This window comes from Pseudomonas sp. ACN5 (genome assembly GCF_002303975.1).
Lineage (GTDB): Bacteria > Pseudomonadota > Gammaproteobacteria > Pseudomonadales > Pseudomonadaceae > Aquipseudomonas > Aquipseudomonas laurylsulfatiphila.
The window spans coordinates 1-57,671 of the sequence record NZ_MRCP01000026.1 but is presented as its reverse complement, the minus strand read 5'-3'; the positions used below and the strand labels follow the sequence as shown (position 1 = coordinate 57,671).

Annotated in this window: 45 protein-coding genes and 3 pseudogenes (1 of these 48 running past the window's edge); 23 read left to right on the top strand and 25 right to left on the bottom strand. The window is 60.3% G+C overall.

The window, feature by feature from the left end:
• The 3 genes in view from BSF40_RS30240 to BSF40_RS30230 are tightly spaced (each overlapping or abutting the next) and all read left to right on the top strand, a layout consistent with a single transcriptional unit that may run on beyond the window.
• Positions 1 to 307: the 3' end of a metal ABC transporter ATP-binding protein gene (locus BSF40_RS30240; RefSeq protein ID WP_095968107.1), read on the top strand. Its footprint begins 542 nt before the window's first position; only the last 307 of its 849 coding nucleotides appear in the window; its start codon lies off the left edge, out of view; it ends in the stop codon at positions 305 to 307.
• Positions 307 to 1,206, top strand: a complete 900-nt coding sequence (locus BSF40_RS30235; RefSeq protein WP_095968106.1) for a metal ABC transporter permease — start codon at positions 307 to 309, stop codon at positions 1,204 to 1,206. Before BSF40_RS30240 ends, BSF40_RS30235 begins: the two co-directional genes overlap by 1 nt.
• A complete protein-coding gene (locus BSF40_RS30230) occupies positions 1,207 to 2,109 on the top strand; it encodes a metal ABC transporter solute-binding protein, Zn/Mn family (protein ID WP_095968105.1) in 903 nt (300 codons plus the stop codon). It begins immediately after the preceding gene.
• Between the two features lie 175 nt (positions 2,110 to 2,284).
• Here BSF40_RS30230 and BSF40_RS30225 read toward each other — a convergent pair whose 3' ends face one another.
• The 4 genes from BSF40_RS30225 to BSF40_RS30210 form a co-directional block, all read right to left on the bottom strand.
• Positions 2,285 to 2,512: an MbtH family protein gene (locus tag BSF40_RS30225; protein WP_015094098.1), complete on the bottom strand. Its 228-nt coding sequence runs from the start codon at positions 2,510 to 2,512 to the stop codon at positions 2,285 to 2,287.
• An 81-nt stretch (positions 2,513 to 2,593) separates the two neighbouring features.
• Positions 2,594 to 3,994 (bottom strand): aspartate aminotransferase family protein, encoded by a 1,401-nt coding sequence (locus BSF40_RS30220; RefSeq protein ID WP_095968104.1) that lies wholly within the window; start codon positions 3,992 to 3,994, stop codon positions 2,594 to 2,596.
• 199 nt (positions 3,995 to 4,193) lie between these two features.
• Positions 4,194 to 5,519 (bottom strand): ATP-binding protein, encoded by a 1,326-nt coding sequence (locus BSF40_RS30215; RefSeq protein WP_095968103.1) that lies wholly within the window; start codon positions 5,517 to 5,519, stop codon positions 4,194 to 4,196.
• Entirely contained in the window at positions 5,516 to 6,196 is a 681-nt protein-coding gene (locus BSF40_RS30210) for a response regulator (RefSeq protein WP_095968102.1), read from the bottom strand. The genes BSF40_RS30215 and BSF40_RS30210 overlap by 4 nt, the downstream gene beginning before the upstream one ends.
• Before the next feature lie 154 nt (positions 6,197 to 6,350).
• Between BSF40_RS30210 and dsbD the strand changes: the two genes are divergently transcribed.
• The 3 genes from dsbD to dsbG are packed head-to-tail and all read left to right on the top strand — an operon-like array spanning position 6,351 to position 9,684.
• Positions 6,351 to 8,087, top strand: a complete 1,737-nt coding sequence (dsbD, locus tag BSF40_RS30205; protein ID WP_095968101.1) for a protein-disulfide reductase DsbD — start codon at positions 6,351 to 6,353, stop codon at positions 8,085 to 8,087.
• Positions 8,087 to 8,941, top strand: a complete 855-nt coding sequence (locus BSF40_RS30200) for a TlpA disulfide reductase family protein (protein WP_095968100.1) — start codon at positions 8,087 to 8,089, stop codon at positions 8,939 to 8,941. The genes dsbD and BSF40_RS30200 overlap by 1 nt, the downstream gene beginning before the upstream one ends.
• Positions 8,917 to 9,684, top strand: a complete 768-nt coding sequence (gene dsbG, locus BSF40_RS30195) for a thiol:disulfide interchange protein DsbG (RefSeq protein WP_095968099.1) — start codon at positions 8,917 to 8,919, stop codon at positions 9,682 to 9,684. The genes BSF40_RS30200 and dsbG overlap by 25 nt, the downstream gene beginning before the upstream one ends.
• Before the next feature lie 72 nt (positions 9,685 to 9,756).
• Here the strand turns inward: dsbG and BSF40_RS30190 are convergent, their stop codons facing one another.
• From BSF40_RS30190 to BSF40_RS30160, 7 genes and pseudogenes are all read right to left on the bottom strand, one after another.
• A complete protein-coding gene (locus tag BSF40_RS30190; RefSeq protein ID WP_095968098.1) occupies positions 9,757 to 10,575 on the bottom strand; it encodes an alpha/beta fold hydrolase in 819 nt (272 codons plus the stop codon).
• A 270-nt stretch (positions 10,576 to 10,845) separates the two neighbouring features.
• Complete coding sequence (locus tag BSF40_RS30185) at positions 10,846 to 11,583, bottom strand: hypothetical protein (protein ID WP_015094088.1); 738 nt, start codon at positions 11,581 to 11,583, stop codon at positions 10,846 to 10,848.
• A gap of 58 nt (positions 11,584 to 11,641) precedes the next feature.
• Positions 11,642 to 12,862, bottom strand: coding sequence for a hypothetical protein (locus BSF40_RS30180; RefSeq protein WP_256589623.1), 1,221 nt, complete (start codon positions 12,860 to 12,862; stop codon positions 11,642 to 11,644).
• A 50-nt stretch (positions 12,863 to 12,912) separates the two neighbouring features.
• On the bottom strand, positions 12,913 to 15,435 hold the full coding sequence (locus tag BSF40_RS30175; RefSeq protein WP_095968096.1) for a TcfC E-set like domain-containing protein: 2,523 nt from the start codon (positions 15,433 to 15,435) through the stop codon (positions 12,913 to 12,915).
• 104 nt (positions 15,436 to 15,539) lie between these two features.
• Positions 15,540 to 16,034 carry a CS1 type fimbrial major subunit gene (locus BSF40_RS30170; protein ID WP_095968095.1) on the bottom strand — a complete coding sequence of 165 codons (495 nt, stop codon included), beginning with the start codon at positions 16,032 to 16,034 and terminating at the stop codon, positions 15,540 to 15,542.
• A 547-nt stretch (positions 16,035 to 16,581) separates the two neighbouring features.
• Positions 16,582 to 16,722 (bottom strand): annotated as a pseudogene (locus BSF40_RS33660) (group II intron reverse transcriptase/maturase); the annotation flags it as partial.
• A 107-nt stretch (positions 16,723 to 16,829) separates the two neighbouring features.
• On the bottom strand, positions 16,830 to 17,696 hold the full coding sequence (locus BSF40_RS30160) for a fibronectin type III domain-containing protein (protein ID WP_095968094.1): 867 nt from the start codon (positions 17,694 to 17,696) through the stop codon (positions 16,830 to 16,832).
• Between the two features lie 250 nt (positions 17,697 to 17,946).
• Here BSF40_RS30160 and BSF40_RS30155 point away from each other — a divergent pair, with 250 nt between their 5' ends.
• Complete coding sequence (locus BSF40_RS30155; RefSeq protein WP_371918145.1) at positions 17,947 to 18,294, top strand: helix-turn-helix transcriptional regulator; 348 nt, start codon at positions 17,947 to 17,949, stop codon at positions 18,292 to 18,294.
• Here the strand turns inward: BSF40_RS30155 and BSF40_RS30150 are convergent.
• Positions 18,251 to 19,093 carry a fibronectin type III domain-containing protein gene (locus BSF40_RS30150; RefSeq protein ID WP_095968093.1) on the bottom strand — a complete coding sequence of 281 codons (843 nt, stop codon included), beginning with the start codon at positions 19,091 to 19,093 and terminating at the stop codon, positions 18,251 to 18,253. The two genes, BSF40_RS30155 and BSF40_RS30150, sit on opposite strands and share 44 nt — an antisense overlap.
• A 398-nt stretch (positions 19,094 to 19,491) precedes the next feature.
• Here BSF40_RS30150 and BSF40_RS33405 point away from each other — a divergent pair, with 398 nt between their 5' ends.
• Positions 19,492 to 19,836 carry a LuxR family transcriptional regulator gene (locus tag BSF40_RS33405; RefSeq protein ID WP_095968092.1) on the top strand — a complete coding sequence of 115 codons (345 nt, stop codon included), beginning with the start codon at positions 19,492 to 19,494 and terminating at the stop codon, positions 19,834 to 19,836.
• A gap of 450 nt (positions 19,837 to 20,286) precedes the next feature.
• Here the strand turns inward: BSF40_RS33405 and BSF40_RS30140 are convergent, their stop codons facing one another.
• Complete coding sequence (locus BSF40_RS30140) at positions 20,287 to 33,285, bottom strand: non-ribosomal peptide synthetase (protein ID WP_095968091.1); 12,999 nt, start codon at positions 33,283 to 33,285, stop codon at positions 20,287 to 20,289.
• A 381-nt stretch (positions 33,286 to 33,666) separates the two neighbouring features.
• Here BSF40_RS30140 and BSF40_RS30135 point away from each other — a divergent pair, with 381 nt between their 5' ends.
• Positions 33,667 to 34,215 (top strand): RNA polymerase factor sigma-70, encoded by a 549-nt coding sequence (locus tag BSF40_RS30135; protein WP_095968090.1) that lies wholly within the window; start codon positions 33,667 to 33,669, stop codon positions 34,213 to 34,215.
• A 140-nt stretch (positions 34,216 to 34,355) separates the two neighbouring features.
• Here the strand turns inward: BSF40_RS30135 and BSF40_RS30130 are convergent, their stop codons facing one another.
• The 3 genes from BSF40_RS30130 to BSF40_RS30120 form a co-directional block, all read right to left on the bottom strand.
• Entirely contained in the window at positions 34,356 to 35,369 is a 1,014-nt protein-coding gene (locus BSF40_RS30130; protein ID WP_095968089.1) for a GNAT family N-acetyltransferase, read from the bottom strand.
• Between the two features lie 76 nt (positions 35,370 to 35,445).
• Positions 35,446 to 36,204: an ABC transporter substrate-binding protein gene (locus BSF40_RS30125; RefSeq protein WP_256589621.1), complete on the bottom strand. Its 759-nt coding sequence runs from the start codon at positions 36,202 to 36,204 to the stop codon at positions 35,446 to 35,448.
• 153 nt (positions 36,205 to 36,357) lie between these two features.
• Positions 36,358 to 36,984 carry a TetR/AcrR family transcriptional regulator gene (locus BSF40_RS30120; protein WP_095968087.1) on the bottom strand — a complete coding sequence of 209 codons (627 nt, stop codon included), beginning with the start codon at positions 36,982 to 36,984 and terminating at the stop codon, positions 36,358 to 36,360.
• Between the two features lie 177 nt (positions 36,985 to 37,161).
• Here BSF40_RS30120 and BSF40_RS30115 point away from each other — a divergent pair, with 177 nt between their 5' ends.
• The 8 genes from BSF40_RS30115 to BSF40_RS30080 all read left to right on the top strand — a co-directional run bounded on the left by BSF40_RS30115 (position 37,162) and on the right by BSF40_RS30080 (position 46,481).
• Positions 37,162 to 38,964 (top strand): acyclic terpene utilization AtuA family protein, encoded by a 1,803-nt coding sequence (locus tag BSF40_RS30115; RefSeq protein WP_095968086.1) that lies wholly within the window; start codon positions 37,162 to 37,164, stop codon positions 38,962 to 38,964.
• A gap of 12 nt (positions 38,965 to 38,976) precedes the next feature.
• Complete coding sequence (locus tag BSF40_RS30110) at positions 38,977 to 39,846, top strand: SDR family oxidoreductase (protein ID WP_007973449.1); 870 nt, start codon at positions 38,977 to 38,979, stop codon at positions 39,844 to 39,846.
• 3 nt (positions 39,847 to 39,849) lie between these two features.
• A complete protein-coding gene (gene atuC, locus BSF40_RS30105) occupies positions 39,850 to 41,466 on the top strand; it encodes a geranyl-CoA carboxylase subunit beta (protein ID WP_095968085.1) in 1,617 nt (538 codons plus the stop codon).
• 24 nt (positions 41,467 to 41,490) lie between these two features.
• The gene (gene atuD, locus BSF40_RS30100; RefSeq protein ID WP_095968084.1) at positions 41,491 to 42,648 is read left to right on the top strand and encodes a citronellyl-CoA dehydrogenase; all 1,158 of its coding nucleotides are present in this window, start codon (positions 41,491 to 41,493) and stop codon (positions 42,646 to 42,648) included.
• Positions 42,645 to 43,442 carry an enoyl-CoA hydratase/isomerase family protein gene (locus tag BSF40_RS30095; protein WP_095968083.1) on the top strand — a complete coding sequence of 266 codons (798 nt, stop codon included), beginning with the start codon at positions 42,645 to 42,647 and terminating at the stop codon, positions 43,440 to 43,442. The genes atuD and BSF40_RS30095 overlap by 4 nt, the downstream gene beginning before the upstream one ends.
• A gap of 110 nt (positions 43,443 to 43,552) precedes the next feature.
• Positions 43,553 to 45,514 (top strand): acetyl/propionyl/methylcrotonyl-CoA carboxylase subunit alpha, encoded by a 1,962-nt coding sequence (locus tag BSF40_RS30090; RefSeq protein ID WP_095968082.1) that lies wholly within the window; start codon positions 43,553 to 43,555, stop codon positions 45,512 to 45,514.
• 70 nt (positions 45,515 to 45,584) lie between these two features.
• A complete protein-coding gene (locus BSF40_RS30085; RefSeq protein ID WP_095968081.1) occupies positions 45,585 to 46,127 on the top strand; it encodes an exonuclease domain-containing protein in 543 nt (180 codons plus the stop codon).
• Positions 46,128 to 46,196: 69 nt separating this feature from the next.
• Positions 46,197 to 46,481: a pyrimidine/purine nucleoside phosphorylase gene (locus tag BSF40_RS30080; protein WP_007940055.1), complete on the top strand. Its 285-nt coding sequence runs from the start codon at positions 46,197 to 46,199 to the stop codon at positions 46,479 to 46,481.
• Between the two features lie 86 nt (positions 46,482 to 46,567).
• Here the strand turns inward: BSF40_RS30080 and BSF40_RS30075 are convergent, their stop codons facing one another.
• Positions 46,568 to 47,374 (bottom strand): MOSC domain-containing protein, encoded by an 807-nt coding sequence (locus BSF40_RS30075; protein ID WP_095968080.1) that lies wholly within the window; start codon positions 47,372 to 47,374, stop codon positions 46,568 to 46,570.
• Between the two features lie 188 nt (positions 47,375 to 47,562).
• The gene (locus BSF40_RS30070; RefSeq protein ID WP_095968079.1) at positions 47,563 to 48,498 is read right to left on the bottom strand and encodes a chemotaxis protein CheV; all 936 of its coding nucleotides are present in this window, start codon (positions 48,496 to 48,498) and stop codon (positions 47,563 to 47,565) included.
• 449 nt (positions 48,499 to 48,947) lie between these two features.
• On the opposite strand from BSF40_RS30070, the gene BSF40_RS30065 reads away from it, so the two are divergent.
• The 3 genes from BSF40_RS30065 to BSF40_RS30055 all read left to right on the top strand — a co-directional run bounded on the left by BSF40_RS30065 (position 48,948) and on the right by BSF40_RS30055 (position 51,439).
• Positions 48,948 to 49,418: a hypothetical protein gene (locus BSF40_RS30065; protein ID WP_095968078.1), complete on the top strand. Its 471-nt coding sequence runs from the start codon at positions 48,948 to 48,950 to the stop codon at positions 49,416 to 49,418.
• Positions 49,419 to 49,889: 471 nt separating this feature from the next.
• Complete coding sequence (locus tag BSF40_RS30060) at positions 49,890 to 50,783, top strand: sensor histidine kinase (protein ID WP_095968077.1); 894 nt, start codon at positions 49,890 to 49,892, stop codon at positions 50,781 to 50,783.
• The gene (locus tag BSF40_RS30055; RefSeq protein ID WP_095968076.1) at positions 50,780 to 51,439 is read left to right on the top strand and encodes a response regulator transcription factor; all 660 of its coding nucleotides are present in this window, start codon (positions 50,780 to 50,782) and stop codon (positions 51,437 to 51,439) included. The genes BSF40_RS30060 and BSF40_RS30055 overlap by 4 nt, the downstream gene beginning before the upstream one ends.
• On the opposite strand, the gene yegS is transcribed toward BSF40_RS30055, so the two are convergent.
• Complete coding sequence (yegS, locus tag BSF40_RS30050; RefSeq protein WP_095968075.1) at positions 51,423 to 52,340, bottom strand: lipid kinase YegS; 918 nt, start codon at positions 52,338 to 52,340, stop codon at positions 51,423 to 51,425. The two genes, BSF40_RS30055 and yegS, sit on opposite strands and share 17 nt — an antisense overlap.
• A 244-nt stretch (positions 52,341 to 52,584) precedes the next feature.
• Here yegS and BSF40_RS30045 point away from each other — a divergent pair.
• Positions 52,585 to 52,803 (top strand): annotated as a pseudogene (locus BSF40_RS30045) (hypothetical protein); the annotation flags it as partial.
• 65 nt (positions 52,804 to 52,868) lie between these two features.
• On the opposite strand, the gene glp reads toward BSF40_RS30045, so the two are convergent.
• Both glp and moaB read right to left on the bottom strand, forming a co-directional pair.
• On the bottom strand, positions 52,869 to 54,056 hold the full coding sequence (glp, locus tag BSF40_RS30040) for a gephyrin-like molybdotransferase Glp (RefSeq protein ID WP_172435777.1): 1,188 nt from the start codon (positions 54,054 to 54,056) through the stop codon (positions 52,869 to 52,871).
• 22 nt (positions 54,057 to 54,078) lie between these two features.
• Positions 54,079 to 54,618, bottom strand: a complete 540-nt coding sequence (moaB, locus tag BSF40_RS30035; RefSeq protein ID WP_095968073.1) for a molybdenum cofactor biosynthesis protein B — start codon at positions 54,616 to 54,618, stop codon at positions 54,079 to 54,081.
• 81 nt (positions 54,619 to 54,699) lie between these two features.
• Between moaB and mobA the strand changes: the two genes are divergently transcribed.
• Both mobA and BSF40_RS30025 read left to right on the top strand, forming a co-directional pair.
• Positions 54,700 to 55,314, top strand: a complete 615-nt coding sequence (gene mobA / locus BSF40_RS30030) for a molybdenum cofactor guanylyltransferase MobA (protein WP_095968072.1) — start codon at positions 54,700 to 54,702, stop codon at positions 55,312 to 55,314.
• 77 nt (positions 55,315 to 55,391) lie between these two features.
• Positions 55,392 to 55,613 (top strand): YgdI/YgdR family lipoprotein, encoded by a 222-nt coding sequence (locus BSF40_RS30025; protein ID WP_007973479.1) that lies wholly within the window; start codon positions 55,392 to 55,394, stop codon positions 55,611 to 55,613.
• Positions 55,614 to 55,698: 85 nt separating this feature from the next.
• Here the strand turns inward: BSF40_RS30025 and BSF40_RS30020 are convergent, their stop codons facing one another.
• The 4 genes and pseudogenes from BSF40_RS30020 to BSF40_RS30005 form a co-directional block, all read right to left on the bottom strand.
• On the bottom strand, positions 55,699 to 56,589 hold the full coding sequence (locus BSF40_RS30020; RefSeq protein ID WP_095968071.1) for a pseudouridine synthase: 891 nt from the start codon (positions 56,587 to 56,589) through the stop codon (positions 55,699 to 55,701).
• A gap of 63 nt (positions 56,590 to 56,652) precedes the next feature.
• Positions 56,653 to 56,970, bottom strand: a complete 318-nt coding sequence (locus BSF40_RS30015; RefSeq protein ID WP_015094058.1) for a hypothetical protein — start codon at positions 56,968 to 56,970, stop codon at positions 56,653 to 56,655.
• A gap of 172 nt (positions 56,971 to 57,142) precedes the next feature.
• Positions 57,143 to 57,379, bottom strand: a complete 237-nt coding sequence (locus tag BSF40_RS30010; protein WP_095968070.1) for a glutaredoxin family protein — start codon at positions 57,377 to 57,379, stop codon at positions 57,143 to 57,145.
• A gap of 104 nt (positions 57,380 to 57,483) precedes the next feature.
• Positions 57,484 to 57,671 (bottom strand): annotated as a pseudogene (locus BSF40_RS30005) (ammonium transporter); the annotation flags it as partial.

Here is a 57,671-nt window from a genome sequence, read left to right as displayed (position 1 = left end):
CGGTGAACGCCAGCGGGTATTGCTGGCCCAGGGGCTGATTCCGCCTCCGCAATTGCTGGTACTCGACGAGCCGATGTCGGCCCTCGATGAGGCAGGGATCCAGGTGTTCGAGCGCTTGCTCGGCGACTGGCGAGCGGCGGGCATCACCGTGCTGTGGATCGAGCACGACCTGGAAGCGGTCGGGCGCCTGGCCGATCACGTCACCGGCCTCAATCGCCGCGTGCTGTTCGACGCCACGCCGCAACAGGCACTGACGCCGGAGCGCCTGCTGACGCTGTTCTCGACTCACCCACGGAGCCTTGCCTGATGAGTTACGAAGCTTTTCGCCTGATGGTCCAGGGTTGGGCATCGTCGGGTTATCTGCCCGAAGCGCTGGCCTATGGATTCGTGGTCAATGCGTTGCTCGCCGGCCTGCTGATCGGCCCGGTGCTGGGCGGCCTGGGTACGCTGGTGGTGGTCAAGCGCTTCGCGTTTTTCTCCGAAGCCGTCGGCCATGCCGCGTTGACCGGCGTGGCCATCGGCATTTTGCTCGGTGAACCCTACACTGGTCCCTACGGCAGCCTGTTCGGCTACTGCCTGCTGTTCGGTATTTTGCTCAACTACCTGCGCAACCGTACCGGCCTGGCGCCAGATACCTTGATCGGCGTGTTCCTCTCGGTGTCGCTCGCCCTGGGCGCCAGCCTGTTGTTGATTCTGGCGGGCAAGATCAACGTGCACATCCTGGAAAACGTGCTGTTCGGTTCGGTGCTGACGGTCAACGGCAATGACCTGCTGGTGCTGGCCATCGTCGGTTCGCTGGTGATGGCCCTGGCTTTGCCTTTGTACAACCGCATCATGCTCGCCAGCTTCAATCCGCAACTGGCGGCGGTGCGCGGGGTGGCGGTGAAGGCCCTGGATTATCTGTTCGTGATTCTGGTGACGCTGATCACCGTCGCCGCGGTAAAGGTCATCGGGGCAATTCTGGTCGGCGCGCTGCTGGTGATTCCGGCAGCGGCGGCGCGTTTGCTCAGCCAATCGCTGAAGGGCTTTTTCTGGTGTTCGGTGCTGATCGCCACCGTCAGCACACTGTGCGGGATTCTCGCGCCGATCGTCTTCGACCTGCCGATTCCGTCCGGTGCCGCGATCATCCTCGTGGCCGGAATCGCCTTCGCCCTGGCCGCCATTGCGCGCGGCATCGTCCCCAGCCTGAAAGGGAACCTTGGATAAATGATTTTTACTCTGCGCCAACTGACCCTCGCGGTGGCCCTGTGCGGGCTGACCGCTACGACCTTCGCCGCAGACAACGGCAAACCGCTGCGCGTGCTGGCCTCTTTGCCGATTACCTATGGTCTCGGTGAAGTGTTGCTCAAAGGCACCGATGTCAGCCTCGAACGCGCCGCGCCGGCCAATCTGCCCGGCAGCCGCCAGACCGCCTACTTCACCGGCCGAGGTGCCCCGGCGCTGGCCCAGCTGGCGAAGGATGCCGATGCGGTGATCGGCCTGCGTTCACTCTGGCCGGATGACCCGCTGTACCCGATCTCCCGACGCAGCAATATCCGTATCGTCGAAGTCGATGCCGCCCGCCCTGTAGACGGCGCCCTGCCCGGCATCGCCGTGCAGCCGGGCAACAAGGTCGATGGCCTCAACAGCCAGCCGTGGTTTTCCAGCAACAACATGGGCCGCATGGCCGACGTGATGGCGGCGGACCTGGTACGCCTGGCCCCCGAGGCCAAGTCGAAGATCGACGCCAACCTGGCAGCCCTCAAGCAACGCTTGCTCAAGCTCAGTGCTGACAGCGAAGCGCGGCTGGCGACGGCCGATAACCTCAGTGTGATGAGCCTCAGCGATCATTTCGGCTACCTGATCGGTGGGCTCAATCTGGAGCTGGTGGGGCTGGATGCGCGACCGGATGCGCAATGGACACAGGAAGCGCTCAAGGCGTTGAGCGCGATGCTCAAGGACAATGATGTGGCGGTGGTGTTGCATCACCGGCAGCCTTCGGATGCTGTAAAAGCGGTGATTACCGAATCGGGTAGCCGGTTACTGGTGTTGAGCACCGATGCGGGGGATCCGGTGGCGGAGCTGGAGGGGAATGTGGATCTGGTCATCAAGGGGCTTAGTGGCGTGTAACCTCAGTTGGAGCGCGTTATCGTTCTTCGCGAGCAAGCCCGCTCCCACATTGGAAATGCGGTCCCCTGTGGGAGCGGGCTTGCTCGCGAAGGCGGCCTGACAGACAACACAAAATCCCGATATGAAAAAGCCCGCTGACCTTACCGGCTCAGCGGGCTCTTTTATGGGCGACGGATCAGTTCGCCACAGCCGCCTGCTCATCCATCTTCTGGCGCAGGCTCAACGGACGCATGTCAGTCCAGGTCTCTTCGATATAGGCCAGGCATTCCTTTTTCAGCCCGCTTTTACCCACGGTGCGCCAGCCCTGTGGTACGGCTTTGTAATCGGGCCAGATCGAGTATTGCTCTTCATGGTTGACCACGACCTGAAAGAGGATGTCCTCGCGATCGAATACTGAAGTCATGCTGTCTCTCCATCGATGTTGGGCGGGCTGCGCCGTATGCGCAGCCGTTATGTAGAAGGAACGTTACGCGGCGCAAAAAATTTACAGATCGCGGCTGGCAGCCGCCAGGGCCCGGCCGAAAATCCCGGCCACCTGATCGATTTCCGCAGCGCTGATCACCAGTGGCGGCAGGAAGCGCACCACCGCGCCATGGCGGCCACCGAGTTCCAGGATCAAGCCACGCTTGAGGCATTCGCGCTGTACCAGGGGGGCCAGGCGGGCGAACGCCGGCGGGTGACCCTGGGCATCCAGTGCGCCCGTCGGATCGACCAGTTCGACACCGAGCATCAAGCCACGCCCACGAATATCACCCAGTTGCGGGAAGTCCCGTTGCAGGATGCGCAGGTGCTCGGCCAGGCGCTCGCCCATGGCGGCGGCATGCTCGCAAACCTTGTGTTCGACCAGATAACGCATCACTGCGCAACCGGCGGCCATGGCCATCTGGTTGCCACGGAAGGTCCCGGCATGGGCGCCCGGCAGCCAGGTGTCGAGCCACTCGCGGTAGACCACCACCGCCAGCGGCAGGCTGCCGCCGATGGCCTTGGACATCACCACGACATCGGGAATGATCGCGGCGTGTTCGAAGGCAAACATCTTGCCGGTACGGGCGAATCCGCTCTGGATTTCATCGACGATCAGTGCGACACCCGCCTTTTCGGTGATCCGCCGCACACCGCGCAACCAGTCCAGGTCGGCCGGGATCACCCCACCCTCGCCCTGCACCACTTCCACGATCACCGCCGCCGGCAATTGCACACCGGCCTCGGGGTCGTTGAGCAGGTTTTCCAGATAGCTCAGGTTGGCTTTCACCCCTTGCGCACCGCCCAGCCCGAACGGGCAACGATAATCGTAAGGGTACGGCATGAACTGCACGCCGCTGCCGAGCAAGGCGCCCAGCGGGTTTTTCGGCCCGAGGCTGCCCATCAGGCTCAGCGCGCCCTGGCTCATGCCGTGATACCCGCCCTGGAACGAGATCACGGTGCTGCGGCCAGTGGCGGTACGCACCAGCTTCAGGGCGGCTTCCACGGCATCGGTGCCCGTGGGACCGCAGAACTGGATCTTCGCTTCAGCGGCCAGGGCAGGCGGCAGCAGGCCGAACAGGTCCTGGACGAACTGATCCTTGACCGGGGTGGTCAGGTCCAGGGTGTGCAGCGGCAGTTCATCGGTCAGCACTTGCTGGATGGCCTGGATCACCACCGGGTGGTTGTGCCCCAGGGCCAGGGTCCCGGCACCGGCCAGGCAGTCGATGAACGTGCGGCCTTCGACGTCTTCGACGTAAATACCCTTGGCGCGCTTGAGCGCCAGGGGAATGCGTCGCGGATAACTGCGGGCGTTTGATTCCTGCTGGCTCTGGCGGGCCAGCAATGGCGATTCATTGAATTGATAAAGCGTCTCGGCGGACGTCGCCGGCTGATCTACGATAAGGCTGGTAGCGACTGACATCTCTCGACCCCTCAATACGGTTTTCCTGTTCTGGAAACGCATCAGCGCTTGAGGGATTTAGGCGGTAACACGGAAACCTTTGTAGGAGCGAGCTCTGCTCGCGATGAACTCAAGAACACCGCGTGCATTCAGAAAGCACGCGTTATCGTTATCGACCATCGCGAGCAAGCTCGCTCCTACAGGGGTTTTGTGGTGTTTTTCAGACCGGTTGCAGCGGCATCGTCAGTTCGACCCGCAAACCGTCCGGTCGGCTATCGAAATGCAGCGTACAACCGCAACGCTGAACGATCGCCTGGACGATCGCCAGCCCCAGGCCGCAACCCGTACTATGGCCGTTGCGCCAGAAGCGTTGGGTCAAGTGTTGCAAATCCTCTTCGGCAATCCCCGGCCCATGGTCGCGCACCACGAACTGCACACGATTGCCGGTGGTTTCCAGGCTCAACTCCACCGCTTTGTCGGCGGGAGTGTGGCGCAGTGCGTTGTCGAGCAAGTTGCGCAGCGCGGCGATCGACAGCACGGCAGGCATTTGTACTGGCGCAGCGGAGACCTTGCCCGGCGCCTGAAACCTGATGCGCTGGCGATCACCGCTCGCCGCATCCTGGATCGCCAGTTTTGCCACTTGCTCGGCATTGCACTGCACACCGTCGTCAAACGACAGGCTGCCCTCGACCCGTGCCAGCAACAGCAATTGCTCGAGGGTGCGGTGCATGCGATCCGCCCCCTCTTCGGCGCGCGCCAGGGCTTGGTCCCGGGCGCTACCGTCGGTCATGCGCGCCACTTGCAGGTGGGTCTTGATGGCGGTCAGCGGGCTGCGCAACTCGTGGGCCGCGTCACCGGTCAGACGACGTTCGCGCTCGATGGCCTTGCCGATACGCTGGAGCAACTGGTTCTGGGTTTCCAGCAAGGGTTGCAGCTCGCTGGGCAATGGCTGGATCTGCAAGGGTTCCAGGGAGTCGGCGCTGCGGCGCATCAAGGCGTCGCGCATGCGGTTGAGCGGTGCCAGCCCCTGGCCGATGCCCAGCCAGAGCAGACACAGGCAACCGAGCAGCGCCACGCCCACCGGTACGGAAGCGGCCAGCAGGATCGACATGTTCAACGCCTCACGCTCAATCTGCCGGTCGGCGGTGGTGATGCGCAGATCGCCCCGGGCCAGTGTGAAACTGCGCCACGGCGCGCCGTCGATCATCTGATCGTGAAAACCCAGCTTCTCGGCCTCCAGAGTCTGCTGCGGATCGGTGTGGCTGCGGGCAAGGATTTCACCGCGCAGCGAGCTGACCTGGCACGCCATGCCACCCGGTATGTTCAGTTGTTCGGCGCTGAAGTGGGTGCCCTCGCCCTTGCTCGGCAGGGGTGGCAGTTGCTCCATCAGGCCGGCGACCATGCGTGCCGACGCCACCAGGCGCTGGTCGAGGGAAAACATCATTTGATTGCGCAAATCGCTGAGCATCCAGGCCGCAGCCAGGGCCCAGATCAGCGCAAACGCGGCGCCGAGCGTCAGGCTCAGGCGCAAACGCAGACTCATCACTTCGATTCTTCTCCGCCATCAGCCGGCCCCAGGCGATAGCCCAGGCCGCGCACGGTCTCGACAATGCCATTGCCGAGCTTGCGCCGCAGGTGATGGATATGAACGTTGAGGGCGTTGCTTTCCAGCTCGTCGTTGAAACCGTAGACGCTGTCCTTCAGTTGCTCGGTGGACAGCACCCGGCCACGGTTATGCAACAAGGCTTGCAGCAACGACTGCTCGCGACGCGAGAGATCCACCGGCTGGCCGGCGAGTGTGGTTTCGCGGCTGCTTGGGTCGTAGGTCAGGGCGCCGTGTTCGATCAGGTTGACGCTGCGCCCCGCCACCCGGCGCAACAGCGTATGCAGGCGCGCAGCGAGTTCGCGCAGGTCGAAGGGTTTGAGCAGGTAATCATCGGCACCGGCTTGCAGGCCATCGACGCGGTCGGTGACCGAATCACGCGCGGTGAGGATCAACACCGGCAACTCCAGGCCCTGATGACGCAACTGCTGCAGCAGCTTGAGGCCATCTTCGTCCGGCAGCCCAAGGTCGAGCACCATGACATCGAATTCCGCGACCCTGAGCATGGCCCGGGCAGCGGACGCCGTGGCCACGTGCTCCACGGTCAGGCCCTGGGCGGTCAGGCCGGCAACGATGCCGCTGGCGATCAGCTCATCGTCTTCGCATACCAATACGTGCATGGGGAGCCTCGTAGAAATAAAGCTGATTAAGCCTTTGACCGATTAAGTCGACATTATGCCGCAGACGCCATCGCCACAAGGCCGGGACGGTTAATCATCGGTTAATCGCCACCCGCCACTGTGCACCTCACTAGTACCGGGAAAAGGCTTATCCATGCGTCGTCTGTTTTTACTGTTTACCCTTTTGATCGCGGGCCTGGCCCAGGCGGCAACCAATCCGTTCGACACCAAACCTGAATTTCTCCCGGTTGATAAAGCCTTCACCTTTACCTCTGAACGCCTGGAATCCGGTGAAACACAGCTCTATTGGCAGATCACCGACGGCTACTACCTGTACCAGAAACGCTTGAAGTTCGATGGATTGCCTGTCGGGCAGCACCCTGCGTTGCCGGAAGGTGAAGCCCACAGCGACGAGTTTTTCGGTGAACAGCAAGTCTACCGCCAGGGTCTGGAACTGAAGATACCAGCGGGTGCCAGCGGCCAGGTCAAGGTCAGTTACCAGGGTTGTGCCGATGCCGGTTTGTGTTATCCACCGCAAACCAGGATCGTGGACCTGGGCAATACCCATGTGCAGAGCGCGGCCAACGAAGCACCGGACCAGGCGCTGGCCAGCGGCCTGCAGCAACGGGCACTGGGCTGGAGCCTTGTGCTGTTCCTCGGCCTGGGCCTGTTGCTGGCGTTCACCCCTTGTTCATTGCCGATGCTGCCGATTCTCGCCGGGCTGATCGTCGGCAGCGGCGCCTCGCCCAAGCGTGGTTTCGCCCTGGCCGGCAGTTACGTGGTCAGCATGGCGCTGGTGTATGCGGCGATGGGTGTCCTGGCCGCCTCCCTGGGGGCGAACCTGCAAGCCTGGTTGCAGAACCCCTGGCTGCTGGGCAGTTTCGCGGTGATTTTCGTGTTGCTGGCGCTGCCGATGTTCGGCTACTTCGAGCTGCAACTGCCGGTGGCCGTGCGGGATCGGCTGGAAAACGTTTCGCGTAATCAGCGCGGCGGCAGCCTGATCGGCGCCGGGGTGCTGGGTGCCCTGTCCGGTCTGTTGGTCGGGCCCTGCATGACCGCACCACTGGCCGGCGCGCTGCTGTACATCGCGCAAAGCGGTAACGCGTTGCATGGCGGATTGATTCTGTTCGCCCTGGGCATCGGTATCGGTGTGCCGCTGCTGTTGCTGGTGACCGTTGGCAATCGCTTCATGCCCAAGCCGGGCGCGTGGATGAACCTGGTCAAAGGCATTTTCGGCTTCCTGTTCCTCGCCACGGCGTTGCTGATGTTGCGCCCGGTGCTGGATGAGTCGTTATGGGTCGGCCTGTGCGGGGCGTTGTTGTTGATTGCGGCCTACAGCGCCTGGAAACAGTCGGGTGGCTTCGGTCGCATTGCTCAACTGTTCGGTGCCAGCTCGTTGCTGCTCGGCTTGTGGGGCAGTCTGTTGATGATCGGTGCGGCCGGCGGCAGTGATGATCTGCTCAAGCCGTTACAGGTCTTCCGCGCCTCCAATTCCGCCGTCGCTGCCATGCCCACTGGCCACGACGCCTTCACTACGATCAAGGACCCGGTTGCGCTGCAAAGGGAGCTCGATGTGGCGCAGGCTCAGGGCCAGTGGGTGCTGCTGGATTACTACGCCGACTGGTGCGTGTCGTGCAAGGTCATGGAGAAGCAGGTGTTTGGCAAACCCAAAGTGCTTGAAGCCTTGAGCGATGTGCGCTTGCTCCGCCTGGACGTCACCGCCGACAATGCCGCCAGCCGCGAGTTGCTCGGCCGTTACAAAGTGCCTGGGCCTCCGAGCCTGCTGTGGATTGGCGCTGACGGTGAAGAACGGCGCAACCAGCGCATCACCGGCGAGGTCGATGCCGACACTTTCCTGCAACGCTGGATTACCACCCGAGACGCCCGTTGATGCTGACCTTCACCCTCGGCACCTTTGCCATCGCGCTCAATCACCTGCTGCTGATCAGTGCGCTGGCGCTGGCCACTTTTGTCGGCTGGCGGGTGGCCAAGCGCGGCGGAGAAAACCCCGAGTCCGCGCTGTTCAGCCTGTTTCTGCTGGGCATGCTGGCGGCCCGGATCAGTTTCGTGGCGGTCTATTGGGCGCACTACCGCAATGATCCGTGGCAGATCATCGACCTGCGCGATGGCGGTTTTCTCGCCTGGCCGGGGGTGATTGTCGTGCTGCTCGCCACGCTGTATCGCGGCTGGCGTCGCCCGGGGTTGCGCCGCCCACTGGGCTTTGGCGCGGCCAGCGGCCTGGCGTTCTGGTTGTTGGCAACGTTCTCCCTGTCGATTTATGAACAAGGCACACGCCTGCCGGAAATCGCCCTGCGCAACGCCGCCGGCGAAACCGTGCAACTGGCCGACTACAAGGGCGGCCCGTTGGTGATCAATCTCTGGGCCACCTGGTGCCCGCCGTGCCGCCGGGAAATGCCGGTGCTGGAAAGCGCCCAGCAACAACGTCCGGACCTGACGTTCCTGTTCGTCAATCAGGCGGAAAGCATGCAAAGCGTCGCGACCTTTCTGGAAACCCAGGGCTTGAGCCTGTCCAACGTGCTGTTCGACGGCGGCGGGCGACTGAGCCAGGCCGTCGGTTCCATGGCATTACCGACTACGCTGTTCTACAGCCCCGAAGGTCGCCTGCTGGGCAGCCATCTGGGTGAGCTGTCAAACGCCAGCCTGGCTCGCGCACTGGAAAACTTCGACACCGTACCCGCCACCTCTTCAAGGAAACTGCCATGCCCCGCCTCCGCCACCTGCTGACCCTGAGCCTCGGTGCCGCCCTATTGCACCTGCCGTCGGTACAGGCCGAAGAGTTGCCCGATGCGATCAGGAAAATCGAGGCCAAGGGCGCGAAAATCGTCGGCCAGTTCGACGCCCCTGACGGTTTGCGCGGGTATGCCGCGCAATACCAGGGCCGCGGCATGGCGCTGTACCTGATACCGGACGGTAAACACGTGCTACTGGGCAATCTGTACGACGCCGAGGGTAATGACCTGAGCAGCGCGCCATTGCAGAAACTGGTGTACGCGCCGATGGCCAAGGAAGTCTGGGCCAAGTTCGAAACCAGCAACTGGATCGGTGACGGCAAGAAGGATGCGCCGCGCGTGGTGTACCTGTTCAGTGACCCGAACTGCCCGTACTGCAACATGTTCTGGGAACAGGCCCGGCCGTGGGTCAAGGCCGGCAAGGTGCAGTTGCGCCACATCATGGTGGGCATCATCCGCGAAGACAGCCCGGGAAAATCCGCCGCACTGCTTGCCGCCAAAGACCCGGAAAAAGCCCTGCAGGACCACGAAGCCGCCGGCAAGGGCAGCTCGCTCAAGGCCTTGAAGGAAGTGCCGTCAGCGATTCAGGCAAAGTTCGCGGCCAACATGCAATTGATGGAAGAGCTGGAGCTGCAGGCGACACCGGCGATTTTCTACATGGACGACAAGGGTAATCTGCAACAACAGCAGGGCGCGCCGTCACCGGACAAGCTGGTGAAGATTCTCGGGCCGAAGTAAGCAGGATCAAAAGATCGCAGCCTTCGGCAGCTCCTACAGAGCTGCCAAAGGCTGCGATCTTTTTCGCAAACCCTACTCCGGATTACGCTCCGCCAAAAATGCCAGCAACGCCTGGCTGACAAACTCCGGATTTTCCAGACTGGAAATATGCCCAGCCTCTGGCACCAGCACCCACGGGCAGCCAATCAACTCGGCCATTTCACGGGCTTCCTCCGGTGGACGCGGAATGTCCTGATCACCGCACATCACCAGTGTGCTGGCACCGTCGAGTTCACCCAGTCGGGCCATGAAATCCTCGCGGCCAAAGGTAATGCGCCCCATCGGCACGATGCTTTCACGCAGGCGATCAGTGGGCAAAGCCGCCAGCGCCGCACGGAAGTTCTGGTACAGAGGCGACTGCGGGTCGATGCCGGGGCGAAAGAAGATCGGCACTATGATATCCAGCAGCGCTGGAGTGATGACACCCGCCTCTTCGATCTGCTTCAACAGTGAAAAGTAGTACTGGCGAGTCGGTTCCGGTTCGACGCCGAGGTAGGTGTCCATCAACACCAGGCCATTGAGCCGGTGCGCTGCCGACAGCGCCAGGCGCACGCCCCACATGCCGCCGACCGACAGGCCGACCAGAGTGACCCGCTCGATGTCCAGATGATCGAGCAAGACCAGAGCCTGACGCGCAAGGTCATCCAGCGACGTCGTACCGACAGGCATTGGCCCGGATTGGCCGTGTCCCCACAGGTCCAGGGCTATCACACGATACTGTTGCGACAGCGCGGCGATCTGCGGTGCCCACATGGCCTGGTCCCACAGGTAACTACCGGCCAGCAGAACCGTCGGGCCGCTGCCTTGATCGATGTAGTGAAGGGGTTGTCCATCTATCGTTACGTAGGGCATCGACTGTCTCCGCGAATAAAAATGGAGCCGGAAGACTGAGTGGCTGACAGTCCCTCGTCAATCGCTGGAGTGTGTGCGTTTGTGCCCCCGCCTTCGCGAGCGAGCTTGCGAGCCAGAATCACCAAGCCACCGGCAAGGGCGAGTTGCAGTGTCACCGGACAAGTTGTCGAATATTTTCGGGTCAACATGACTAATGCCACATGAATGGGTAATCAGCCCCCGAAAGCAAGCGTGGCCATAGTCAAAATGACAGTGGCCACGCAAACCGAACTATCCCTTCACTTGCACAGGTGTCTTCTTTTCGTCCTCGATCAGGTTATAGCGATAGACTCGACCCGCTTGTTTGTCGAACGCGAAATCATGACCTGGAATCAAGTGAACTTTTCTGGTCGGTTTGCAATCATCTTCGTTCTTCGCCGAACAATCCTTGAAGGAATCGATGACAACTACACTATTGCCATTGTTTTTCACTTGATAACCATTGGCAGTGTTATCGATTTTGGTATCAAAACGGGTATTGCCCGGTCGAACAAAGAACACCATGCCATAACCGGCCATTACGTTAAAACCGGCTGACATTTCCTTTTCATACGTTTCACGCTCAGTGTCCGAGACGGCGAACTTGTCTTCTTTTTCGGGAACAACGGGTAGAAAACGAACGCGAAAATAGCGCTCTTTACTCCGATCGCCGGTATACAGCAGGCGGGTACCCTGAGTTCCTTTGGCCGGTACGATTAGCCTGGCCGGGCTGGCGACCAGGCCGTCACGGGTACTGCCATCAACACTCTTCAAGGGCTCTTCGCGGGAGTTTCCATTCTGCTGATAAAAAATCTCCTTGATCTCGATCTTGACGAACGCCGTTGAAGTACCACCGTTATGAATACGTTTCAGATAGGTACTTTGATCGCCCTTCATAAAGTCATAGAAGCTACCAATTTGCAGGCTGGGGCCGGCGTGCGCGCACAGACTGAAGAAAAATGTGCACAACAACATATAAATGGATTTCATGAGATAAGCCTCGTACTGGGACAACAGCCTGAGTAAGCCTCAGGCTTTGCTACTGCGATTAGATATCGGAATCAAAAGTTATATTAACGATTCCTCGATAACTGCTAGCGTCGTGCATTGTTGCAACTGAATCTTGCTGCACTTCAAAATGCAGCAGACTGGGTTGTCGAGTGGGCAAACCTGCAGGCTTCAGATGCTCCAGGCCGGCACCACCTATCTTCAGTGGACGCCGTGCAACCGGCTGGTCTGCATTGTCCACCCAAGGACTTGGCAGGCTGACACTGATATCGACAGGTACTTCATGGGTACCGTTGTTTATCAGACAGGTTCCAGCTCCCGGTTGACTGCAGCTGAGATCCATTTTAAACGGCGTAGACGTCAAGATGAAAAACCGCAAGTCACCCAGTATTTTCTCCGGTCGTCTTCCATGGGTGATCCACTCCATCCAGCCGCCCTTGGGTGCCAGGGCAATACTGTCGGCGGACATTTTGACGTTGACGTCCTGCTTTACCGCCAGGTTCAAATTGAATGTCATTGCACCGTCATTGGGGGTCAAGACACCCATATCGAAATCGCCGCTGGTGGAGTAAGTATACGACCCTTCATAGTCGCCACTTATCAACTGCTCCGGTCGAACAGCTCGCAACTCATAATGTACATCGAGCCGTTGCAAAGTCATGCCGGGAATGTTGTATTTCGGACTCCTTGGGCAAGTGGTGACGTTCTGGGGGGTCAACCAAAATGCCGTAAAATCTGTATTATTGTCATCAGCCCCCTGGGAAGTATCATTGACTTGCCGGCAGGAACCAGTTGCCTCAACCCACGAGGGTTGCCAGAGATAGGCGTGAGAATCAAACACAGGAAAATCCGCCGGAAGTCCGACTATTGCTTGCACTGTTCTGCTCAAGCGATAACGGGTCCCCACTCCGGCAATGCGAATTTCGATCTCCGCTGTTTCGCCAGGAATCACCGCATGCTGGACAGTAAATCTGCGCCATGTCGTCGGAAAACCAAAAGGGATCACATGATCTTTGGCAATGCCCCCTGACGACGTAAAAGCAATAGAGAAGCTGTTACTTCGAATCCCCTTGCTACTGCAATTACCCGGATATTCCGTGCAATACCCGGTTTGAGGTGTCTGATTGATAATCTCCGCGCTTCCCGGATTAAGCGGATCCGGCCTGATCTCGGCTTGCACCTCCAATACAGCGGCATTGGCTAAACTTGCAAACCCGCAAAGTGCCGATCCCAGCACCAGACGGTTGAGTAACTTGTTCATTTGACTGTCCTGTGTACGCCATGTTCTGACTGCTTTTGTATAAGTGCCCATCAACTGGCCTTCTCAGACTTATAAGCAGCTTCGGCCAAGGTGTCCGGATGACACCGTAGATCCCCTACCATCAGCACATCATTCTCTCGGTGCTGGGAGGCTGGATCGAGCCTGAACTGGCATAACAACTGACTGTCGTGCCGCACTTCGAGTGTAGGAGAATTCTCGCTAAGTTCCATGGAAAAGAACCCATCGACTTCGCTGATACCACGACTGGCATGGTTGATGACGTGATGGCCTTTCAACGGTTTTCCACCGGCATCCAACAGGCGCCCCATCACGGTCACGGTCTTCAGAATGCGCACCTGACGATAATCCACCCCTCCCTTGTTCAAGTGATAGGTGGTGCGCGCAGGCTGGATTGCCGCCGCAGGAACATCGGTGCCCTTGAAATCGAAATTCACCGTGCCGTTCTTGTACGCCGAAACGGGAATGAAATTGCGCCCCGGCCGCAACGTGGCGTGGGTACCGGCGAAGTCGTCGGCCCGCAGCTCGATATCATCGAGATCGCTCTCGACATCGACGATCATTCCCGCCTCTCCGGTCGAGGCCTGGCTACTCATTACGAGTTTTTTGCCACTGACCGCCAAAGTACTGTCCAGATTCAAACCGCCGCTGATCTGACCGTTGTAGGAGGAACGTTGCGCATGCATCGAACCGCTGACCTGGTCAGTCTTGAAATCAGCCGTGCCCGCCTGGCCTGTCCCGTACACATCCTTGCTGACAGTTGCAGAAACACTTTGCAGGACGTGATCCTCGAGGTCGCGACGATAGGTGACGGACGCGTTCGGATCGCGTCCACCGTCACGCGATGTACGTTGACCGACGCTACCGCTCACCTGGTGACCGTCGGAACCCAGTGCCATGCGCAGGCTGATATCGATCCCGCGGTTTCGCTGGTCGGCAGTGCCAACCGTGCCTGGTCGATCGAACACCGCCACGCGCCAGTCGGCGCGGTTGCCGAACAGCTGTGCGTTGCGGGTCCAGCTCAGGTCGATGCCCACGCCTTCGGAATAACCCTGGCTTTGGGAGACTTGCGCGCTGACCGAGCTCTTGCTGTTCAAGCGCTGACTCACCGACAGCGATGTATTGCTGGTTTGTCCGTTGTAGGTGTTGCGTTGACGGATGTGTGTCCCGTCCGGCAGCACTTCGTAAGTATTACGGGTGTCCAGCCAGCTGCGCTGATGGCGCAACACCAGACTGCCGCCGTTGTAGCGATGCACACCTTGCACCTCCATCCCCGTGCCTTCGCCCTTGGTCTGGGAAAGGCTGGTGTAAAGGGACGTTTTCTCGCCCACCGTCCAGTCGGCAGAGGTGCCCAACTGCATCTGCTCCTTGACCTGACGGGCTGAAAGCCCCAGGACAACTCGCGGATGCAGCAAGAAGTTAAAGGCAGCGCCTGCCGTCAGTTCGCCGTCATCGCGCTCCTGCCAATTGCTGAGCAGTTTGCTCTCGCGACCGGCGAACAGGTTGTAGCGCCAGCGATTTTCCGGGTTGCGCCAGTTAGTGGGCTTGTAAATAAGCTCTGAAGTGGTGGTAATCACTTGACCGTCTTCGACCACCCGTACTTCCACTTCGTAGATTCCGCCGGGCAGCGGACGTGTATCGAGCGCCTGCAGACCGCTCGCCACCTGCTGACTGTTGATCAGCACACCGTTGCGATAGATTTCCACCATCGCCTGGCGGTTGGCGGTCACCGTAATGGGATAGATACTGGGGTTGGCGTTGTCGATCGCCAAGCTGTCGGAACTGCCGTACATCAGACCCATTACCGTGTCGGGACCTCGCCCGATGGTGCGCACAGACCGAGTCAGACCTTGGGCACTGGGCGTGAAATACCCGGCACGGATGAAGTTGCCCTCCAGTTCCCGTTGGGCATGCAACTCATGGACAGCATGCTTGATGCCCGTATCGGTTCCTGACCTGCGCGACAGTTGAGCATTGAACGTGTTCGTCCAGTTGCCCAGGCTCGCGGTTGCCTCCAGGCCATAACGGCCGGCGATATTCTGCTGCTGACCGCCGCTGATGTTCAGTTGTTTGCGCACAATCATACCGTGGCTGCCGCCTTCAGGCTGATCATGAAACTGTCGGATTTGCGGATCGCGCTCGGCGTTCTCCGTCACCAACGACACCATCGAGTCTTCCAGACTGTAGTAAACCGACTGCAATTGCCGAGGGCAGCCACTTTTACAGGCGCCCAACGTCGCGCCCTGCGTCAGGAAAGCGGCCCACTCATCACGCTCGCTCGAAGCAAGGTCACTGTTGCGTGTATCCGTAAAGTTGATCAGCGTCACTCGCTCATCGCGGGTCAACAGGATCATGGCTTCGCCCAGGAACTGTCGATCGACTTCGACTCGAACAGCCAATGGAACATCAAAAAAGAATTCATGAAACTCTGCAGGCAAACCTTCAGCCTGCTGGAGCAAACTTACGGACTTGTTCGCAGGCTGGCTTTCACTGGCAAGCGCGCCTGCGCAAAAAATAAGCGCAAGCGCTCCTGCGATAGGAGTCATCGGAAACATTGATCAATATCTCAAGTTAGCGCTTGCATGTGCAAGAAAGAATGCGGCCGGCTGCGCCGGCCACATAAAGGACACACTGTTAGCTGGAACTTATCCAACAATTATCAAGGCGCGTCGAATTGCATACGAACGAATCCGGTGTATTTACCTACCTGATAACCCTCGTCAGGTGCGATTGGCTCAATGCTCAGGGGAACGATGACTTCATTGTGCGCTTCACCAGCAGCGATAACTTCTACATCGCCGCCAACAGACAAAGCAACATCATTGAACTTGACGGTCAACTCAATATCGTCTTCGCCAGAGGTGATGAACGCCGGGGCCGTCAGAGATGCCTTGATGGCATTGCCTGTGCCAGACTCAACGCTGCTTTTCGCCCTGAAGTTGCGGCTGATGCCTTTCAGTTCGGAATTGTCCATATCCCAGGCCAATTGCTGAGGTTGTTGTACAGTATCGAGCTTGGATGGCTGCACATAGAAGTCGCTGCTCGGAATATCAGCGTAGACTTCAACGGTGTGATCAATTGGAACAGCCATGGCAGCCGAAGAAACAAAAGCCAAAGCAAGCACCGGGGCAGAAATTGCAATTTTCTTGAACATTGGAATTACCTTTAAGTATCTGATTAATAGTGCGTGCTTCGGCCAAGCGACAAAAGTCAGGCACCGGGTTATTGATCAACACCAGTAAATATGATGTTGCGTTTCAACGGCGCGCATCTTCTCGTTTTCCGTAGGATCGGTATGCAAGATCTATCCGAACATCCTGTAGGACAAATCCCTGCACTTGAAAAACCTTCGCGCGCGAATAATGAAAGAGGCCCGAGTGCCGCTGGCCCGTTGCGCAAGTGTTGTCGGAGAGTGTATTGAAGCTCTTCAGGGATGTCGGGAAGTGTTCATCAAGGAGGCAGGGCAGTAGATCCCGAGGGCGTACCTGGCTGAAAGAGGTCTTTTATGTGAAAGTCCAACGGACGTGCTTACCTGCAATCGAGTATGAGACAGATTTACATCCGCCGTCCTCTCACACCACCGGGGGGTGTCAGAAATTTTGTGTTCCGGCATAACGTACGAAACGGTGGCTCCGCCGTTCCCACTCGCGGTCGAGTTCGTTGAGCTGGATGTTCGACAGCAGCGGCGAGAGCGGGCCGCCTTGCGGGTGGTACTCGCCGGCCAGCAACCGAGTCTTGAGGATCGGCCAATACTGTTTCAAGTAGTCCGCCAACTGGTCGACCGTCATGCCATCGGTACCCGGTGTGCCCTCATTGCTGACCACGTGTTTATACGCACGCTGGTTGCGCTTGCGCGCAACGCGCCATGTCTGGCGCACCCACAAAAAAATCCCGATGCACAGGCATCGGGATTTTTTATACATGCATAGTCAGCGACACAGGGAAACGACTATTTCCTCTGAAGAGAAATACCCTGTGCCGGATACTGAATGGTCGCCCTCTCCGACTCATTACCGGAGTTATCGAAGGCTGTCACTCCAAATACATATCGACGCCCCGGTTGCAATTTGGTAACAGCAAACTCCGTTTCCACTGTCGTATCCAATACAATTTCTCCTCCATCCTGCTCAATTTGATAAATTCTATAATTAACCACTGGAGAACTGTCCTGCGACGGCTCCCAACTCAATATCAGACCAAGATTACTGATGCGTAAGTCCGAAGGGACTGTGGGTGCTGTGACGTCTTTAAATTTTACGGCAACACAAAGAGGGTCCGAATAAAGAAATTCCTCATCAACAGTTCGAATGCAATACTGGTGATCACGCCCTTGCATTGGAGTGTTATCCCTATAGGGAGGTTTATCTGCTATCTCGAGTAGCACTCCGTCTCGCCGTATTTCAAAACGCGGCTCGCCAGTGTCGACCTTGCCTCCATCCCAAAAGAAGTAAACTTCATTCTCCGTTTGAAAGAAAGGAGTGAAATGATTCGGAGGAGTAGGATTAGCTCCTAATGTGGTGACATTAATTTCTATAGGTGGAACGATCCCCGGACCGAGGGAAATTTTGTACGTTTGGAGAGGAAGCAAATCAGTAACCGTCCAACTTGAACTACCGTGCCAAGCAACCCCCAGCTGACGAGTTCCACCTGAAGGCTGATGCAAAAACACAGCAGTCCCATTCCCCGGGACAAAAAAATCCACAGTAAACGTGAACTCTCTCCTACCTACACTATCAAGCCTAATTTCACCTTTAGGAATCTCATTTGCACTAGCATCCCGACCAGGCGACACTAAACCAGAAACAGAAGCATTCATGAAAACCACCTTATAGATTACCGAATTCGCATTAAGTTTTTAACCGCAGCACCATTCAAGCATCAAACCCAGGCAACCAGAAACTGACAAAATTACTAGTTAAAAACACTTAAACCATGCACTACAGATTCGTTCCAGCCACCAAAAAATCCGCGCCACCTGTTATTTCTAACAGATTCCAACCGCCCAGAATCGCGCAATAAAACACCCACGACCTTTTCAGCACCGCCGAAAGCTCGGGAGAACAGCCATGCACATTGCGAGTTCCATGCAGTTCCAATCCACAACTCCGCGCGGCGCTCCCCACAACTGTGCGGACACATCACCTATCTCGCCGCAACTGTCCACCGAAGAACTCGAAATTCTGAAGTGGTGCGCCATGGGCAAGTCATCTTGGGAGATCGCGCAGACTCTTGCGCGGTCTGAGGCGGGGGTGAACTATCACATCGACAATATCCTGCGAAAATTCGGCGTCAGTTCACGCACAAAAAAAATCCCGATGCACTGGCATCGGGACTTTTTATACAGACATAGTCAGCAACACAGGGAAACGACTATTTCCTCTGAGGAGGAATACCCTGTGCCGGATAGTGAATGACCACCCTCTCCGACTGATTACCGCTTTCATCGAAGGCCGTCACTCCCATTTCATATGGTCTCCCCGGTTGCAACCCGGTAAACAGATACCACGGTTCCGTTGTCGTCCCCACTGGGTTACCGAGGCCCTGATCAAGGTGATAAGTAACCCTACCGGAACTGTCGTACACTGGGGTCCATCTCACTCTCACCTGAATCTCTTCGACATGCATATTCGTAGGATTTGTAGGTGCGGTAATGTCGTCGAAGGAGACCTCTATACAGATAGGTTCAGATTCATAAAACTCATCATCAACGGTAGTTACGCAGTAAACATGGTCCCTTCCCTCCTGAGGAGTTGTATCCCAAATGGCAGTATCCTCAACTACTTCGAGCGTAGCCCCGTCTCGTTTTACAAGATAACGAGGCACACCACCATCTACTTCCCCATCATCCCACACCAATATTACTGAATCGGTCGTTTTAAAATGTTCCCGCAAATGTGTTGGTTTTTCCGGAACACCTCTAACTTCCGTCTTTCCGACAACTAAGGTCGGCGTGAGCCTCTTCCCATCAGCAGTGCGCCCACCAAGAAAATAAGTATATCGGGTATTTGACTTGAGCGAATCGATAGTAAATGTTGTACCGGGTCCTTGATAAATCACCTCACCTGAGTTATCACCTGTAGAAGTAAGAAGATACTCCACTATACCTGCGCGCTTCTCCCACGACAGTTCTATAGTATTTCTTGTCACACCTACAATTTTCCAGGAAAGAGCTGACTGGTCGAATTTTAGCTTATTGAAAACTGGCTGATTCATTTACCATCTCCACAAGAAAAATTTTACAACCACAGTGCTTTCTTCATAAAAACACTCCGCACCTGCATTAACCCATAAAAAAAGCCACCCACACACTAGCAGAACTGCTAGTACACTATAAAAATCACTTCCAACCCGCGAAAAACTTCAATTTTTCAAAAACTTAACACTTACCGTCCCATTCGCTTTAACAAACCCAATCGCTGCAACACGCATACACTCCCGAAAAAAACGCTGTCAGCTCAGTCCCCCCCTGAACTTGCACTCGCAACCAGCCTGCGAATACAGCCCACCGACCTGTTATTTCTTACAGGTTCCAACGACGCTGAATCGCGCTATAACAGAGTCCTGGAGTTACTCACCGCCCTCCGAGGCGCCCCTACCCCGGGAGACCAGCCATGCACACTGCGAGCCCAATCCAGTTCCAACCCAACACGCTACCCGCCAGGCCCCACACCTATGTGGATACACCTCATATCCCCCCGAATCTCTCTGCCAAAGAGCAGGAAATCCTGAAGTGGTGTGCCATTGGCAAATCGTCCTGGGAGATCGGTCGGATCCTCAATTGCACTGAGGCGGGAGTGAATTATCACTTCTGCAATATTCGTCGAAAATTCCGCGTCAGCTCGCGCTGGCTGGCGCTGATCAAAGCACTGGAAATGGGATTGATCCATTTGGAGGGAGAGACAGAACTTCATCCTGCGGTTGCGCAGATAACCCGATTAGCGTCGAAACGTTTGTAGTGCGCCAACGTGCACAGGATTGACTCGGCAGAGTCCGGTTCGCCACGAGCCCGTGGTTGACCCCGCGGTGACGAACCCTGAATTTTCCAGATTGAAAATATGCCCAGCCTCTGGCACCAGCCCACACTGGCCGCCAGCGCGGCGATCCGCGGTGCCCACTTGCCCTGGTCCCACGGGTAACTACCGGCGACCGGTGCCTTGATCGATGCAGTGAAGGGCTTGTCCGTCAATCGTTACGAAGGGCTTCGACTGTCTCTAGGAATAAAATGGAGCCGGGAGACAGAGTGGCTCACGGATCACAGTCAATCGCGAGAATGTATGCGTTTGTGCCACCGCCTTCGCGGGCAAGCCCGCTCCCACAGGGGTTCAGGTGGTCATACATCATGAGTACACCACGGAACCTGTGGGAGCGGGCTCGCCCGCGAAGAGGCCGGTACAGCCGCTGGAGATTTACAGCCCCTCCAGCTCCGCCATCAGGTCATTCAAGCGATCCACCTTCTCATTGGTGATCTCGCTGGCCGCCAATCCGTCGATGTACCCGGCCAACTCCTCCACCGTGCTGCACTCGAACATCGCCCGCAACGGCACGTCCCGTTGCAGGGTTTTCTGCACTCGTGAGGCGATCTGTGTGGCCAGCAGCGAATGCCCGCCCAGTTCGAAGAAGTTGTCGCGAACGCCCACCTGATCGACCTTCAACACTTCGGCCCAAATGTCCACCAGGGTCTGCTCCAGGTCATTGCGCGGCGCCTGGTAATCCTGGTTCTGCATCTGGCCGATCTCCAGCGCCGGCAGGGCCTTGCGGTCCAGTTTGCCGTTGGCGTTGAGCGGCAGCTTGTCCAGCCACAGCCAGCGCAGCGGCACCATGTATTCCGGCAGTTCGGCGCGCAGGCGTTGCTTGATCCGCTCCAATCCCTCGACCGGACTCAACGCCACCTGCGCCGCGACCAGATAGCCCACCAGATGCTTGCCGTTCGCCCCTTCCTGCACACCCACCGCCGCATCGCGGATTTCCGGTTGTTCATGCAGGCGAGCCTCGATTTCACCCAGCTCGATGCGGTAACCGCGAATCTTCACCTGATGGTCGATGCGCCCCACGTACTCCAACACGCCATCGCTGCGACGGCGCGCCAGGTCGCCGGTGCGATACAGACGTTCACCCGGTGCGCCGAACGGGTTCGGCACAAACACCGGAGCCGTGCGCAGCGGGTCGCTGACATAACCGCGCCCGACCCCGGTGCCGGCGACGCACAGTTCACCCACGGCACCCAGCGGCACCAGTTCCAGTGCGCCATCGAGCACATACAACAGGTTATTGTCGGTCGGCGTACCGATCGGCAAATAGCTGCCGCGGGTCGAGGCCAGGTCGACACGGAAGAACGCCACGTCGTCCGAGCACTCCGCCGGACCGTAGGCATTCACCAGGCCGATCTGCGGATAGCGCAGCAACCATTGATGCGCCAGCTCCGGCGGCATTGCTTCACCGGTCGGCAGCATCCAGCGCAGGCCGTCGAGGCTCATGCGCTCCTGGGCGAGCATGCCCTGGATCAGCGATGGCACGCTTTCCAGCACGGTGATGCCCTGGGCCGCAACATGCGCCAGCAAACCCTGCGGATCGTGGGCGATGGTGTTCGGCACGATGTCCACCCGTGCACCGAACAGCGGTGCGGCGAGGAACTGCCACACGGAAATGTCGAAGCTTTGCGAGGCGGTCTGGGCGATCACGTCGGCGTCGCTCAGGTTCAGGTACGGCACTTTGCTCAATTGGTTGTTGAGCATGCCGCGCTGCTCGACCATCACGCCTTTGGGCAAACCGGTGGAACCGGAGGTGTAGATCACATAAGCCAGGTTGTCCGCACTGCTGTAGATGCCGGGATTGTCCGCCGACAGCGCAAGGGCCTGGACCTCCTCCCAGACCAGCAGCCGTGGCCGGCTGGCGCAGCCGAACTCGTCAAGCAAGGCCTGCGCCTGTTCACGGCACGCTTGCGTACACACCAGCAGTGGCGTTCGGCTCAGTTCGATGATCCGGCTCAGACGCTGGCTCGGCAGGCCCGGGTCCAGCGGCAGGTAACCCGCGCCGGCCTTGAAGCTGCCGATGATCATGCCCAGCAGATCGAGACTGCGTTCGGCCAGCAATGCCACCGGTTGATCGCGCCCGACGCCGGCGGCGATCAACGCATGACCGAGGCGGTTACTGCGCTGGTTCAGTTCCAGATAACTGTACTGCCGGTCAAGACAGCTGGCGGCAATGCGCTGCGGGTGTCGGGCGACCTGCGTTTCAAACAATGAAACGTAGCTCTGCTGCAGTGGATATTCGTGTTCGCTCTGGTTGCAGCCATGGAGGAGGAAGTCCTGCTCCTCGGCCCCCAGCAACGGCAGGTCGGCCATGTCGCCATGGAAACCTTCCACCAGCGCCAGCAGCAAACGCTTGAACTCGCCGAGCATGCGCTCGACCGTGGCTTCATCGAAGTAGCGCTGGTCGTAGGACAGGTGCAAGCCCAGGTCATCCCCCGGATAGCACACGGCCGTCAGCGGGAAGTTGGTGTGGGTCCGGCCCGAATCCGAGGTCGCGTTGAGGCTCTGCGCACGGTCCAGCACCGAGACTTCCACCGGGGCGTTTTCGAACACGAACAGGCTGTCGAACAGCGGCTGGCCTTTGGGCAGCTCGCTTTGTTCCTGGATGCTCACCAACGGCAGGTATTCGTATTCACGCAGTTGCATGTTGCTGTCGAGCAGACCGGTGAGCCACTGGCGCACGCTGCATCGCTGGCCGTCCTCGGGCATCTTCACCCGCAGCGCGATGCTGTTGATGAACAGGCCGACGGTGCGCTGCATCTGCGGCATCTCCACCGGACGCCCGGCCACGGTGACGCCGAACAGCACGTCGCGATCACCGCTCAAGCGCCGCAGCACCAGCGCCCACGCCGCCTGGGCGAAGGTGTTGATGGTCAACTGATGGGCCTGGGCCAGTTCGCGCAATTGCGCGCCGTCACGGGCATCGAGCCGGGTGTAGCGGTCGCCGACGATCATGCCGCCGCTGTCGCCGGCATGTTCACGCAGGAACGGCCGGTCGCTCGGGATTGGCGTGGTCCGCTCAAACCCTCGCAGGTTGGTTTTCCACCATTGCCGCGCTTCGTCCAGGCTCTGGCGTTGCAGCCAGCCAATGTAGTCGCGATAACGCGACACAGGCCCAAGCTGTGCTTCCCGGCCTTCGCCAAGGGCGCTGTAGATCTCGAAGAAATCGTTCATCAGCAGCGAACGGCACCAGGCATCGATGAGGATGTGGTGGTTGCTCATCATGAACCAGTAGCGCGCCGCGTCCACACGGATCAGGCGCAAGTGGAACGGCGCCTGGTTGAGCAGATCGAACCCGGCTTCGCGTTCGGTCTTGAGCAAGGTTTGCAGCTTCGGCTCTTGCTCGGCTTGGGCGATATCACGCCAGTCGAGGTACTCGATCGGTGTGCTGCCCGGTTTGTGGATCACCTGCAGCATGTCCTCGCCGACGTTCCAGCAGAACGACGCGCGCAACGCTTCGTGGCGGGCGACGACGGCTTGCCAGGCCTGGGCGAAACGCTGCGGATCCAGCTCGCTGCTGATGCGGTAGCGGTCCTGCATGTAGTACAGGCCGGTGCCCGGCTCCAGCAGGGTGTGCAACAGCATGCCTTCCTGCATCGGGGTCAGCGGGTAGACGTCTTCGATAGCGACGGCCGGCACCGGCAGCGCATCCAGTTGCGTCTGATTGAGCTGCGCCAGCGGGAAGTCCGACGGCGTCAGGCCACCGGCGTCGTCGCGCAGGCAATGCTCGATCAGACTGCTCAGCTCACCGAGGTAGGCATCGGCCAACTCGCCGATGGTGGACGGATCGAAGCGTTCGGCACTGAACGTCCAGCGCAATACCAGTTCACCGCCATACACCTGGCTGTCGACGCTCAGCTCGTTGGGCAACGGTGCATGGGCATCGTGGGCCGCGCCGACGGCTTCATCCAGTGGATGGAACAGCGCGTCCGCACCGAAGCTCTGGTCGAACTGGCCGAGGTAGTTGAAGGTAATCGGTGCCTGCGGCAACGCCACCATGCTGTGGCGACTCGGCTCATCGGCGAGGTAACGCAGTACGCCATGACCCAGGCCCTTGTGCGGCACGGCACGCAGCTGTTCCTTGATCGCCTTGATCGAGGCCCCCTGCCCGGCGGCTTCTTCGATGTTCGACGGCGTCAGGCGCAGCGGATAGGCACTGGTGAACCAACCCACCGTGCGGGTCAGGTCGATGTCGTCGAACAGCGCTTCGCGGCCGTGACCCTCCAGCTGGATCAGCGCCGATGGCTGACCGCTCCAGCGGCACAGCACGCGGGCCAAGGCGGTCAACAGCAAGTCGTTGACCTGGGTGCGATAGGCACTTGGCGCCTGTTGCAGCAACTGCCGCGTACGCTCGCTGTCGAGACGCACGCTGACGGTTTGCGCATGACGGTTTTGCCGCCCGCCTTCAGGGTGATCGCAGGGCAAGTCGGCACATGGCCCGGCCAGTTGCGCCTGCCACCAGCCCAGCTCTTCGCGCAGGGACTCGCTGCCGGCGTAGGCTTGCAAGCGTGCGGCCCAGTCCTTGAAGGCGCTGGTTTTCGCCGGCAGTTTCACCGACTGCCGCGCCTCCAGTTGGCGATATACGGTTTGCAGGTCATCGAGCAGCACCCGCCACGACACACCGTCCACCACCAGGTGGTGAATGGCGATAAACAAGCGTTGCTGGCCTTCAGGGCCATCGACCAGCAACACGCGCAGCAAGGGTCCCTGTTCAAGGTCGAGACTGCGCTGGGCATCGGCGAACAAGGCCGCGCATTTATCCATCGACGAAACACGCACTTGCCACAAAACCGGCGCATCGGAAACCGGCTGGTGCAAGGCCTGCCACTGGCCGGCAACCTTGCCAAAGCGCAGGCGCAAGGCGTCGTGCTGTTCGATCACCGCCAGCAACGCTTGCTCCAGGCGATGAGATTCCAGCACCACCGTCGGTTGCAACAACAATGCCTGGTTCCAGTGTTGGCGTTGCGCGATATCGGTGTCGAAGAACCAGTGCTGGATGGGTGTCAGGCGCGACTCGCCCATGATCAAACCCTGCTCGGCGTTGACCTGCTCGCTGCGGGTGGCCACAGCGGCGAGGGTCTGCACGGTCTGGTGCTGGAACAGATCGCGAGGGCTGAAGTGAATGCCCTGCTGCCGCGCCCGGCTGACCACCTGGATCGACAGGATCGAGTCGCCGCCCAGTTCGAAGAAATTGTCGTTGAGACCGACCTGCTCGACGTTCAGCACGTCGCACCAGATCTGCGCCAGCGTGACTTCGAGCTCGTTGGTCGGCGCCACGTAGTCTTGGCGATTCAGCTCCGCGTCCGGTGCCGGGAGCGCGCGGCGGTCGAGTTTACCGTTGCCGGTCAACGGCATGCTCGCCAGCAGGATCAGGTGCGCGGGCACCATGTAATCCGGCAATTGCGATTTCAGATGCGCCTTGAGGGCTTCGCGCAACATCGATTGCTGCGCTTCGCCCTGTTCGGCGACATCCGTCACCAGATAGCCGACCAGTTGCTTGCCGCTCGGTGCGTCAAGCGCCAGCACGACCGCCTCACGGACTGAATCATGGTCCAGCAGACGGGTTTCGATTTCACCGAGCTCGATGCGGAATCCGCGAATCTTCACTTGATGGTCGATGCGCCCAAGGTACTCCACCAGGCCATCGGCACCCTGGCGCACCAGGTCACCGGTGCGGTAGATGCGCCCGCCATCGGCGGCAAACGGATCGGCCACAAAGCGCTCCGCCGTCATGCCAGGACGTTGGTGATACCCCTGGGCCAGACCCGCGCCACCGACATACAACTCGCCCGTCGCGCCTTGTGGCACCAACGCCAGGTCGGCGTCGAGAATGTAGGCCACGCGGTCGCCGATCACACTGCCGATCGGCACGCTGCCGGCGCCCTCTTCCAGCACTTCAGGCGCAAGGCTGGCCAGCGGCATGACCACGGTCTCGGTCGGGCCGTAGGCGTTGAAGAACCGGCTCGGCTTGAACGCTGCACGAATACGCGCCAGGTGCTCACCGGTCAGCGCCTCGCCGCCGGTGATGATCATGCGCACCGGCAGGGTCTGGCCCTGGGTCGCCAGCCATTGCGCCAACTGGCTGCCGTAGCTCGGCGTGAAACCGAGTACGTTGATGTGATGACGACGGATCAGGCCGCAGATTTCTTCCGCGTCCCACTGCCCTTGCGCTCGCAACACCACGTGCGCGCCGCTGAGCAGCGGCACCAGCAACCGCTCGGTGGCGGCGTCGAAGTTGATCGAATAGAAGTGCAGCTCGCAGTCGTCGGGGCGCATGCCAAAACGCTCGATCACCGCGCGGCAATGCATGGCGATTTCACCGTGGGACACCACCACGCCTTTCGGTTTGCCGGTCGAGCCCGAGGTGTAGATCAGGTAGGCCTGATGCTGCGCCAGACTGATCGGCGGCAGCTCGCCGGCCGGGTAGTTGGCCAGCGCAGCGGCGTCTTCTTCAAGACACCAGCGGCCGACGGTCGCCGGCAACTCGCCCAGGGCCTTGAACATCGCCGCATCGCTGAGCAGCAAACCGATACCGCTGTCTTCGATCATGTAGTGCAAGCGGTCCAGCGGGTATTCCGGATCCAGCGGCACATAGGCACCGCCCGCCTTGAGGATCGCCAACAGGCCGACCACCATTTCCAGCGAGCGCTCAAGTGCCAGGCCCACACGAACCTGGGGGCCGACACCACGCTCGCGCAGCATCCAGGCCAGGCGGTTGGCGCGGCTATCGAGTTCGACGTAGCTCAGGGTCTGCCCGGCGAAGGTCAGGGCCGGTGCGTCCTGGCGCACCAGAGCTTGCTCGGCGAACAGGTGATGGATGCACTGATCCAGCCGATGTTCGCCCGGCTCGACGCCGAGGCTGTCGAGCAGAAGCTGTTGCTCGCCGGATGCCAGCAGCGGCAGTTCGCTCAAGCGCTGTTGCGGATCGGCAATCAGCGCCTCCAGCAGGTTGCGCCAATGTCCGGCCATGCGGGCGATGCGCGGTTCGTCGAACAGATCGGCGCTGTAGGTCAGGCAGCAGCCCAGTCGATGATCAAGGTCGGTGACTTCCAGGTTGAGGTCGAACTTGGTCGCACGGGCATCGTTGGCCAGGTACTCGACCGACATGCCGGCCAAAGTGCGGCTTTGCTGGAACTCCCAGCGCTGCACGTTGCACATCACCTGGAACAACGGGTTGTAGGCCGCACTGCGTGGCGGTTGCAAGGCTTCCACCAGATGATCGAACGGCAGGTCCTGATGGGACTGGCCTTCGATCACCGTATGGCGCACCTGCTCGAACAGCTCGCCGACAGACATCTGTCCGTCGAGCTGGCAGCGCAGCACCTGGGTGTTGAGGAATGCGCCGATCAGCCCCTCGCTTTCCGGACGAATGCGGTTGGCCACGGGCGCGCCGATGCGCAAATCAGTCTGGCCGCTATAGCGGTACAGCAGGGTCGCCAGTGTGGCGGTCATGGTCATGAACAGGGTCAGGCCGTGTTGTGCATTGAAGGCACGGACCCGTGCCGCGAGCTCGTCGCTCAGGTCAAAGCGATACAGCTCACCCTGATGGCTTTGTACCGGCGGACGCGGACGGTCAGCCGGCAACTCCAGCAGCGGATGCTCATGGCCCAGTTGCGTGGTCCAGTAATCGAGCTGACGCTGACGCTCGCCCGACTCCAGCCACTGCCGTTGCCACACGCTGTAATCCAGGTACTGCACCGGCAACGGCGCCAGCGGCGACTCACGGTCGTCGACAAAGGCTTCGTACAGCGCGCTGAGTTCCCGGGCAAAGATGTCCATCGCCCAGCCTTCGGTGACGATGTGGTGCAAGGTCAGAACGAAGTAGTGTTCCTGCTCGCCGGTCTTGACCAGGCATGCACGCAACAGCGGTCCGGTCTCCAGATCGAACGGCTGGTGCGCTTCGTCGTCGGCCAGTTGCTGGACCTGCCACTCGCGACCTTCGGCATCCAGCGCAGAGAAATCCTTCCACGCCATGCGCACGCCGGTCTCCATGTGCACCTGTTGGCGAGCGACGCCGTCAACGCTCGGGAACGTCGTACGCAGGGTTTCATGGCGCATGATCAAGGCTTGCAGCGCTGCTTCGAAACGCGCGACATCCAGCACGCCACGTAGCCGCGCCATGCCGCCGACGTTGTAGGCCGGGCTGTCCGGTTCCATCTGCCAGAGGAACCACATGCGCTGCTGGGAATAGGACAGCGGCACCGCCTGACGACGGTCGACTGTTTCAATCGGCGGCTGTTTGTTGGTGCTGCCGCTGGCCTGGATCAAGCGGACCTGTTCGGCAAATGCACCCAGTTCGCTGTGTTCGAACAGCGTCCGCAGCGGCAACTCGACGTCACAGGCCTGGCGGGTGCGGGAGATGATTTGCGTGGCCAGCAGCGAGTGGCCGCCGAGGGCAAAGAAATCATCGCGCAGGCCGACGGGCGTCAGGCCCAGCACTTCGCGCCAGATGCCGGCGATCTGTTGCTCCAGTTCGGTCACGGGCTCGACGTGTTCGCGAACCTGCCACTGCGGTTCCGGCAAGGCGCGACGGTCGAGTTTGCCGCTCGGGCCGAGGGGCATTTGGTCCAGCCGCATCAGCTGAGCCGGGACCATGTATTCCGGCAGCTGCGCCGTCAGCGCCGCTTTCAGGCGAGTCGTTTGCGCATCGACGGACTCAGCAGTGTCGGTGGTGGTGAAGTAACCGACCAGTTGTCCACCCGCCGCCGTTTCGCGCACCAGCACCACCGCTTGGGCGACACCCTCCTGCGCCAGCAGACGGGCTTCGATTTCCTGTGGCTCGACGCGGAAACCGCGCAGCTTGACCTGCTGATCGAGGCGACCGAGATACTCGATCACGCCATCGCCAGCCCAGCGTGCACGATCACCGGTGCGGTACAGACGCGCGCCGTGCTCGCCCAATGGATCGACGACAAAGCGTTCCGCCGTCAGGCCCGGACGGCCCAGATAGCCACGCGCCAGGCCGCTGCCACTGATGCACAACTCACCCGGCACACCGGCCGGAACTGGATTGAGCTCGCTGTCGAGCACGCGGCAGATCACATTGCCCAGTGGCCGGCCAATCGGCGAGCCTTCGCCATCGGCGCTGGAACACTGCCAATGGGTGACGTTGATTGCGGTTTCGGTCGGGCCGTAGCGGTTGTGCAACTGTACGGCCGGCAGTTGCGCCAGCACGCGGTTGCGCAGCTCCGCAGGCAAAGCTTCGCCGCCGGAGAATACGCGGCGCAGGCGGGTGCATTGCGCGCTGAGCGGTTCGTCGATGAACAACGAAAGCAGCGGCGGTACGAAGTGCAGCGTGGTCACGCCGTACGCTTGCACAAGCTGCGCGATGCGATGGGGATCACGGTGTTCGCCGGGGCCGGCAAGCAACAGGCGACTGCCGGTGATCAGCGGCCAGAAGCACTCCCACACCGACACGTCAAAACTGATCGGCGCCTTTTGCATCAGCACATCGGTTTCGTTCAACTGATAGGTTTGCTGCATCCATTGCAGGCGCTCGGCCAGCGCCGCGTGGGTGTTGCCGACGCCTTTGGGTTGACCGGTCGATCCCGAGGTGTAGATCACATAGGCGAGGTTGTCGCCCTGCAGATGCAGGCCCGGCGCCTGGCTTGGCCAGCTGTCCAGGTGCAAGGTATCCATGGCGATCACACTGACGCCCTGGCTGGCCGGCAAGCGATCGAGCAAGCAGGTTTGCGTCAGCAGCAATTGGACACCGCTGTCGCTGAGCATGTAGGACAGGCGCTCGGCCGGGTAGTCCGGATCCAGCGGTACATAAGCACCACCGGCCTTGATGATCGCCAGCAGGCCAATCAGCAGTTGCGGCGAACGCTCGCAGGCAATGGCCACGCAGACGTCCGGGCCGACACCCTTGTCACGCAGGTAATGGGCCAGGCGGTTGGCCTGGGTGTGCAGTCCGGCGAAGTCCAACTGACCGCCGTCCCACAGCAGCGCCGTGCGCTGCGGGGTCAGTCGGGCTTGTTCGTCAAGCCGTTCCGGCAGCCATTGACTGGCCGGTGTGCAGGGTGCAACGGACCAGTTCGCTTGCCGGTTGTGCTCAGGCTCAGTGAGCAGTTGCAGATCGCCGAGGGCCGTTTGCGGACGCTCGCAGACTTCACGCAACAGGTTGGCGTAATGCTCGGACAGACGCTCGATGGTCGCCGCATCGAACAACTCGCTGGCATAGTCGAAGGACAGGCTCAAGCGCCCGTTGCGATCTTCTTCACTGTGCAATTGCAGGTCGAACTTGGCTTCCCGGCTGTGCCACGGCAGCTCTTCGGCCAGCAACCCCGGCAAGCGTTTCAAGGCACTGAGGTCGCGCTGCTGGTGGTTGAACATGACCTGGAACAAACCCTGTTCACGGGCCTGCGGAAAAGCTTCAAGCAACTGCTCGAACGGCAAGTCCTGATGCGCTTGCGCACCCAGCGCTGCCTGACGGGTTTGCCCAAGCAGCTCAGTGAACGGCAGCCGTGAATCCACCTCGGCGCGCAGCACCTGGGTGTTGATGAAAAAGCCGATCAGGCCCTGGATTTCCAGGCGCGGACGGTTGGCGTTCGGTACGCCGATGCGGATGTCACGCTGACCGCTGTAGCGATGCAGCAAGGCCTGGAACGCGGCGAGCAGCAGCATGAAGGAGGTCGATTCGTGGGCCTGGGCGGTCTGGCGAATCCCATCGCTGAGGGCCGCATCCAGACGCAGGGTATGGCGGGCGGCGCTGTGCAGTTGTTGTGCGCAGCGTGGATGATCGGTGGCCAGGCTCAGGGTCGGATGCTCATCGCCCAAACGGGCTTTCCAGTAGGCCAGTTGCCGCTCGCCCTCCCCTTGCGCCAGCCATTGGCGCTGCCAGCTGGCGTAATCGGCGTACTGCGTCGGCAATGGCGCCAGCAGCGCTTGCTGGCCTTGGGAGGCCGCTGCATACAGGCGCGAGAACTCGTCGATCAGCACATTCAGCGACCAGCCGTCCGCAATGATGTGGTGCATCGTCACCAACAACTGATGGTCTTCGTCGTCGAGGCGCACCAGCGTCACCCACAGCAGCGGGCCTTTCTCCAGATCGAACCGGGTCCGCGCTTCATCCTCGCGGATTTGCTGCGCGCGGGCTTCACGCTCGGCAGCCGGCAGATCGCTGATGTCGATCACTTGCAGGTTGAACTCAGCACCCGCAGTGACCTGCTGCAGAGCCACGCCATCACGCTCGAAGAAGCGCGTGCGCAAGGATTCGTGGCGCTCGATCAACTGCTGGAAACTGGCGCGCAATGCATCCTCATCCAGCTCACCACGCAAGCGCAAGGCACCCGGAATGTTGTAGGCGCTGCTGTGGGGGTCGAGTTGCCAGGTGATCCACAAACGGTTTTGTGCCAGCGATTGCGGCATCGGTTGCTGGCGCGACAGCGCCGTGATCGCGCCCTGGGCCAGGTCACCGTCCTGTTGCTGACGGGCCACGGCCTCGGCGAATGCGCCGAGGGTCGGGGCTTCGAACAGCAGACGCAGGTTCAACTCCAGCCCCAGCGCTTCACGCAGACGCGCCACCACTTGCGTCGCTGCAATGGAGTTGCCGCCGAGCAGGAAGAAATGATCGTCGGCGCCCACCTGCCCGACCTGCAATTGCTCGCACCAGATCCGGCCGATCAGGTTTTGCAGCCCGGAGCCCGACTCGACCTGGCTTGCACTTTCGGTGCTGGCCAACGGGAACACCGCGTAGCTGTCGAGGCTGCCGTCCGCCAGTCGACTGCGGCACGCCGAGCGTTGCAATTTACCGCTGGACGTTTTGGGCAGCGCACCCGGATTGAGCAGCACCACCACGCTCGGTGCTTCCTGATACGCCTCGGCGACGGCCTGGCGAATGGCTTTGATCAGGGCCTCGGGCGGCAGGATTTTCTGCACGCTGCGGCTGATTTCGGCGGCGATGCCGATGCCCTCCTGACCATCGACCGTGACGGCAAAGGCGGCAACGCGGCCCTTGCGTACCACTTCCACTTCGCGCTCGACGGTCTGTTCGATGTCCTGCGGGTACAGGTTGTGCCCGCGCACGATCAGCATGTCCTTCAGACGGCCGGTGATGAACAGCTCGCCGTTGCGCATGAAACCCAGGTCACCGGTTCGCAGCCAGGTCTGGCCGGCGTGCCGGACGAACGTCTTGGCTGACGCCTCGGGGTTGCGCCAATAACCGAGGGCGATGCTCGGCCCGCTGGCCCAGACTTCGCCGACGGCGTTGTCGGCCTGTTCGCTGAGCGAAACCGGGTCGACGATCAGCACGGCGTGAGCCGGCTGGCTGATGCCACAACTCATGATCGGGCTGCCCTCGCCCGCTTCCACCCGGTTCTGCGCCAGAGCCTGATCGTCCACCCGCAGGTTGCCGATGCCTTCGCCGCGTGCTGTGCCGGCCACAAACAAGGTGGCTTCGGCCAGACCGTAAGAGGCCATGAAGCTGTCCGCAGTGAAACCGCAGGTCGCGAACTTCTCGGCGAAGCGTTCCAGGGTGTCGAGGCGAATCGGCTCGGAACCGGAATACGCCACGCGCCAGCCACTCAGGTCCAGCCGTTCCAGGGCCGATTCGCTGACCCGCTCGCTGCACAGGCGATAAGCAAAATCCGGCCCGCCGCTGATGGTGCCGCCGTATTCGCTGATCGCTTCCAGCCAGCGCAACGGCCGGCCGAGGAAGTACGCCGGCGACATCAACACGCAAGGCACGCCGCTGAAAATCGGCTGCAGCAAGCCGCCGATCAGGCCCATGTCGTGGTACAGCGGCAGCCAGCTGACGATCACGTCGTCGGGGTTGAGGTCGATGCCGAATCCGTGACGAATCAGCAATTCGTTGGCCACCAGATTGCCGTGGCTGACTTGCACGCCCTTGGGCAGTGCGGTGGAGCCGGAGGTGTATTGCAGGAAGGCGATGTGATCGTCCTGCAAATCCGCCGCGACCCAGCGTTCGGCCAGTGCGCCGTCGAGGGTGTCGACACACAGCAACGGCGGCGCCCCTTCGATTTGCTGCAATGCATCGCGCAGCCCGGCGCTGGTCAGCAACAGGCGCGGTTGGGCATCGCTGATGATCGACAGCAGGCGTTCCTGGTGATGACGGCGCGTCGACTCCGGCGGGTAGGCCGGGACCGCGATCACCCCGGCATACAGGCAACCGAAGAACGCCGCGACGTAATCCGGGCCGCTGGGAAACAACAACACGGCGCGGTCGCCAACATCCGCTTGAGCCTGCAAGGCGCCGGCAATCGTCCGCGCCCGCTGATCCAGCTCGCGATAACTGAGCACCACAGCCTGTTCCGGGGTCTCGGCAAGAAAACGCAGGGCCACCCGATCCGGCGTCTGGGCCGCGCGGCGCTGAAGGGCTTGGACCATTGTGCTGGGGAGTTCGAACGCGTCGGTCATGAGGTTTCCTGCCTGATTTCGGCTGTAGGAGCGAGCTTGCTCGCGAAAAAAAGGAGAACGCCGCGGAGTGTCAGGCGGCCATCGTCATCGTTGACGACCATCGCGAGCGAGCTCGCTCCTACAGGGTTATGAGAATTGCGCTGTTCCATTCACCAATGAGAACGGATGACGTCTTGAAATAATTAGGTGTCGACTGGAACGCCAGGCGGGCTGAAAGGAGCGTCAACGTGTCGCAGTTCGCACTCTGCACTTTTGTCGCGCAGTAATTCTTTTTCTCATTTGACAATCATTATCATTAAGCCTAATTTGTCGCTCGATTGTGCAGGACGGCCCCCCGGTTTATCCCCGTCCCACTAACCTTTTGGCAGCAAGGTGATTTCCATGATGGAACCAGTATCCACAAGCAGGTGCGATACACCGCTACTTCAGGCATTCGTCGATAATCGACTGATTCTGGTGAAGATCGCAGCCCGTATTACCGGTTGCCGCTCACGTGCCGAAGATGTTGTGCAGGACGCGTTCTTCCGGTTGCAATCGGCCCCGCCCATCACCAGTTCGATCAAGGCCCAGCTCAGCTACCTGTTCCAGATCGTGCGCAACCTGGCAATCGACCACTACCGCAAGCAGGCGCTGGAGCAGAAGTACTCCGGCCCTGAAGAGGAAGGGCTGAATGTGGTGATCCAGGGTGCGTCACCGGAAACTTCGCACATCAATTTCTCGACGCTGGAGCACATTGCCGATGCGTTGACCGAGTTGCCGAGCCGCACCCGCTACGCCTTCGAGATGTATCGCCTGCACGGCGTACCGCAAAAAGACATCGCCAAGGAACTCGGCGTCTCGCCGACCCTGGTGAACTTCATGATTCGCGATGCGCTGGTGCACTGCCGCAAGGTGTCGGGGAATCGTGGCGATGTAGCCGCTCGCCACTAAGATCTGAAATCTGCGTCGCTCCCTTCGCGAGCAAGCCCGCTCCCACAGATTCTGCACACACCCAGTGGGAGCGGGCTTGGTCCGGGCGGCGTTCCGACGAAGGCTGACTCAAGACCGCGACGAATCTTGAGCCTCAATCCTCAGGCCAGTGCGCACCGATCGAAAAACCGCTCCCGCCCCACCACCATCAAGGCCGCGCGCTTGTGCGGGAAGTCGAATTCCTTCTCGCAGTGAAAGCACTGGTTGTGCATGTACCCGATCATCTTCGCGTTATCGGCACGCGGCTCGGCCACCACGCGCTGCGTGCGCGGATCATCGAGAAACAGGTAATGCACCAGCGCCGATAACCAGCTCGCCACCTTGTGCGGACCGCGATGATTTTCCTCCCCCACCAGCATGTGAATGCCGCGGTCGTAATCGCCGGCATCATAGAAGGGGGCGATGCGATCCTCCTTGGCCCAGTAGGCTTCGAAGTAAGCGAACGGCTGATCGTCGAAACACCCGATCAGCGTCAGGGTGTGCGGATCGGCCTCGAGTTTGCTCAGGTATTGGCGATGCTGTTCGAGGCTGCCCTCCTCCTGCCAGAAGCTGGCGACGCGCGGACTGTTCTGCCAACGGTTGAAACGCGCCAGGTCTTGCTCGATTTCCAGGGTACGCAGGGAAACCCAGGCGCCCAGCCGCGCATCGAATCGTCGATACACCTCACCCCGGGGTTTCACCGCTCGCAGCGGATGACGCTTGCCACCGGTGATGACCATTTGCTGTGGGTAGCTGCCGGTCAGGGAATGCACCAGCCATGGCTGCGGCAATTGCCAGAACAAGGTGCGCTCGCAGCAATACTGGCCGTTGACGGAAGTCGGAATCAGCAAACCACTGAGCACAGCTTCGTGCGGCACGTCTTGCAGTTGCCAGACCAGGCGCTGACAGTCGGGGTCGCGAGCGAACAGCCAGTAGCAGGCCGCCCATATCGCTTGCCCTTCGGGGTGACTGAAGTGCTCCAGCAATTGCACGTGCAACTCGGGGCCACGATTGAGCCGCAGGGTGAGCAACGGCTGCCCTTCCAGGCTGAGGCTCAGGCGGCCTAGCGTTTCATCAGCGGCAAGACGACTGCCGGTCGGCAGGCACAGGACAGTCAGGTCATTCAGATTGGACATGGGGGCGGGCTCACGATAATCGTCGACAGTTCAACGAGGTGACGTGAGCCACGGCGGGAAATTTAGGAAAAGACCATCACTTGGCGACCTGTGGAGCCGGTTCGTTGTGCGGGACCGGCACCACCGCGATCTTGTACGGATCGAAAATCTTCAGCATCTGGCCACCGTCCCGCAAGCCTTGCAACAATTTGCCGAAGACCTCGCCGCTGATGGGGGCCGCCGGGCGCAGGATGGCGTAATGGTGATAGACCTGATCGATGCGATCGGACGCCAACAACTCCTTGGCGACCTTTGGATTGCGCAAAAAATAGTCGTTCAGGTAAGAGCGCGTGACCAGGGCGATGTCGGCGCGATCGCGTAACACCATCAGCAGATTGCTGTCATGGGAATAGGTCAGCGTGGCGTTGTAGTTTTTTTGCAGGTACTGGGGCTCGGCATTGAAGTTGGCGAACTCGTAGTGATAACCGCTGAAGAGTGCCAGGCGCTTGCCGCTCAGGTCGGCAAAATAGCTTTGCTGTCGATCAGGCAGGCGTTGCGCGACAAAAATCTCGGCGTCTTCCAGCCCCATGTCGACGGCGGTATGGGGAATGTCCTCCCAACCCCAGGCCGGATTTTCGAAGATGGCCATGTCGACCCGGCCCTGCTTCAAGTCACCGAAACGCCGTGGAATGGACGTGGGCACCAGGACAAACTGATAGTCACTTTGCGCAGCGTTCAAAGCCTCGACCAGCTGCGGCAGCAACCCGGTATCGGCCCCGGATTCCGGGCGCACGGTGTAGGGCGGAAAATGCGCGGCACCAATGCGCACCAGTTGCGCAGCCTGGGATGGCAGCATCGTTGACACCGCAAGCGTCGCGAGCAAAAGCCGCGAAGCTGTCCGAATTGGCGACCCCCTCAAAACAAGCTCACTCCCCAATAAAACGGCATCAATGACTTCAAGCTAGGCGTTTTCTTCAAGTTAGCCAGTTTAATGCTGGCCAACACAAGTTTATTGCCGGTCTTCCAGCACCAGAATCAACGCTTCATCGGCCAACTGATCAAGGCTCATGCTACCGCCGGCGCGAAACCAGGTGGTGGTCCAGGACAATGCGCCGGTCAGGAAGCGGCGGGTAATGAACACATCGCCGCGGATATACCCGGCGCTCTTGGCTTCGCCCAGTACGTGCAGCCAGATGTCTTCGTAGATTTCGCGCAGCGCCAGGACCTTGGCCTGGCCCTCTTCGGACAGCGAGCGCCATTCGTAGACCAGCACGGCCATGGCCTCGCCGCTGCCCCCCATGATCGACTGCAATTCACAGCGGATCAGCGCCAGCACCCGTTCGCGCACATTGCCGGCCTCGGCGATGGCCGCACGCATCAACGCGGTGTTGTAGCGGATGGTTTCCTCCATCACGGCGCGCAGGATTTCGTCCTTGCTTTTGAAGTGGTGGAAAATACTCCCGGACTGAATGCCCACGGCGCCGGCCAGATCACGCACGGTCGTGCGCTCATAGCCTTTATTACGGAACAGGTGGGCCGCCACTTGCAGCAGCTTGCCACGGGCGCTGTCCGGGTCGGTCAATTGGCCGTCGTCCACCAATTCACGCATGACCCTCAGGGCTTTTTGCTCGTCCACCCGTTCTCTCCTACAGTCGATCAATCAATAACGCCGATCACCCCGAAAACAGCGGGGTTGCGCGGGCAATTTAAGCTCATGGATGCAACCAAGCAAGCGCTTGGCAGAAGATAATCCAGCCATTTACAAACCAAGCGCTTGCTTGGTAATGTCGACGCACTTGAGTTGGAGGTGGCTATGGAACGGACTGCGCCAAAATCAATTCGCATCGGTTGCGCCAGCGCCTTCTGGGGCGATACCTCGACCGCTGCCGCGCAACTGGTGGAACACGGGCATCTGGACTATCTGGTCTTCGATTACCTGGCCGAGATCACCCTGTCGATCATGGCCGGCGCACGGATGAAAGATCCCCAGGCCGGGTATGCGGGCGACTTCATCGAAGTGCTCGCGCCCTTGCTGCCGCAGCTCGCACAGCACAACATCCGGGTCATCAGCAATGCCGGCGGGGTCAATCCCCAAGCCTGCGCCGCCGCCCTGCAAGCGGCCTGCGACAAGGCCGGGGTGACGTTGAAAATCGCCGTGCTGCTGGGTGACGACCTGCAACCGCAATTCAAGCAGCTGGGCAGCCAAGGCATTCATGAAATGTTCAGCGGTGCACCCCTGCCATCGAGGTGCGTCTCGACCAATGCCTACCTCGGCGCACCCGGCATCGTCGAAGCCCTGCGTCTGGGCGCGGACATCGTGATCACCGGGCGCGTGGTCGACAGTGCAGTGGTCAGCGCTGCGCTGGTGCATGAGTTCGGCTGGTCGTGGCACGACTACGACAAACTCGCCCAGGCCGCATTGGCCGGGCACATCATCGAATGCGGCGCCCAGTGCACGGGCGGCAACTTCACCGATTGGCGCGACGTGCCCGACTACGAACACATCGGTTTTCCCATCGTTGAAGTCAGCGCCGACAGCCAGTTCATCGTCAGCAAACCGCAAGGTACCGGCGGGCTGGTCACACCGCTGACGGTGGGTGAACAGATGCTGTATGAAATCGGCGATCCGCGCGCGTATCTGCTGCCCGACGTGGTGTGCGATTTCACACAGGTCAAACTGCTGCAACAAGGCAAGAACGCGGTGCAGGTGCACGGCGCCAAAGGCCTGCCGCCGACGGCTCAATACAAGGTCAGCGCCACGTATCCCGATGGTTTTCGCTGTACGGCCAGTTGCCTGATTGCCGGCATCGATGCCGTCGACAAGGCGCGGCGAGTCAGCGCGGCGATCATCGACAAGACCTCGGAAATGTTCAGCCAGCGCGGCTGGGCGCCGTACAGCGAGGTGAATATCGAGTTGCTGGGCAGCGAGGCCACCTATGGCCCTCACGGCCAGCGGCAGGACAGCCGTGAAGTGGTGATCAAACTCGCCGTGCGCCATCCGGACAAGCAGGCCCTGATCGTGTTCTCCCGGGAGATTGCCCAGGCGGCCACCGGCATGGCGCCAGGGCTGACCGGCATTGTCGGTGGCCGGCCGACGGTGTATCCGCTGATCCGACTGTTCTCGTTCCTCATCGACAAAACCGCCTGCACGCTGGACATTGATTTCATGGGCCGGCGCCACCCCTGTGCCCTGCCCGCCCTCGATACGCTCGACCCGCTGGACCTGCCAACCCCGTTCGCTGCGCCGAAGCCGACCGGCCAGGCCGACGCCAGCGTGGCCCTGGTCAAGCTCGCGGTCGCCCGCTCCGGCGACAAGGGCAATCACAGCAACATCGGCGTCATGGCCCGCGAGCCCGAATTCCTGCCATGGATCGCTGAGGCCCTGACCCCGGAAGTGATCGTCGACTGGATGGGCCACATCCTCGATCCCATCCACGGGCGGGTCGAACGCTGGTACTTGCCCGCCAGCCACAGCCTGAATTTCCTGCTGGAAAACGCCCTCGGCGGCGGCGGTGTCGCCAGCCTGCGCATCGACCCGCAAGGCAAAGCCTTCGCCCAGCAACTGCTGGAAATCCAGATCCCGGTGCCGCAGCGCATCGCCGACCAGCTCAACTAGAGGATTGTCGCCATGGCCTACGATTCGATTTTCAAAGCCGATTTGTTTGCCGGCCAAAACATCATCGTCACCGGTGGCGGCAGCGGCATCGGCCGCTGCACCGCCCACGAACTGGCGGCCCTCGGCGCCCATGTGCTGCTGGTCGGGCGCAAGGCCGACAAGCTCAAAACCGTTGCGGCCGAGATCGCCGAAGACGGCGGCAAGGCCGACTGGGCCGTTTGCGATATCCGCGAGGAAGAAGCGGTGACGCATCTGGTCAGCGAACTGATTCGCAAGCACGGTCCGATCCATGGCCTGGTCAACAATGCCGGCGGGCAGTACCCGTCGCCCTTGGCCTCGATCAACCAGAAGGGTTTCGAAACCGTGATGCGCACCAATCTGGTGGGCGGTTTCCTGATGGCCCGGGAAGTGTTCAACCAGTCCATGAGCCAGCACGGCGGCGCCATCGTCAACATGCTCGCCGACATGTGGGGCGGCATGCCCGGCATGGGCCACTCCGGCGCGGCACGTTCGGGCATGGACAACCTGACCAAGACCGCCGCGTACGAATGGGGTCATGCCGGCGTGCGGGTCAATGCCGTGGCGCCGGGCTGGGTTGCCTCCAGCGGCATGGACACCTACGAAGGCGCCTTCAAGGCCGTGATCCCGACCCTGCGCGAACACGTACCGCTCAAGCGCATCGGCACTGAATCGGAAGTCAGCGCGGCGATCGTTTTCCTGCTCAGCCCGGCAGCGGCGTTCGTCAGCGGCAGCACTCTGCGCATCGACGGCGCCGCCAGCCTCGGCGGGCGCGCCTGGCCGATCCACAAGGCGACCAACAGCGAGTCGTACAACGGTTTCCACCGCGCCTACATACCCGATGTGTTGAAGGACAAGGAATAACCCATGCCGGTGATTCAGTCGCAACTCGATCCCCACAGCGAGCCGTTCGCCCGGAACCGTACGGCGATGCTGAGCGCCATCGAACAAGTCCGCGTGCTCGAACAGAACCTGCTGGACAAGGCCGCCGAAGCCAGACCCAGGTTTGAAAAACGCGGTCAGTTATTGCCCCGAGAGCGCCTCAATCTGCTGCTCGACCCCGGCGCGCCGTTTCTCGAACTGGCGAGCCTGGCCGGCTACAAGCTGCACGACGACAAGGACGGCAGCTCTGCCGGTGGCGGCCTGATCGCCGGCATCGGCTATGTGTCTGGCGTGCGCGTGCTGGTGGTGGCGAACAACAGCGCGATCAGGGGCGGGACCATCTCCCCCAGCGGCTTGAAGAAATCCCTGCGCCTGCAACAGATCGCCATGGAAAACAAACTGCCGGTGATCACCCTCGCCGAAAGCGGCGGCGCCAACCTCAATTACGCGGCGGAGATTTTCGTCGAAGGCGCGCGCAGCTTTGCCAATCAGGCGCGGATGTCGGCCATGGGTTTGCCGCAGGTGACTGTGGTGCACGGCTCGGCCACGGCGGGCGGTGCCTATCAGCCGGGTTTGTCGGATTACGTGGTGGTGGTGCGCGGCAAGGCCAAGCTGTTTCTCGCCGGGCCGCCCCTGCTCAAGGCCGCCACCGGCGAAGTCGCGACCGATGAAGAACTGGGCGGCGCCGAGATGCACGCACAAATCGCCGGCACCGCCGAATACCTGGCTGAAAACGACGCCGACGGTGTGCGCCAGGTACGCGAGATCGTCAGCCTGCTGCCGTGGAACGAGCAGTTGCCCCCATCGCCCGAACGTCGCTGGGAGGAGCCGCTGTACCCTATCGACGAACTGCTCGGACTGATCCCGGATGACCCGAAAAAACCCTACGACGTGCGCGAAATCATCGCCAGGCTTGCCGACGCCTCGAACTTTCTCGAGTTCAAGGGCGAGTTCGATCAGCAGACCGTCTGCGGTCACCTGAAAGTTCAGGGACGCGCCTGTGGCTTCATCGGCAACAACGGCCCGATCACGCCCAAGGGCGCGAGCAAGGCCGCGCAGTTCATCCAGCTGTGCGACCAGAGCCAGACGCCGTTGCTGTTTTTCCACAACACCACCGGGTTCATGGTCGGCACCGAATCGGAACAGCAGGGGGTGATCAAGCACGGCGCGAAGATGATTCAAGCGGTGGCCAACGCCCGGGTGCCGAAGCTGACAATAGTCGTCGGCGGCTCCTACGGTGCCGGCAACTATGCAATGTGCGGGCGCGGCCTCGACCCGCGTTTCATCTTCGCCTGGCCCAACAGCCGCACCGCCGTGATGGGCGGTGCGCAAGCGGGCAAGGTGCTGCGCATCGTCACCGAGGCCAAACAGGCTAAGGACGGCCTGGTGCCCGATCCGAAGATGCTCGACATGCTCGAACAGGTCACCGCGCAGAAACTCGACAGCCAGTCCACGGCGCTCTACGGCAGTGCCAATCTGTGGGACGACGGTTTGATCGACCCGCGCGATACCCGGACCTTGCTCGGTTACTTGCTGGACATTTGTCACGAGGCCCAGGTGCGGCCATTGCAAGCCAACAGTTTTGGCGTAGCCCGGCTCTAGGCCGGCTCAAGGAGAACAATAAAAATGATCTTCACCCAGGAACACGAAGCACTGCGCCGCACCGTGCGCCAATTCGTCGAGCACGAGATCAACCCGCACGTCGAGGAATGGGAAAAAGCCGGGCGCTTCCCCATCCACGACATCTTCCGCAAGGCCGGCGATCTCGGCTTGCTGGGCATTTCGAAACCGGAAAAATTCGGCGGCATGGGGCTCGACTACAGCTATTCGATCGTCGCCGCCGAAGAATTCGGCACCATTCATTGCGGCGGCATCCCGATGTCCATCGGCGTGCAGACCGACATGTGCACGCCGGCACTGGCCCGTTTCGGCTCCGATGAATTGCGCGAGGAATTCCTGCGCCCGGCCATCAGCGGCGAGCAGGTCGGCTGCATCGGTGTTTCCGAAGTCGGTGCCGGTTCCGACGTCGCCGGATTGAAAACCACCGCGCGCAAGGACGGCGACGACTATGTGATCAACGGCAGCAAGATGTGGATCACCAACTCGCCGAGCGCCGACTTCATCTGCCTGCTGGCCAACACCTCGGACGACAAGCCGCACATCAACAAGTCGCTGATCATGGTGCCGATGAATACGCCGGGCATCAGCTTGAGTTCGCACCTGGACAAGCTCGGCATGCGCAGCTCGGAAACCGCCCAGGTGTTTTTCGACAACGTGCGCGTGCCGCAGCGCAACCGCATCGGCCATGAAGGCGCGGGGTTCATGATGCAGATGCTGCAGTTCCAGGAGGAGCGCCTGTTCGGCGCGGCCAACATGATCAAGGGCCTGGAATATTGTGTCGACAGCACCATCGAATACTGCAAGGAACGCAAAACCTTCGGTAATGCGCTGATCGACAATCAGGTCATCCACTTCCGTCTCGCTGAGCTGCAAACCGAAATCGAATGCCTGCGGGCGCTGGTCTATCAGGCCACCGAGCAATACGTCAAAGGCCAGGACGTCACGCGCCTGGCTTCGATGGCCAAGCTCAAGGCCGGGCGGCTGGGCCGCGAAGTCAGCGACAGCTGCCTGCAATATTGGGGTGGCATGGGCTTCATGTGGGACAACCCGGTGGCCCGTGCTTACCGCGATGTGCGGCTGGTGTCGATTGGCGGCGGTGCCGACGAAATCATGCTGGGGATCATCTGCAAATTAATGGGCATCCTGCCGGGGAAAAGGAAATGAACAACCTGCCGGTTTGCCAGACCTTGCTGCTGGAGCTGCACAACGGCGTGTTGCACGTCACCCTCAACCGCCCGGAATGCCGCAATGCGATGAGCTTGCAAATGGTCGCCGAGTTGCGCGGGGTGCTGGCGGCGGTACGCGATAAACCAGGGGTTCGCGCGCTGGTGATCGGTGGCGTCGGCGGGCACTTCTGTGCTGGCGGCGACATCAAGGACATGGCCAACGCCCGCGCTCAAGGCCCCACTGCGCACCAGGACCTGAACCGGGTGTTCGGCGCGCTGCTGCAAGAGGTGCAACACGCACCGCAAGTGGTGATCACGGTGCTGCAAGGCGCGGTACTTGGCGGTGGTCTCGGCCTGGCCTGCGTCAGCGATATCGCCCTGGCTGATCACCAGGCGCAATTCGGCCTGCCGGAAACCAGCCTCGGCCTGCTGCCGGCGCAGATCGCACCGTTCGTGGTCCAGCGCATCGGCTTGACTCAAGCCCGGCGCCTGGCCCTGACGGCGGCGCGTTTTGATGGGCACCAGGCTCGGCGTATGGGGCTGGTGCATTTTGTCGAGCATGATCCGCAGGCCCTGGCCGAGCGTCTCGATGAGGTGTTGGCCCATGTCTTGTGTTGTGCGCCAGGGGCGAATGCGATGACCAAGAAACTCTTGCTGGCGAGTGCGGGTCAGCCGTCGGATGAGTTGCTTGATCAGGCTGCCGAATGGTTCAGCGAAGCGGTGACCGGGGCAGAAGGCGTCGAGGGAACGATGGCCTTCATGCAAAAGCGCAAACCGGGCTGGGCCTCCTGAAAAGCTTCGCTGGCAAGCCAGCTCCCACACTGGAATGCATTTCAAATGTGGGAGCGGGCTTGCTCGCGAAGAGGCCCGAACAAACACCGCAAAATCCAGAGAGCCAACCCATGCCCGGACTGAAAAAAATCCTCATCGCCAACCGCGGTGAAATCGCCTGCCGCATCCAGCGCACGGCCCAGGCGCTGGGCTATCGCACGGTCGCCGTGTTCAGCGATACCGACGCCGATGCCCTGCATGTACAGATGGCCGACGAGGCGGTCAACATCGGTCCGGCCGCGGTGCAACAGTCTTATTTGAACATCCCGGCCATTCTCGACGCTGCCCGGCGTACGGGTGCGGATGCAATCCATCCGGGCTACGGTTTCCTCTCGGAAAACGCCGGGTTTGCCCGCGCTTGCCAGGATGCCGGCATCACCTTCATTGGCCCCAGCCCCGAGGCCATCGAACTAATGGGCAGCAAGCGCCTGTCGAAGATTGCCATGATCGAAGCCGGTGTGCCCTGCATCAAAGGCTATCAAGGCGCCGAACAGGACGACGCCACCCTGAGCCGCGAAGCCGAGCGCATCGGCTATCCGTTGATGATCAAGGCCAGCGCGGGTGGCGGTGGACGCGGCATGCGCTTGGTGCACGAAGCCGGCGACCTGCTGGAACAGATTCGCACTGCGCGCTCCGAAGCCCTGAACGGATTTGGCAGTGGCGAACTGATCCTCGAACAGGCACTGATCGAACCCCGTCATGTCGAGGTTCAGCTGTTCGGTGACCGGCATGGCAACCTGATTTACCTCGGCGAGCGCGATTGCTCGGTACAGCGCCGGCATCAAAAAGTCATCGAGGAAGCCCCCTGCCCGGTGATGACCCCTGAACTGCGCCAGGCCATGGGCGAAGCGGCGCTCAAGGCCGGCCGGGCAGTGCATTACGTCGGTGCGGGCACCGTGGAGTTTCTGCTGGATGCCCGCGGGCAATTCTATTTCCTGGAGATGAACACCCGACTGCAAGTCGAGCACCCGGTGACCGAATTGATCACCGGGCTGGACCTGGTGGCCTGGCAATTGAACATCGCCGAAGGGCAACCGCTGCCCTTGCGCCAGGAGCAGGTGCAACTCACGGGCCACGCCATGGAAGTACGCCTGTATGCCGAAGACCCGGCCCAGGGTTTCCTGCCGCAAACCGGTCGCGTCGTGGCCTGGGAACCGGGATTGCAGGAGGGCGTGCGGATCGACCATGGCCTGATCGAAGGTCAGCTCATCAGCCCCTTCTACGACCCGATGCTCGGCAAGCTCATCGCCCACGGCGCCACCCGCGAGGAGGCCCGCCGCAAATTGCTGCGAGCGGTACAAGACAGCGTGCTGCTGGGCGTGCAAAGCAATCAGCGTTTGCTCGAAAGCCTGCTGGAGCACCCGCAGTTCGCCAGCGGTGACTTCAGTACCGGGTTCATCGCGCAGCACTTTGCCGACCCTGCCTGTCTGCTGTCCCATGCCCCGGACGCGCAACACCTGGCCATCGCCACCGCCCTCTTCTACCTGGCGTCGGCACAGGCTCATCCCGCCCCGCTGGGCGGTTGGCGCAACAATGCCAGCGTGCCCCTGCACTATCGCATCGGCCTTGAGGATCAAGACTGGGTGGTGACGTTGCAGGCAATCCCGGGTGAACCATTGCGCATTCAGGTCGCCGAACGCTGTCTCGAGCTGAAGGTCCTCCACTGCGACGGGCGCCGGGCCACCCTCGAGATCGATGGCATCCGCCAGCGCCACGCCTATCGCCTGGAGGCAGGGCAACTCTGGCTGTTTACCCGGCCGGGCAGCTTGCAGTTTGCCGATCGCACTCAGGCGCAGGTTTCCAGCCGGGCCAGTGTCAGTTGCGGCACCCTCAAGGCCCCGATGGACGGTGCGATTGTCGACGTCCTGGTCAATGAAGGCAGCCCGGTCACCAAGGGCCAGCTGCTGGTGGTACTGGAAGCGATGAAAATGGAGCACCCCTTGAAATCAGGCATCGACGGTGTCCTGAAACGCTTGCAGGTCAAAGTCGGGGATCAGGTGAAAAACCGGCAGATACTGTTGGAGGTCGAATAAGGCGCTAGGCGGAACCGCCGGGTTTGGCTACGCTCAAACCCTACAGGACGCGGATACCAGGAACCCTGCAATGCCTCATTGGCTGGTCATTGATCTGGAGGCCACCACCGATGAGGGTGGATGGCCCGTAACGGATATGGAAATCATTGAAATCGGCGCCACCCTGGTGGACCGCAAGGGACGCGAACTGGACCAGTTCCAGCGCTTCGTCCGCCCCTTGCGACGGCCGTTGCTGACGCCGTTTTGCCGCGAGCTGACGCACATTACCCAAGCCAACATCGATGCGGCGCAACCGCTGGGCGAAGTCTGGCCGGCGTTTGAGCGCTGGCTCGGCCATCACCACACGCGACTTGAAGGCTGGGCCAGCTGGGGCGACTACGATCGCAAACAGCTGCTTCAGGATTGGCAGCAACTGGGTCTCGTCAGTGTGCTGACCAAGGTGCCCCATATGAACCTCAAGCAGCGCTTTGCCAAGGTCAGGCGACTGGAACGCCCGCTGGGGCTCAACGGCGCTCTGCAACTGGCCGGCCTGCAATTCACCGGCCAGCAACACCGGGCGCTGGAAGATGCGCGCAATACCGCACGCCTGCTGCCGCTGGTTCTTGCGCTTTAGACAGGTGACGACACTCGGGGCCTTGTGCATACTGGCCGGCCCTTTTTAGCCCTTTTCGAGGAATCGCCCATGTTTAAAGTCAACGAGTACTTCGACGGCACCGTCAAGTCGATCGCCTTTGGCACCGCAGAAGGTCCAGCGACCATCGGCGTCATGGCTCCGGGCGAATACGAATTCGGCACCAGCCAGCGTGAAATCATGCACGTGGTCAGCGGCGCATTGACCGTCAAACTGCCAGACAGCAGCGACTGGGAAACCTTCGCCGCCGGCAGCCAGTTCAACGTGCCGGCCAACAGCAAGTTCCAGTTGAAAGTGGCCGTCGACACCGCTTACCTGTGTGAATACCGCGGCTAAACCCGCGAGGCTTTACCGAAATAAAGGTCAGCGCAATAAAAATGCCCGTGTTTTTCGACACGGGCATTTTTTTGTTCTGCGCAAAATTATTCGAGGATCTCCACCGGCATGCCGACTTCAAGTCGACCGTTGCCGTCGTTGACCAGGTTCTGGCCAAACATCGCACCGTCCGCCTGCGAACGGTATTTCTGCAAGGTTGCCAGGGGTTCGCGGTCGTCGCTGCGCTCGCCGGTTTGCGGGTCGATGGTGGTCAGGATGCAGCGTGAGCAAGACTTGACCACGCGGAACTCGACATCGCCGATGCGGATACGCTTCCAGCCGTCCTCGGCGAAGGCTTCACTGCCTTCGATCACCAGGTTTGGCCGGAAACGCAGCATCTCCAACGGACGCCCGACCCGTTTCGACAAGTCCTCGAGGGAGGCCTGGCCAATCAGCAACAGCGGATAGCCATCGGCGAACGCCACCTGGTCGTCATCCTTGCCGTAGCCCGCCTCCGTCATCCGCGCCCGATCCAGCGGCACTTGCACCAGGCGTGTCGGTTTACCAATAAATTCGCTGACCCAGGCTGCGGCTGCATCGCCTGCATCGGGGACCCGCAAGGTATCGCGCCAGATCGTCACGCCACGCAGTTCTGCATCACGACCGGGCAAGGCTACGTCGATCAGCGAATGACCAGGCGCACTGAGGGTCAGGCCGCCTTCGGCATTCCACAACGCCGACAACTGGCTCATCTGCGCCACCGCACGCTGGGTCAGGAAACGACCGCTGGCTTCATCCACCAGCATCCAGCGGCGATCGCCGTCCAGACCGAGTTTATCGAGACCGATCCGTTGCAGCGTCTCGCCCTTGGCGGACTTCAACGGATAACGATACAGCGCGCTCAGACGCAACATGGCCAGCTCCCTGTTAGGCAAAACGCCACCCTATACGAGCTTGATCACTGAATCAAAGACTGATAACCAAACACCGTAAACCCTGTGGGAGCGGGCTTGCTCGCGAAGGCGGAGTGTCAGTCGATCACTATGCCAACTGTCACTCCGCCTTCGCGAGCAAGCCCGCTCCCACAGTTGTGCAGACCCGCTCAGGCCGGTACTTCGTCAAGCATCAGGCGCTGACGTACCACGTCGACGAGTTTGTCCGGCTGGAATTTGGACAGGAAATTGTCGCAGCCGACCTTTTTCACCATCGAATCGTTGAAGCTGCCGGACAAAGAGGTGTGCAGCACCACGTACAAGCCACGCAGACGCGGATCGTTGCGAATTTCGGTGGTCAGGCGATAGCCATCCATTTCCGGCATTTCCGCATCGGTGAAGACCATCAGCAGTTTTTCGGTCATGTCCACGCCGGTGTCGGCCCAGGCCTTGAGCATGTTCAAGGCCTTTAACCCGTCGCTGGCGATGTGCATCTTCACGCCCAGTTGTCCCAGGGTATCGCGCAATTGCGCCAGGGCCACGTTCGAGTCATCCACCAGCAGCACCTCTCGACCACGGGCGCGTTCCAGTATCGGATCTTCGAGCTTGTCACGGGAGACCTTGGCGTTGTACGGGACGATTTCGGCCAGGACCTTTTCGACGTCGATGATTTCCACCAGTTGATCATCGACCTTGCTGATTGCCGTCAGGTAGTGCTGGCGGCCGGCGCTGCTCGGTGGCGGCAGGATGGCTTCCCAGTTCATGTTGACGATCCGGTCCACGCCGCCGACCAGGAAGGCCTGAACCGAACGGTTGTATTCGGTGACGATAATCGTGCTGCCAGGCCCCGGCACCAACGGGCGCATGCCGATGGCCTGGGACAGGTCGATCACCGGCAGGGTCTGGCCGCGCAGGTTGACCACGCCGCAGACAAAAGGATGGCGCTGCGGCATGAGCGTCAATTTTGGCAACTGCAGGACTTCCTGTACTTTGAAGACGTTGATCGCGAACAATTGCCGTCCGGCGAGGCGGAACATGAGAATTTCCAGGCGATTCTCACCCACCAGTTGCGTGCGTTGGTCTACCGTGTCGAGAATGCCGGCCATCAATGACTCCTGGTCTTGTTCGGATGAATTCACTTAGAGAAGGTTATCGGCTGTTTTTGCCGAAGCTTGACCCTCTCTAAAATGCCACGCACAGGCATTGATGCCATATTAACATCATGCTTTACTGGCGCTGTGATTACATCTGCTGCACTTCTGCGCCGCGACCCCGGTTCTTTCGAAAGGTTCCGTTGCGTAAGGGATTCCCCTATCAACAATCAGGTGCAACCTGATGTTCGCAATATCCAATAGCCATTAATGTGACGCCATTCTCATTGCATGAACGGAGTCAGGCTTTTGTGTGCGATCGCAAGCCAGTGGCCAACCACCCTCTCGTGTTCCCCAGCCTGCCGCCGTTCGTTCGCCCGACGACTCGGCAATGCCGGGGTTCCGACCGCCCTCGTCGACACACACGATATCCCCTCATTTGACATGACGTTGTGGAGATAAGTATGCCGAACGATCGTAAAGAGTGGGCCCACCGGCTCCCGGAGTTTCTCGTCGAGGCTGAAACACTCCTGGCTAAAACCGAGGAATGCCTGAGCCATTTGCAGTTGATCAGCAATGATAAGGACGCCATCGACTGCATGCTCAGCACGCTGCTCAAGCTGGCCAACAAGGCCGATGCCCTGGCGTTGGCGGCCGTGTCCGAGTTTTCACTGCATATTCATGGTTTGCTGAACCACGCACAGAACACCATGAGCCTGCACGACGAGGCGCTGAGCGCGCTGAAAGACTGTCTGACCCTGATTGCCTGGCAACTCGAACTCATCGACCAGACCACCGGGCAACTCAGCCTTGACGACAGCGAGCAGGTCACCCTTATCGAAGCCTTTGCCTTTCAGGTCGGGCAAAGCCGCTTTCAGCCACCGGTCAATTCCAGGCCGCTCACCCTCGTGCCCTATTCGGAACGACGGGCCTGAACTAATCCAACTATGCCGTATGGCGGGGTTTGGTTATCAGTAGCGCACTGTTAATTGAGTGCGCATATGTCGCAAATGAATATTTCATAGCTATAAGCGACATCCTTAAAACAACCACTATTGCCTATCGACAATGGCGCACCAGACTTGATCAGGTATTGCCTGGTATCAACAGCCCCCTGGGGCTATCGGTATTTTGCGATGGCAACAACCAACTTGTTCCATTATGGAAGCATGGTCGAAACGACTGGATTCCTGACTTTTCGGACATGCATACGGACGCGACCAACAGTATCTTAAGTGCTACTATGCCGCCTGTTAGTTGACGCCAATTAATGGCCGCGTGATCGCAGCCGGACACAGCTCGCTGCAGTTCGCAGCTGAACTCGTCGGCGCTCCACATAAAAACAGGGGCCTGTCAGCCAGCATGACCGGTCAGCCCGCAGCGAACATCCATTGGCTCCATCCGCTATGTACGCCAGCCTCAAGTCAATCGCCAAGTGGCCGCCCTCCCGGGAAAATGCTCGCACATTCACGCTGTTGCTATGCGTCTGCTCGACCCTCGGCAGTTTGCTGGTCCATGGCTTGTCCATTGCGCTGCCTCTGTCATTGCTGCTGCTCAACATTGCGGCGCTGACCAGTGTTGCCGTGCAGTACTGCCTCTCGCGTAAATCGATCAAATTCCAGCCTCAGGAGCTGGCCGACCGGCTATTGCAGGTCCAGGAAAACGAGCGTCACCGACTGAGCCGCGAACTGCATGACGACATCGGTCAATTGCTGACCGCCGCAAAATTGCAAAGTGACTGGCTCAAACGCCGGATGCCCGAAGAGCTCCAGGGACAATGCACGGTCCTGTGCGACACACTGGAAGAAACCCTGGCCAAAGTTCGTGACGTATCCGCCATTCTCAATCCCCGGCAGTTGACCAGCCTCGGGCTGGAAGCCAGTCTGCGGGCACACCTGCTCAAGACCCTGGCCAACACACCGGTACACTGGAGCCTGGAATGCCAGCAGCGCCTGACCGGCATACCGGAGGAAATGGCCGTGGCGGCTTTTCGCATTACCCAGGAAGCGGTCACCAACATGCTGCGACATGCCCGGGCCAAGAACCTGCTGGTATGCCTGCAGCGCCTGCCCCAAGGCCTGAGATTGCAGATCAGCGATGATGGCCAGGGCTTCGCACCCGCAACGGACCCAGGGCGCGAAGGGCAACGCGGTATGGCCGGGATGTCGGAACGGATAGATCAACTGGGCGGCACGTTGACCGTTACCAGCGAGCCGGGCAAAGGCACTCAAATCGAAGCTCTATTTCCCTGGGCGCCCCGTGCGCTCGAACGGGCCAGTTCGAATAAGGTTATGCATTGACTTGTAACTTACTACTGGTGGATGACCACTCGCTGATCAGGGCTGGCGTGCGCGCCCTGGTAATGGACCTGCCCGGCTACGCCGTCGTCGGTGAGGCCAATGACGGCTCGCAGTTGCTCGAAATGGTCGGGCATCTGTCACCGGATATTGTCCTGCTGGATATTTCGATGCGCCAGACCGGCGGCCTCGAAGCCTTGCAACAGCTCAAGCGGGTGCGCCCACAGAGCAAGGTCCTGATCCTGTCGATGCACACCGACCCGGCCCTCATCATGCAGGCCCTGGAGTCCGGCGCCCACGGCTATCTGCTCAAGGACACCACGGCGACCGAACTCGAGCACGCGCTGGACGCCTTGCGCAACAACGAGCGCTATCTGAGCCCGGCCATTGCCCACACGGTGATCACCCAGGCCCTGATCCGAAATCAGAAGCACCAGCCCGAACCCGCCGACTCGCACAACCTGACGGCACGCCAGCTGGAAATCCTGCGGTTGATCGTTCGCGGCAAATCCACCCGAGAGATTGCCAACGGCCTGGGGTTGAGCGTCAAGACCGTCGAAACCCACCGCTCGCAGATCATGAAGCGTTTGCAGATCTACGATGTGGCCGGCCTGGTACTGTTCGCGGTGCGTGAACACATCATCAGCCTTGATGACTAGTCACTTCACTGGCCCGTAGCAGCGGCGAGTCTTCAGGCAAATGCACGAGCAACGCCGCCGGGCGGACCGAGAAACGCAGGTTATCCCCGACCAGCGGCTCACCATCAAGGTTGATGCAGAGCCCTTCCGAGGCCTTGATCTCGACCCATGGCAGGCGCACCCGGACAAACATGCTGTCGATGCCAAAACCTTCGGTCAGCAGGTTTTTCAATGTACCAACCACCTCCTGAGGTGCCGGCAGGATACTGATATCCAGCAAACCATCATCGACCAGGGCCTGTGGGCACAATTCCCGCCCGCCACCAGCCTGCCGGCCATTGCCGATGCCCAGCGCCAGCAGATCGCCGCACCAGTGGAAATCAGGTCCCTGCAATTCACCGTAGGCGGTATGCAGCTCATTGAAGCGTGACAGCCCGGTGAACAGGTAAGCAGCACCACCGAGGATTTTCTTCAACTCCTCCGAGGTGTTCGCCGTGACATGACTGCCAAACCCACCGGTCGCCATGTTCAGGAATATCTGCCCGTCGACCTCCCCCAGATCAATGGCGGTCGGCGCGGTATCAAGCAACGCCAGCGCCTGATCAGGCTGCAGGGGCACGCCTGCCGCACGCGCAAAATCGTTGGCGGTTCCCAGCGGCATCAGTATGAGGCTGGCTTTTTTCGAGTGCTCCGCCATGGCCTCGGCGATATCCCGCAAGGTGCCATCGCCGCCACCGGCAATGACGTGTCGATAACCGGCCGCCAACGCTTCGCCCACCAGTCTCTGCGCATCGCCGGCTTCCCAGGTCAATCGCACAGCCAGCTCCCAGCCTTGTTCACGACGGTTTTCGACGGCAGCACGAACCGCCTCGTTGAGTGCCTGTTTGCCATGCAGAATCAACAGTGCCTTGCGATCGCTCATTACTTCACTCCCCGGTTTGGATGGCATCTGGGAGATGTGGACCGTGCAGGCGCTGTTAAAGGTCGCCAGAAAACCAATTATTTCCAGTCAGGCAACTCGATCCCCTACAGCAGGACTTTTCTTACAGGACGTGAGGAATCTGCTCAATTGACCGCAAATCCGAATTGGTAGACCTTGGAGTTTCAGCAGGACACCACAGGGACGTGCCAAGCAAGGCCAAAACCCTGGATGACCGGCCAGCACAAGAGCCACGGGAGAAATTGATATGGAACCTCGCGTCACCGAGCTGGAAACACACCTCAAGCACATACGCAGGGACCTGGACGACATCCGCGGTGACGTCAAATCCATCAAGCACAGGCTCGCCTACTCCGCCTGCGGAACGGTCGTGATCCTCGGTCTTCTTGGCTGGATCGCCAATAGCCGTTTCGAGCAGGTCATTTCATTGTTTCTGGCACATTGAATGGCGATCAGGCAAAAACCCGGTTCAATCAACCGGGTTTTTGCCTGGCTAATCCGCTGAAGCGGTCAGCTCAGTACTTCGCTCAACGGAATGAAGAAAACGCTATCGCCCTGAACCAGCGTGCGACCTTCCAGGACTTCTACCAGTCCATCAGCCCAGGCAGCGCTGCGCAGTACACCGGAACTCTGGTTTTTGTAGATCGTCGCCCTGCCGTTTTCCAGCCGTCCACGCAAATACTCCCGCCGATTGCCAGGTCGGGGCCAGTCAAACCCTGCCGGTACCTGCACCTTCAGCGGCTCGACTTCCTTTACACCCTGACGACGCAGGAGATAGGGCCTGGTCAACAAGGCAAAAGTCACGAGGGTCGATGCCGGATTACCCGGCAAGCCGATCACGGGCACACCGCGAAAATGTCCGAACGTCAGCGGTTTGCCGGGCTTGATGGCGAGTTTCCACAGCGTCAGTTCGCCCTCTTCGCGCAAGGCGATACCCAGAAAATCGGCTTCTCCCACCGATACGCCACCGGTCGAGAGGATCAGGTCGACATCCTTCAACTCACCCAATCGGGAACGAGTGGTTTGCAGATCGTCCGGAAGAATGCCCGCGTCGACGACCTCACAGCCCAGACGCTGCAACCAGCTGCACAACAACACCCGGTTGCTGTTGTAGATCTGTCCCGGACCCAGCGTCTGGCCCGGCTCAACCAATTCGTCGCCGGTCGACAGCACCGCCACACGTACCTTGCGAACGACCTCCAGCTCGGCGTAGCCCAATGAGGCAGCCAATCCTTGCTCGATCGGCCCCAGGCGTGTGCCTGCCGGCAGAATCAACTCGCCGACGGTCGCTTCCTGACCTTGCGGACGGATGTTCTGGCCCTGGCTCAAGGCTTGCGTGAAACGCACTCGCTCATCCGCCTGGACCTCGGCGTTTTCCTGCATCTCGACGCAATCGGCACCGGCGGGAACAGGCGCTCCGGTGAAAATGCGCGCACAGGTTCCAGGCTGCAACGGATCGGGGGCCTGGCCGGCAAACACCTTCTGGCTGACCACCAACGGCTCTCCCGTCCAGTCAGCCGTGCGCAGGGCATACCCGTCCATGGCACTGTTGGGCCAAGGCGGTAAATCTAGGGTCGACAGCAGATCTTCAGCCAGTACACGCCCCTGCACCTGCGCCAACGGCAAGCGTTCACGCTCGACAATCCTCGAGACCTCGGCCATTTCCAGCAAGCGTGCCAACGCCTCCTCGACGGGCATCAGGCTGCCGGTCTTGCCCGGCTTACCCACGGGATTCACAAGGCGCGGCCTGTTTCAGGTGAGGCACGAAATTGCACGGGCGATGCCGCGAATCCAGCTGTTCGGCCAGAATGCCATCCCAACCCGTGCGCACGGCATTGGTCGAACCCGGCAAACAGCAAACCAGCGTGCCATTGGCCAGACCGGCCAACGTCCGGGACTGAACGGTCGAGGTGCCGATATCGGCAACCGAGATCTGGCGGAACAGCTCGCCGAATCCATCGACCTGCTTGTCCAGCAGGCAACTGACGGCTTCCGGTGTGCTGTCACGCCCGGTAAAACCGGTTCCGCCGGTGATCAGCACCACCTGCACCACATCGTCGGCAATCCAGCTGGCGACTTGCGCACGAATTTTGTAGAGGTCATCTTTGAGCAACACCCGGGCTGCCAGGTAATGACCGGCGGCGCTCAGGCGGTCGACAAAGAGCTGGCCCGAGGTGTCGGTTTCCAGCGTGCGGGTATCGCTGACAGTCAGCACTGCAATGTTCAGCGGTGCGAAAGGTACATCAGCCTTGGCTTTCATAGGCTCGTCCAGTTGTAGGAGAAACAGCCTGGTGTTATATCACAGCGCTCCGTTTTTTCGCCGCTCCCATGGAGACCTGCCATGACCATGAATTCACAATTGCCACCCTGCTCCATTCTGCTCCTGGCGGGCGGTCGCGGCCAACGTATGGGGGGGCGGGACAAAGGGTTGCTGGACTGGCGCGGCGAACCGCTGATTGCTCACTTGCATCGCAAGACCCGCCCGCTGACCGATGACCTGATCATCTCCTGCAATCGCAACCTTGAGAAGTATGCGCCCTACGCCGACCAGTTGGTCCACGACGATGAAGGTGACTTCCCCGGCCCCCTGGCGGGAATTCGGGCGGGCCTGGAAGCAGCTCGCCATACTCATATGCTGGTCCTGCCCTGTGACGTTCCGGGCATTGATGCGGCGCTGATCGGCACCATGCGCGAGACCGCCAACCTGAATCCGGACAAGCCGCTGATGGTGCGGCACGATGGCCACTGGGAGCCGTTGTTGTGTGTGATTCCAGTGCTGCACAAGGCAGCCTTTGAAAAGGCCTGGAACGAGGGTGAGCGCAGCCCGGGCCGGTTGATGCGCAAGCTCGGCGCGACCGCGCTGCAATGCCCAGACAAAGACCCCAGGCTGGCCAACCTCAACACGCCGGAACTATTAAGCGGTCATGTAAGCGGTCATGACACTGTGTCAGACTGACATTGATCAGGAACTTGCGCGGACGGTTCACGTCTCAAGTTCACTAAACCAAAGAATTCTTATTCGGAGACACACTCATGATGCAACGGACCCTCGCCACTTTCATGCTCGCACTGGGCCTCGCCACCCTCGCCGGTTGCGCATCGCCTACGGTGATCACCTTGAATGACGGTCGCGAAATCCAGGCCGTCGACACGCCAGAGTTCGACAAGGATTCCGGCTTCTACGAATTCGAACAGCTCGATGGCAAACAGACCCGTATCAACAAAGATCAGGTCCGTACCGTTAAAGAACTGTAATCGGGTGCCACCGGATACAGAAAAGCCCGCTTGATGCGGGCTTTTTCATGCCTGAAGAACAGCACTTCAGGGGCGCCGTTCAGGATCACCATTGCAGGGTGATTTCACTCTCGAACTCACGCGCCTGGCCCGAGACCGGATCGATGAATTTCAGCCCCTGAGCCAGCAGTTTCAAAGGATTGGCGTAGTCATCCTGCGCATCCTTGAGCACCTCGGGGTAAAACGGGTCGTTGCAGATAGCGGCGCCCAACGCCGCCATGTGTACCCGCAGCTGATGTTTCTTGCCCGTCACCGGGTAAAGACCATACCGCCAGAGTTTCTCCTGTTTCTCCCTGACTTCGATCGCCGTCTCGGTGTTGCAGGCCCCAGGCCCTTCCTGCATGCGGAAAAACGGCTCGCCATCGACCAGCCGGCTTTTATGAACCAGCGGGAAAGCACGTTCAGGCAACGCCGCTGCAATGGCCTCGTAGCGCTTTTCGATCTGCCGGGTTGGAAACAACGACTGATAAGCCGAACGACTCTGTGGATTGGCGGAAAACAGTACCAGCCCTGCGGTATGCCGGTCGATGCGATGCAATGGCACCAGATGCGGGTTGTCCAGGCGACGGATCAAGCGCCTGAGCAGCGTCTGTTCGACGTATTCGCCAGCCGGCGTCACCGGCAGAAAGTGCGGTTTGTCGGCCACCACCAGATGCTCGTCCGCGTACAGAATCGACTCGATCACCGGGATCGGTTTTTCATCCGGCACTTCGCGAAAATAATGAATCCGCAAACCTTCCCTGTAGGCCAGATCGAGGGCAATCGGCATGCCCTGCCCATCGAGGACCCGGCCACGGGCGATTCTGTCCAGCCATTGTTCACGACCGATGGCGCTGAAATGCTCGCACAGACAATCGACAACGGTCTGCCACGGGCCAGGTGGCAAGTACAGCGTACTGGCCTGGCTGTGTGCCGCGGAAAAAGAAGAAGTGGACATACGAAAGTTCTAACCCTCAGTGCAGAGCGGCATTATCCAACAGCACGGGGAATGAACCTAGCCTCAAGCCGGAATCCGTGTACGCGCCGCCGCTTCAGTGTATTCCTTGAGCCAGCGCAGTACATCGACCGCCTCCCAGCGAGCGGGGTCATAGAGGGCGTACAACAATCCCTGATAACCCACGACATCGAGTTGCCGGTGATAACCCGCGCGTTGAAACAAGGCTTCGATTTCTGCGAAACAGGTATTGAAATGCGTTTTGTTGAAGGGTGTCTTGCCCTCGGTCACCAGTCCATCCAGACGCAACTCAAGAACGGCTTCACTCACGACGTCTGCGGACATCCGGTTCACGCTGTTCTTCAACTGTTCGACATTGACCACGATTCATCCCTCTCACGCCCGGGCTTGGCTGCTCGCTGCCGAAAATCAGCAGCGGCCATGCAAGCGCCACGAATAACTGTATACGCATACAGTATCCGATCAATACCGGATAAGCCAAGGGGATCAATCGCAAAGTTCGACAGGCGGGAAACACCGCCAGCGCAAAAGCCGCTCAAAGCAAGAACGCCACCACCTCATCGGCATTGAATGGCCAGCCCAGTTCAGCGCCGGTGTCGACCCGCCGCAACACCGGAATACGCAGGCTGTAGGCGGCGAACCAGGTTTCATCGTCGGCGATGTCCACCAGTTCCACCAGCAGACCGCGCTCGACAAACTCCATCAACATGGCTTCAGCTACTTCACAGAGATGGCATCCAAGGGTGCCGAACAACTGACATACGGGAAGCATGAGCGCTCAACCGGAAAATGAAGTGACCATTCTAGGCCTGCTCCGAAAAACCGTCGAGCCATTGAGTCTCCTGCCTGATGCCACCGACGATGATGAGACCTGTGTCAGTCCTGGCTGACGGCGCCGATCTTGTGGATCGACAGGTCCGCGCCGTAATACTCCTGCTCCTGACTCAGGCGCAATCCATGCAGAGCCTTGATCACGCCATACACGGCGAACCCGCCGGCCAGTGCCACGGTGACGCCCAGTGCCGTGCCGATCAACTGGCTGATCAGGCTGACCCCACCCAGCC

Bases quoted from the DNA above. Each gene is read 5' to 3' on its own strand.
- BSF40_RS30235 (WP_095968106.1), top strand. From the start codon at position 307: ATGAGTTACGAAGCTTTTCGCCTGATGGTCCAGGGTTGGGCATCGTCG.
- BSF40_RS30230 (WP_095968105.1), top strand. From the start codon at position 1,207: ATGATTTTTACTCTGCGCCAACTGACCCTCGCGGTGGCCCTGTGCGGG.
- BSF40_RS30225 (WP_015094098.1), bottom strand. From the start codon at position 2,512: ATGACTTCAGTATTCGATCGCGAGGACATCCTCTTTCAGGTCGTGGTC.
- BSF40_RS30220 (WP_095968104.1), bottom strand. From the start codon at position 3,994: ATGTCAGTCGCTACCAGCCTTATCGTAGATCAGCCGGCGACGTCCGCC.
- BSF40_RS30210 (WP_095968102.1), bottom strand. From the start codon at position 6,196: ATGCACGTATTGGTATGCGAAGACGATGAGCTGATCGCCAGCGGCATC.
- dsbD (WP_095968101.1), top strand. From the start codon at position 6,351: ATGCGTCGTCTGTTTTTACTGTTTACCCTTTTGATCGCGGGCCTGGCC.
- BSF40_RS30200 (WP_095968100.1), top strand. From the start codon at position 8,087: ATGCTGACCTTCACCCTCGGCACCTTTGCCATCGCGCTCAATCACCTG.
- dsbG (WP_095968099.1), top strand. From the start codon at position 8,917: ATGCCCCGCCTCCGCCACCTGCTGACCCTGAGCCTCGGTGCCGCCCTA.
- BSF40_RS30190 (WP_095968098.1), bottom strand. From the start codon at position 10,575: ATGCCCTACGTAACGATAGATGGACAACCCCTTCACTACATCGATCAA.
- BSF40_RS30185 (WP_015094088.1), bottom strand. From the start codon at position 11,583: ATGAAATCCATTTATATGTTGTTGTGCACATTTTTCTTCAGTCTGTGC.
- BSF40_RS30180 (WP_256589623.1), bottom strand. From the start codon at position 12,862: ATGAACAAGTTACTCAACCGTCTGGTGCTGGGATCGGCACTTTGCGGG.
- BSF40_RS30175 (WP_095968096.1), bottom strand. From the start codon at position 15,435: ATGTTTCCGATGACTCCTATCGCAGGAGCGCTTGCGCTTATTTTTTGC.
- BSF40_RS30170 (WP_095968095.1), bottom strand. From the start codon at position 16,034: ATGTTCAAGAAAATTGCAATTTCTGCCCCGGTGCTTGCTTTGGCTTTT.
- BSF40_RS30160 (WP_095968094.1), bottom strand. From the start codon at position 17,696: ATGAATGCTTCTGTTTCTGGTTTAGTGTCGCCTGGTCGGGATGCTAGT.
- BSF40_RS30155 (WP_371918145.1), top strand. From the start codon at position 17,947: ATGCACATTGCGAGTTCCATGCAGTTCCAATCCACAACTCCGCGCGGC.
- BSF40_RS30150 (WP_095968093.1), bottom strand. From the start codon at position 19,093: ATGAATCAGCCAGTTTTCAATAAGCTAAAATTCGACCAGTCAGCTCTT.
- BSF40_RS33405 (WP_095968092.1), top strand. From the start codon at position 19,492: ATGCACACTGCGAGCCCAATCCAGTTCCAACCCAACACGCTACCCGCC.
- BSF40_RS30140 (WP_095968091.1), bottom strand. From the start codon at position 33,285: ATGACCGACGCGTTCGAACTCCCCAGCACAATGGTCCAAGCCCTTCAG.
- BSF40_RS30135 (WP_095968090.1), top strand. From the start codon at position 33,667: ATGATGGAACCAGTATCCACAAGCAGGTGCGATACACCGCTACTTCAG.
- BSF40_RS30130 (WP_095968089.1), bottom strand. From the start codon at position 35,369: ATGTCCAATCTGAATGACCTGACTGTCCTGTGCCTGCCGACCGGCAGT.
- BSF40_RS30125 (WP_256589621.1), bottom strand. From the start codon at position 36,204: ATGCTGCCATCCCAGGCTGCGCAACTGGTGCGCATTGGTGCCGCGCAT.
- BSF40_RS30115 (WP_095968086.1), top strand. From the start codon at position 37,162: ATGGAACGGACTGCGCCAAAATCAATTCGCATCGGTTGCGCCAGCGCC.
- BSF40_RS30110 (WP_007973449.1), top strand. From the start codon at position 38,977: ATGGCCTACGATTCGATTTTCAAAGCCGATTTGTTTGCCGGCCAAAAC.
- atuC (WP_095968085.1), top strand. From the start codon at position 39,850: ATGCCGGTGATTCAGTCGCAACTCGATCCCCACAGCGAGCCGTTCGCC.
- atuD (WP_095968084.1), top strand. From the start codon at position 41,491: ATGATCTTCACCCAGGAACACGAAGCACTGCGCCGCACCGTGCGCCAA.
- BSF40_RS30095 (WP_095968083.1), top strand. From the start codon at position 42,645: ATGAACAACCTGCCGGTTTGCCAGACCTTGCTGCTGGAGCTGCACAAC.
- BSF40_RS30090 (WP_095968082.1), top strand. From the start codon at position 43,553: ATGCCCGGACTGAAAAAAATCCTCATCGCCAACCGCGGTGAAATCGCC.
- BSF40_RS30085 (WP_095968081.1), top strand. From the start codon at position 45,585: ATGCCTCATTGGCTGGTCATTGATCTGGAGGCCACCACCGATGAGGGT.
- BSF40_RS30080 (WP_007940055.1), top strand. From the start codon at position 46,197: ATGTTTAAAGTCAACGAGTACTTCGACGGCACCGTCAAGTCGATCGCC.
- BSF40_RS30075 (WP_095968080.1), bottom strand. From the start codon at position 47,374: ATGTTGCGTCTGAGCGCGCTGTATCGTTATCCGTTGAAGTCCGCCAAG.
- BSF40_RS30070 (WP_095968079.1), bottom strand. From the start codon at position 48,498: ATGGCCGGCATTCTCGACACGGTAGACCAACGCACGCAACTGGTGGGT.
- BSF40_RS30065 (WP_095968078.1), top strand. From the start codon at position 48,948: ATGCCGAACGATCGTAAAGAGTGGGCCCACCGGCTCCCGGAGTTTCTC.
- BSF40_RS30060 (WP_095968077.1), top strand. From the start codon at position 49,890: ATGTACGCCAGCCTCAAGTCAATCGCCAAGTGGCCGCCCTCCCGGGAA.
- yegS (WP_095968075.1), bottom strand. From the start codon at position 52,340: ATGAGCGATCGCAAGGCACTGTTGATTCTGCATGGCAAACAGGCACTC.
- glp (WP_172435777.1), bottom strand. From the start codon at position 54,056: ATGCCCGTCGAGGAGGCGTTGGCACGCTTGCTGGAAATGGCCGAGGTC.
- moaB (WP_095968073.1), bottom strand. From the start codon at position 54,618: ATGAAAGCCAAGGCTGATGTACCTTTCGCACCGCTGAACATTGCAGTG.
- mobA (WP_095968072.1), top strand. From the start codon at position 54,700: ATGACCATGAATTCACAATTGCCACCCTGCTCCATTCTGCTCCTGGCG.
- BSF40_RS30025 (WP_007973479.1), top strand. From the start codon at position 55,392: ATGATGCAACGGACCCTCGCCACTTTCATGCTCGCACTGGGCCTCGCC.
- BSF40_RS30020 (WP_095968071.1), bottom strand. From the start codon at position 56,589: ATGTCCACTTCTTCTTTTTCCGCGGCACACAGCCAGGCCAGTACGCTG.
- BSF40_RS30010 (WP_095968070.1), bottom strand. From the start codon at position 57,379: ATGCTTCCCGTATGTCAGTTGTTCGGCACCCTTGGATGCCATCTCTGT.